We start from the raw sequence: 47,959 nt of genomic DNA on the forward strand, positions 1-47,959 counted from the left end.
CGAGTTGGCGAATGGTCAAGCCGACGCGCTTACCCAGCTTGATGTACAGCTGCACGGCTCGAAGCCGATCCTCGTATGAAAACATGAACTACCTCCTGGTAGTCCAAGAAATCGTCCGCACCCCCAAGGGGGCAGTTCTCGATGTCGCTTGACATCTTGCTCCTGGCAGTTAGTTCACTGCCGCACAGGCAGCTCAGAAATCGGCGCAGGGTCGCTCAAGGCCAGCACCCTGGTTCACTGCCGCACAGGCAGCTCAGAAAACCAAAGGGCACGTCTACCCACGCACCGCCCAGTTCACTGCCGCACAGGCAGCTCAGAAAAGCCCATGAGAAGGTGCTGTCTGCTGGCACGAGTTCACTGCCGCACAGGCAGCTCAGAAAAGCCCGGCGTACTCCCACTCGCGGAACAAAGCGTTCACTGCCGCACAGGCAGCTCAGAAATTGAGGGTGAATTGGCCTTCGCGGCGCAGTTCGTTCACTGCCGCACAGGCAGCTCAGAAAAAGCACCGGCTCAGGCTCAAATCGGTTATCAAGTTCACTGCCGCACAGGCAGCTCAGAAAAAACCAAGCGCCGGGGCCTGGTGCGCGCAGCTGTTCACTGCCGCACAGGCAGCTCAGAAAACACAGACATGCCAACAGTTGAAGAACTGAGAGTTCACTGCCGCACAGGCAGCTCAGAAAAGCGGTCGAGCAGGCGCTCCCCGTCTTGGTGCGTTCACTGCCGCACAGGCAGCTCAGAAAGGCAGCTTCGCATCATGCCGCTGTAAGAGCCCTACGGCACCACCACCGGCCACGGCTCTACAAACAGGTTCAACTACGCCAAGGCCACTGAGCGGGCCTCGTCTAGGTGGCCCCCGCCGTAGGCGGGTTGGCCGCAACAGGCTTGGGCCTCAACCTAGCGAACGCATAGCCCCTCACACTCCAGCAGCTTGACGGTGTCCAGGCCAGCCGGAGGCGCAAACCGATCCACCAGGCAGGTGGTAAACAGGTACACGTCGGTCGGCTTGGGCGGGTAGTGCCGAAGGGCCGTGTTGGTTCAGTCAGGTGCCGGGGTCGGCGGGCTTGAACGCAGCATCATGCGCAGCGCCCACAAACCCAGCACACCATTGCCAATGGCCAATATCGCCACCAGCAAGCGCAAGCCCCAAGGCAATGGCAGAGCCTGCGACACCCAGGCCAACAAACCCGTCATCAGGTTGAACGCCACCAGCAGCCAGAAGTAGCGACTTCTGGGTTGAATGAGGCGCGAGAGTTTGAACGAAGAGAGGTCGGATCTCATGACATCAAGTATTGCACGCACCCTTGGGTGGGGCCACCAACACGCTCCTAGCCGCGCCGTGTCCTGAGTTTGTGGGATGCTCTGCCCATGATCACTCTGCACCACTGCGTCAGCGCCCGCTCGTTTCGCCCACTCTGGTTGTTGGAGGAGTTGGGGCTGCCCTACACCTTGAAGATGTGGCCGTTTCCGCCCCGGGTGCAGGCGCGGGACTACTTGGCGTTGAACCCGCTGGGCACGGTGCCGCTGCTGGAGGTGGACGGCGCGCGGCTGACGGAGTCGGCGGCGTGTTGCCAGTTTTTGGCGGCGCGCTTCAGCCCGGGCGTGCTGGACGTGGCCCCAGACGAGGCTGCGTTTGGCGCGTATCTGAACTGGTTGCACAGAAGCGACGCCACGCTGACCTTTCCGCAAACGCTGGTGCTGCGCTACAGCCATTTTGAGCCGCCGGAGCGGCAGCAGCCGCAGGTGGTGGAAGACTACCGCCGCTGGTTTGGGGCGCGCTTGCGCGCGGCAGAGGCAGCCTTGCAAGAGGCAGATACTTTGTGCGCCGGGCGCTTTACCGCCGCCGATGTGAGCGTGGGCTATGCGCTGATGCTGGCCGAGCTGATTGGCCTGAGCAGCCTGTTCGGCCCCCACGTGGCGGCCTATTGGCAGCGCCTGCAAGCCCGGCCTGCGTATCAGCGCGCGCTGCAGGCGCAGCGCGATGCAGCCCTGGCGCAAGGCGTGTCGGAGCAGCCCGCAACAGCGTAGGCGAGCAGCTAGTCAGGCCGTAGTGCTTAGATACAGCCACTCATGGAGTGTCACTCCCATGTGTCGCCATCGAGTGGTGCCTTGCTGCCGACTTTGTTCCAGGCAGCATCCGCCGCGCCAGACGCGGCAAGAGCGGCACGTTGCTCAAAGAACTTAGCTGTTTCCATGGCGCTGATTTTCTCGGCAATGGCCACGACAAAAAACTGATTCATGGTCGTGTCGTCAGCCGCAGCAATTCGCTTAGCGGCTTGCTTCAAGGACTCTGGGAGACGCAGGGCATAGCTACTCATGGTTGAGAACTCCGAGGCTGGGTGTGCTGAATTCGTTGGAGCGCTTGAACCGGTTTCATCACAGGAACGCCGAAGCGCTGTGCTGGTCCGAAGTCCTTCAGGTTGTATGTCACGATGGCATCGGCTTGCGCACATGTCAACAACGGGGCGACGTAAGAGCATCAAGAAAGGAGGTTCGCCAAGCATCGCCGCTCCGCCACAAAGCCCTCAAAGGCCTGCAGCAGCGGCTGGTAGCGCTGTTCATCGCCCTCTAGCTGCTGCAGGGCCAAGGCGGTGGCTTCCAGGGTGGAGCGTTGGTGCGGCTGCTGGGCTTTGCGGATGCTGTAGCGGCTGGGTGGTGGCGCCTGCAGGCTCAGCCGGGGCAGTTGGGTCAGCAAGGGGTTGCTGTGCAGCATCTTGCGGCTTTTGCGCCAAGTGGCGTCCAGCACCACCAGGCAGAGCTTGGCCAAGTCTGTGGATGCGTTGGGCACAAAGAGGTTCGGCGCTGAAGCGTCGGCCGCATCTGGGCCGCTGGGCCCAGCCCGCTGCGTGGCGGGATAAAGCAAAACGGCGTGTCCTGGCGGGCCTAGCCACGGCTGCAAGACAGCCTCGTCAAACTGCTCGCCCACTTCACGGTGGCAGCGCGCTAGGCTCAGGTGCAAGAGTGCGGCGCTGCCTTTGGCGTGGCTGGCCTCTAGCGGGTGCTGCAAGAGCAGCACAGAGACTTGGTTGGCCGTGGGCCGCACCCAGCCGCACAAGCAGGTGCGCAGCGGGCGGCTGCAGCGGGGGCAGGTGGGGGGGTGGGTGGGGCTGGGCGTTAGCAAGGGCATGGTGGGCGGTGGCCGCAAAGCCACGCCGCACTGTAGCGGCCCTCACAAGGTCTCAGGGCGCCATGGCCGGGCAATAGCGCTTGACGTAGGCCTGGTGCGTCGGAAGTTGTGCCAGCGTGCCCTCAACGTTTTGGCGGATGCTTTGCAAGAAGTGCTGCAATTCTTCGTCGCCCATCAGGTCGGCGCTGGGGTGGTGTTGCTGGGGCCAAATGCCCTGCCCCAGCATGACTTGTATCCACGAGTTTTCTGCAAACAGCTCATTGCCCTTGCGAAAGACCCGGCCCGTCTCTTGAAACAGCTCGATGCGGTGCTGCAGGCTGGGCGGCACGCTCATGTCGCGGCAGGCCTGCCAGAAGGGCGTGTCGTCACGTTGAGTGACCTTGTAGTGCAGGATGATGAAATCGCGGATGTGCTCGATCTCGTCGCGGGCTTGGGCGTTGTACTCGGCCACGTCGCTGGGGTTGATGCCGGCACTGGGGAACATCTGCATCAGCCGCACAATGCCGCGCTGAATAAGGTGGATGCTGGTGGACTCCAATGGCTCCAAGAACCCACTGGCCAGGCACAGCGCCACGCAGTTGCCGACCCAGGTTTTTTCGCGCTGGCAGGGCTTGAAGCTGATGGGGCGCAGCGGCGTCAGCACCTCGCCGCTGATGCGGCTTAAAAGGGTTTGCTGGGCCTGCTCGTCGCTCATGAAGCGGCTGGACCACACCAGGCCGTTGCCAACCCGGTGCTGCAGGGGGATGCGCCACTGCCAGCCCGCGCTGTGAGCCATAGAGCGGGTGTAGGGCACCGGCTCGCCCACCGAGCTGGTTTGCACGGCCAAGGCGCGGTCGCAGAACAGCCATTGGGACCAATCCTCACAGGGCACACCCAAGGTCTCGCCGATCAGCAGGCCTCTGAAGCCCGTGCAGTCGATGAACAGGTCGCCTTCGATCAACGTGCCATCGGCCAGGCGCAGCGCGGCGATATGGTCTGAGCCTGGGTGCTGCAGCACGGCCTGTATCTTGCCCTCGCGGCGTTGGACCCCAAAACCTTCGCTGAAGCTGCGCAGAAAGCGGGCATAGCGCGTGGCATCCAGGTGAAAGGCGTAGTTCATGCCAGCGTTGGGCAGGTGCGCAAACTTACCCTCTTGGGCGGCGCGCAGCTCCAGGCAGTAGTCGCCGTAGTCGCTGGCCAGGCCGCGTTCTCGCCCTTTGTGCCAAAAGTGCTGGAAGCCCGCTGTCCAATGGTCTTTGCCGGTCAGGCCAAACGAGTGGATGTAGTCCTCGTCGCGCTGGCGCCAGCTTTCAAACTGAATGCCCAGCTTGAAGGTGGCCTGGGTCGCCGCCATGAAGGATTGCTCAGGGATGCCCAGCAGCTGATGAAAGGTCAGCAAGGTGGGGATGGTGGCCTCGCCCACCCCCACGGTGCCAATCTCGTCCGATTCAATCAGGCAGATGTCGAGTTGCTTGCCCAGGGTTTTGGACAGTGCCGCTGCGGCCATCCAGCCCGCCGTGCCGCCACCGGCGATCACAACTTTGCGGATGGGCTTTGGCGCGGCGGGGCCTGCGGCCTGGGGGGCGTGAGCGGTGGGCAGGGTCATGGCTTCAGCGGTTCAAGAGTTGCAGCAGGCGCGCGCGCAGGGGCCGAGTGCGCTCGGGGCTCAATGGGCCTAGCAGGCCTTGAGCCTGCGCCGGAATGTGGGCATGGTCGGCCTGCGGCTCGGCAAACACATAGTGCTGGAAGTGAGCCGACCAGGCCTGGCGCTGCGGCGCGGGCAGGTCGCGAATGGAGGAGATCGCCAGCAGCAGCGCGGCGACGGGCGGGTCCATGAAGGCGGGCGTGCTGCTCCACCAATAGTTGAGCAGCAAGTTCACGCTATCCAGGGCTTCGACCTGATGCCACCACATGCTAGGGATGAACAGCGCATCGCCCGGCTCCAGCTCAAACACCTGGGCCGCCTGCTGGGCCTGTGCGAAGCGGGGGTAACGCTCAAGGTCAGGCTGGGCCATGTCCACCAGGCTGAGGGGCTGGCCCGCCGGGGTGAAGTCCAGCGGCCCCACATAGAGATTGGGCAACTGCTCTGGCGGGAACAGCGTAAAGCGCCGCCGCCCTGCCGCCACACAGGCCAGGTTGTCGGGCACGTCTTGATGCGCAGCAATGCGGGTGCGGTTGCCCAGCCACAGGCTCATCAAGGCGCCCTCGGGTGCGGGGGCCAAGTCGTTCTCGGCGCGAAAGCCGGGCCACACCGTCTCCACGGTGCTGGAGCCCACATAGAGCGCATCGGCCTGCGGCTGAGAGGCGGCCGCCAGGAGCTGCTCTAACACCTGGGCGATGCGGGCGTGCTCCGCAGCAAAGTTGAAGCCATCAAAGGCCTCGTTGTAGAAGAAGCGGCCGTTGGCGCTGGCCGGTGCCCGCCACAAGGTGACGGGCTGCGGCTCGCAAAAGGGGCCGAGGTAATCCGCCAAGGCTGCATCTGACTTCAGCGCCGCCTGCACCACGGGCCAGTGCCGAACCCAGCCCTTGAGCAACTGGGGCTGATGGGCCCCAGCGCCGCCCAGGGCTGCGAGGACGGGCTCAGCCATGCGCCTCAGGCACCCGGGCCTGGCGCTCGATCAGGCTCGCAAATTGGGACTGCGAAGCGAGCATCATGTAGAGGGCTTGCAAGTGGCCTTGGGCGTGCAGCTCGCCCAAGCTGGCAGCGTCCAAGGCCGCCATCCGCTCCTCCTGCAGGGTGTAGAAGCCACTGAGGTTCTGGGCTTGGCCCTGGCTGTCCTGGGTTTGCAGCACAAAGGGCTCTAAGAGCTCATGCGACAAGAGGGCGCGCAAGAAGTCATCTGCGTGCTGCACGCCTTCGTGGATGGCGCCCAAGATGGCGCTGATCTGCTGCAAGTACGGCGTGGTGCCACCTTGCGGCAAGAACAGCGGCTCGCCCTCTGTGCGGCTGAGACGTGGGCTGTCCAAGTCCACATGCACTTGCAGGCCTTGGCCATCGCGGCCAATCAAGAAAGGCTGGCGCCGCAGGGCCAGCGGAATGTAAGCGGCGTCCCAGCCCTCTGGGCACAAAAACAGGTTTTGGCCGGCCTGCAGGCCCAAGAGGGCCACCGCCTGAAAGCTCAGGCCATCGGCCGTCTTTTGGTAGACGATGGGGTAGTGGGCCTGCAGCGCGCGGAACTCCGCCGGAAAGGTGTGGGCCAGCATCACCGCGTCACCCAGGGCTGCGCTCTTGTGGGTGATCACCCGCAGGTCGTGGTGATCGACGTTGTTGAGCAGGACATGCTGGGCCATCTCAGATCCTATGGTGTCCGTGGCGGACGATGTGTTGAAGCAGCTCGCGCTGGCTGGGCAAGGCCGCCACCATGCGCTCGGCCAGGTGCTGGGTGTGGCGCAAGGCCTGCAGCACTTGCGCCGAGACGGGCTGGGCCTGCGCCACCACCGGCTTGGCACCCATGCCATACAGAATGTACTGGTAACTGGCCGCCGGGAAGACCTCGTCGATGCGGCCGAAATCATGGCGCGAGGGTGCCCGATGCCGCCACATCAGCAATTGCTCGGCCAAGCGCGCCGGGATGCTGTGGGCTTGGCGATGCTCAGCCCAATACGGGCTGTCTTGGCGCTGGCTCAGCACATAGTGGAGTTTCAAGAACTCAATCACCCGCTCCCATTTGTAGTGCATGGCTTCATTGAAGCGCGCCGCCACCACGGGCATCTCGTGGCGGGTGGCCGGGCAGGTCTCGCTCAGCATCGCAGCCGCCATCTCCACCATGGCCAGCGCCGAGGCTTCCAGCGGCTCGATAAAGCCGGAAGACAGGCCAATGGCCACACAATTGTGCTGCCAAAAGCGCTCGCGATACCCAGGCTCAAAGCGAATCTTGCGCGGGGTGTTGCCCGCCGGGCTGCCCGTGGCTTGCAGGTAGCGCGCCAGGGTGTCCTCGGCTTGTGCGTCGCTGCTGTGGGCGCTGCTGTAGACATAGCCCACACCACGGCGGCTTTGCAGGCCAATGTCCCACACCCAACCAGCGGCCTGGGCCGTGGCCACAGTTTGGGTGGCGATGGGGCTGTCGGGCGCCGGGTAAGGCACTTGGGTGGCCCAAGCGCTGTCATTGAAGAGCACCGCCCTTTGCGACTTGAAACCTACCTGCATGTGCTGACCCAGCAGCAAGCTGGCCATGCCGGTGCAGTCCACAAACAGGTCGCCTTCTACGGCACCCTGCTGGCCGGTTTGAAGGCTGGTGATGTGGCCCTGCTCGTCACGGTTGAGCCCCACCACATCGGCGATCAGGTGGCTGACCCCCAACTGCTCCATGCAATGGCGCTTGAGCGCTTGGCCCAGCTTGGTGGCGTCAAAGTGGTAACCGTAATTGGCCACCGCCGCGTACTGCGGGGTTTGCACCTGTTTGGGCGCACGGCCCGCTTGGCAGACGTGGGGCTGGGTGCACACCAATTCTGCAAACGGCTGGCCAGAGAAATGCTGCGCCCAAGGCGTGACCCAATCCAACTCACCAAAGGACTCAGGCACCGAGAAGGGGTGGTGATAGTGGTCCCCCGCCGCGCCGGTGACCCAGCCCTCAAAGCGAGAGCCTTGCTTGAAGGCGGCGTCGCATTCTTTGAACAGCGCGTCTTCGGGCAGGCCGATGGCGCGCAGGGTGTCGCGCATGGAGGGCCAAGTGCCCTCCCCCACGCCGATGATGGGCACGGCCGACGACTCGACGAGCAGCACGCTCAAAGGCTGGGCGTGATGGGCTTGGTGGGCGGCTGCCACGATGGCGGCTACCAGCCAACCGGCAGAGCCGCCACCCACCACCACCAGCTTTCTGAGGCGTGTGCTCACGAGAAGGGCCTCTCGCTCTTGTGCTGGCTTAGAACTTGTAGCGTGCGCCCAGCATATAGCGCGGCCCGGTCTGGGTCACGGCAATCAACTGCTCTTGGGTGCGGCCATGCAAGCGCTGCACACCATCAGTCAGGTTGATCACCTCGGCCTGGAAGCTCAAGCGGTCGTTGTATTGGTAGCCCACGGTCATGTCCACCTGCCCATAGGCTTGGGTATAGACCGGGTTGGGCAGACCTGTGCCGTCGAACAAGGCTGTCAAGAACTTGTCGCGCCAGTTGTAGGCCACGCGCACTTGCCAAGTGTCGTCTTCATAGAAGCCCACCAAGTTGGCCGAGTCGCTCAAACCCACCAGCGCAAACTGGTCGGCGCGGCTGGCGTTGTCGTACTTCAGGCCCGAGTTGACCTTGGTGTAGTTAGCCGCCACACCAAAGCCGCTCTTGCCAAACACATGCTGGAAGTTGAACTCCAGACCATGGATGCGGTCGGAGCGCTGGTTAGCCGGCGTGGTGATGTTGAAGTTCGCCACGGGGTCGCCAGGCTGACCGGCAATGCTGCCGCTCAGATTGCCATTGGCATCGCGCTTGAGCGTGCCATCGGCGTTCTTGTCGGCGGTCACGCCGCTGCGGCCGTCGTAGTTGGTGAAGATGTAGTTGCGGATGCAGCTCAGGTCGCTCTCCACACAGCCCTTGGACACAGCTTCTTTGAACAGCACGCCGTTGGCTGGCGTGGTCAGGTTGAAGGGTGTGCCTTGGGTGGTGCTGACACCGATGAAGTTGTCCACGTTCTTGACGAAGTAGCCCAAGGACACAAAGCTGGACTTGGCGTAGTAATACTCAGCCGACAGGTCCAGGTTCTTGGACTTCAAGGGCTTCAGCGCCGGGTTGCCTTGGGCGCCGGTGCCGCCGTCCAGGCGTGCCAGTTGGTTCAGCGTTTGGCCGCCTTGAATGTCGCCCCAGCCGGGCCGACCAATGGTCTCGCCATAGCTGGCGCGCACCTTGGTTTGGCTGTTCAGGTCCATGTCGAAGTCGATGCTGGGCAGGAAGTGCGAATAGCTGCCCGTCAGCGTGGTAAAGCCCGGCGCGCCAAACTGGACCGCAAACTCGTTATTGCCCACCCAGTTGATGCCGGTGGCGGTAGGCACCAGGGCGGTGGAGGTCACGTCCGTCTTCTCGTAGCGGCCGCCGACGGCCAACTGCATGGGCACATAGAAGTCCCAGCCCCTGTTGTACTGCAGGAAGGCGTTCTGAGATTTCTCGGTGACGCGGCGGTCGGTGGTGAAGTTGTTAGACGCCAAGTAAAGCGACGGGTCGCCCCCGGCCTTGGCAGCCAGCGCACGCACCGTTTCAAAGTCGAAGGTGTAGAACTGGTTGAACTGCGCAGCATTGCCACTGCCGCTGATCTGGCTGAAATACTGATTCAAGGATTCCAGCTTCCAGACGCTGTCGGGGTAGTCCGCCGCACTGGTGGCGCCACCCCAGGTGTCACGTTGCACATTAGAAAACGCACTGCGGTTTTTGACCTTGGTGGTGCCAGCGCCAAAGTCCAGGCCAGAGCCGTCTTCAAATTTGTACTTGCCCTTGAGTTGCAGCTGATCCACCTGCGCGCTCATGTAGCTATTGCGAAAGGTCGAGCCCGTGACCAACATGGTCGAGGGGTCGAGCGGAGCCGCCACGATGCTCAGCACCGGGAGGTCTTTGGTGAAGTCGACACTGGTGGTGCCACGGGTGAAGGTGGCAGCCCCCAACCCTGCGCTGGAGCCGTAGGGGCTGTCCGCGCCAGAAGTGGCGGTGGAGTGATGACCGTCAAATTCCAACTTCAGCTTGTCAGAGGCTTTCCAAGCCAAGTTGAAACCTGTGGACTTGTTTTCGTTCTTGGTGCCGAACTGAGCACCAGCCATGGCGATGTCGCTGGTGGCGGGGTTGATGGTCTCCGAGTAGAACGTGGGCGCCGACACCGGGCCGTTGGTCCAGGAGCTCACGGACGGGCCAAAGTTGAACCAAGCCGACAACTCGTGACGCTTGTTTTGCAGCTTGTTTTGCGAGTAGGTGTAGTCCAGCGTGGCGGTCAGCTCCTTGACCGGCGCGTATTGCAAGGTGAGCTGGCCGTTGGTGCGCTCACGCTTGACGCTGTTCACGCTGTACATGATGTTCTGCGGCACCGAGTAGATGTCGGTGGGCTTGGGCCGGTTAGTGATGTTCTCAGAACCAGGTGTGCCGGGCTGGGGGATGGTGCCCCAGTTGTTCTCATCACCCGCAAACGGGCGCCAGCCATTGGGCACAGAGGCTTGGTTGAAACCGAGATCACGCTTTTGGTAGCTACCGCTGATGGCCACGCCAAACTTGCCGTCGGCAAAGGTGTTGCTATAGATGCCCGACACCTCAGGAGTGACGGCACTGCCCTTCATGGACTCAGGCAGGCGCCCAGCCGATTGATCAAACACGCCTTTGATGCCGACACTGGCCTGCTGACCAGGGTTCTCCAAAGGGCGCGCCGTCTTGATGTTGACGGTCGCCCCGATGCCGCCTACGGGCGAGCTGGCGCGGCTGGTCTTGAAGACCTCGACGGCGCTCACCGATTCAGAGGCTAGATTCGCGAAATCGAAGGCCCGCGAGTTGGACGCGCCAGTATCAGCAATGCTGGAGCCAGGCATCTGGCGGCCATTCAGGAGCACCAGGTTGTAGTCCGGCCCCATGCCCCGCACGGTGATGCGTGAGCCTTCGCCAATCGAGCGGTCAATCGAAACACCGCTGATGCGCTGAAGGGACTCGGCCAAATTGGTGTCCGGGAACTTACCCAGGTCTTCAGCCACGATGCCGTCCACCACGCCCTGGGCATCGCGCTTGATGCCGACGGTGGTTTCTAGGCTGCGTCGAATGCCTTTGACGACCACTCGCTCCACAGCAGCATCGGCCGCGCTGGCAGCAGCGGCGGGCGCAGCGGGTTGAGCTTGTTGCGCCATGGCGGCACCCGTCCCCAGCGTGACCAGCAAGGTGGCCGTCGCCACTTGGGTCATGGGGAATCGACTGCGGGGGTTCGCCTTGTTGTGGTGATGGGTGTGGGGTCGGGTCACTGTGTCTCCTTGGTGTGGTCGTGGGGTATCAAAAGTGCGCCCAAAATTGAAAGCGCTTTCATGTCAACACGAAGAATGGCACCTCTCACCAAGGTGCCATTGGGGGCGCGAGGGGCGCCCCCGGGGCGCAGGGCAGCCCAGAGCCCCAGTGCGGCCCCAGGCTTCCTGGCCTTTGCTCAGTCGAACGTGATGCCGCCCTTCAAGGCCACCGTGGTCGGGAAGACAGCGCCTGCTGCGACCGACAAGTTGGCACCGCTGGCAACGTCATTGCGACCAAAGATGGCCGAGCTACCCGCTGCCCCCATGAACTTGACGCTGCTGATCACCGGCGACGCGGCCAGCGCAGCGGCCACATCGGTCGGCGCAATGCCCGTGCCGCAGTCTGCAGCGACTCGGAAATCGGTTCTCAGATTCATCGAGTAGGCGGTGGAGTCCGCCGAGGTCGGCGCCTTGACTCCTTGCAATTGCAGGCGGCAGCCGCCGTTAATGGCATAGCGCTTGCCCAGGGTGAGCACCACCGCAAAGCGATTGTTCGGGCTGTTGAACCACTCTGGATTGGGGTTGAACTTGAAGTTCACCTTGGTCTGGTTGGTCAGGGTCACGCCTGCCGTGTCGCCGGTGGTGCTGAAATCCGTCACCCCTGGGCCGAACACTTCAACTTGGCTGTAGAGCGCCGTGGCTGCGCTCGGTGTTTGGTAGTAGAAGTACATGAAGCTGTCCGCCCCCGCCCCCCCTGCACCACTGCCGCACCATGCTGCATCGCCATTGCAGTTGAACATGTCGATATTGCTGCCGCCTGCAGATGCGACCTTTCCGCCTTCGACGGTCAAGACATTGCTGGCGAATCCGGTCGAGAAGTTCAGCACCGTGCCCACCGGTGGCGTCGGGGGCGTCGTGGCCGCCTCCAAGGAGATGTCGTCGATGTAGAAGATTTGGCCCGTGCCCACCGTGCCCAACTGCGGCAGGATCGTGAAGCGGTTGTAGACGTTGGGGGCGGTGAGGTTGCTGAAGGTCCAGGTCAGGGTTTGCCAGCCGACCACGACGGCCTGGTTGGCCTGCACATCGCCAGTGCCTTGGTTGTCGCCGTACTCTGCCTTGGCCACCATCGGGATGCCAGCCACCGGGGAGTAGACGCGGGCAGACACGGTCTGAGAACCTGCATTGTTCGGGATGGGCGTGATGGCGACCCACGCACCGGCATAGACCTCACCGCCGCTGCGGGTGAGCCTCAATGCTTTGCCGTTACCGCCCGAGGGTGAGGCTTCAACGGCATAGGCTGCGCCTCCAAACTCGGTGACTGCTGGCGGTGTGGCTTCGTCGAAGTTGGTCAGCAAAGTGGCACCAGAGACGGGCGGTGGGGTGTCGACGACTTCGAGGTTGTCGATGTAGTACATCGCCCCATCCGTCGTGCGGGTGCGATCTGGTGTGACGGCCAGGATGGTGTAGTTCGCCGCCAGGTCTGCATCCTTGAAATTCCAGGTCACGGTCGACCAGGTGTTGGCAGCGCCGGTCGCCGTCCCGGCCACTTCAACCGATGCGCCGCCCGGCACTTCGACTTTCAGATGCAGCACCGAGTTGGCAACGCTGCTGTAGACCTTGGCGGTCATGCCCTTTTTGGTGGCGGTGAAAGGCACTTTGGGCACGGTGAAGTAGGCACCGCCCCAGGCATCTGGGCCTGCGGGCTTGACGATCTTCAAGGCCTTGGCGTTGCCGCCCGTCGGCCCGGCTTCTACGGCAGCCGTGGTACCAGCACCATAGACACCCAGGTCCTTGATGGCCTCAGGGCTCTCGTCGAAGGTGATGTAGGCCGTGACCGGAGGCACCGTGTTGTAAGCCTGCGTTGCGCTGGCAGCGGCGGTGTTGGCATTGTTGGCCGCATCGCTGAACTTGCCAGCGGCGACGCTCACATCCACATTGCCTGTGCTGTTCGCCGTGGGCGTGACCACCAGGGTCGCTTGGGTGGTGCTGACGGCTGTGAACGTGCCCTTGGTGCCGCCGGTGACCACCACATCGTCCACCGTGAAGCTGGCGCCCACGCTCTCACTGAACGTGAAGGTAAAGGTCACATCCCCAGTGGCCGTAGCCTCGCTCACATTGTCGGTGATGGCGACGGTCGGCGGCGTGGTGTCAGCAGGCGGCGGGGGCGTCGGAGGGGCATCGGCATCCCCGCCGCCGCAGGCGGCGAGCATCAGTGCTGCGGCCAGGGCGGTGGCCGTGGGGGAGTAGCGGTGCAGGGTCTTGATCATGGTTGTCTCTCTCATCTTGTTCATGCGAATCCCAAGTGCAAGCCTAGGCCTGATGCTGGGGGGTGAAGGCCACACAGGCCGGTATCAACGGGTCAAAGATCTCAATACCAAGGGCGAAAACCGGGAGCATTGAAAGCGCTTTCATCATGCTCAAATGTTCGGACTCACGTTCATCAAATGCGGGAACAGGCTGGTCTCCGACAGGGGCTTTGCAGGGCTGCGCTCAAGGCGAGGCTTGCGCCAAGCTGCCCGGCGCCACGCTCAGGGTTTTGCCATCGCTGAACTTGACGTTGAGTGGCGCTTTGCCGGGGTTGAAGGCCATATAGGTTTTGCGGCCATCGGCTTGTTTGAAAACGGCGTACAGCGGGGTGTCGGCCTTCACGCTCAAGTCGGGTGCACCCCACTGGCGCAAGCCCAGCAGCATGTGCAGCGCATGGCTGCGGCTGTCTCCCAGCTCCACTGCGCCCCAGCGGTTCCATTGCGCCAGGCCTGCGGCCGGGTCGGCCAAGCCCATGTACTTGGCGAAGATGTCTTGCCAGATGTCCGGTGGGTCGGCCCGCTTGCCGCGTGAGGCGTACAGGTCCATCTCGCCCTTCAAGGCGCCGAGGTTCTTTTTGACATAGCTGGGGCTGGTGGCCAAGTAAGCCGAGGCTGTGGTGATGGGCAGCAGGTTGATGCCCTTGATCTGGCGCGGCTCGTCCGTCCACCAGGTGTTGTGGGCCAAGCGGCCACCGAAGACCATGCTGACCTCGACGTTCTTGTAGGCCGCAGGCAGGGTCAGACCGTGGATGTCAAACCAGTAGTGGTTGATGGCTTGCACCTCGGTGCTGTAGAGGTAAGCGCCCAGGTCGCGCAGGGCTGTGTTGCCCGTCACCTCGCCCCAAAGAATCAAACCGATCCAAGCGTTGATGGCTTCGGACGAAGATTCTTGGTTGTTGCCATGCGGCCCGAGGCCCACACCCGAGGCCCAGGAGTGGCCTTCATAGACATCGAAGTTGCGCACAAAGGGGAAACGCGAGCCGCCCCGCTCGGTGGTGGCAATGTCGGCCACCAGCAAGTCGATCATCCCACCCCAGCGCTCTTTGGCCACCCAGGCCGGGTCGCGCAGGGCAACTTCAGCGGCGGCGCGTATCCAGTAGCCGTAGTGGAAGTGGTGGTCGTTCATTTGCTCGACCGCAAAGTATTCGTCCGGGTAGGCCACCACCGTGCCCAAACGCGTGTCGAGGTGGAAATAGGTTTTGCTGTCACGACCCGACAACCACTCTTCAAAGCGGCCCTGCACCAGCTTGAGCAGCTTGTCGCGGCCCTCGGTGTCCCCTTGTTGTTCAACGACGTCCATCAGTTTGACGATGCGCTGCAAGCCCTTGCCTTGCCAGTAAGCACCCTTGCCGATCTCCAGCATCATGCGGCGGGCATTGCGCTGGTCTGTCTTGAGCACATCGGCCAAGTCGGCCGCTTTGTCGCCCGCCTCCACCTTGGGCCAGAAGGGCACAAAGCCGTGATAAGGCTTGCGGGTGCTGAACTGAGCACCGGCCAGCAGCTTCAGCGGGCCGCGGATGGTGGTGTAGGCAGGCCCCAGCTTGCCCACCAAACTGGCATTGTTGAACCAGTGGTGCGGATAGAGCGCCAGCAGCGGGCCGTGGTCTAGACCTTCCATGATCTCGGCACGGCTGCGGTAGTCGGCCTGCACCTCACTGGCGGCTTGGTCGTAGCGCCACTGCACCTCGGTGTGGGTCAAAAAGGCATAGGCATGTCGGGCCACCAAAGCCAGGCTGGCAGCGCTGTCATCAGGCAGTGCAGCCGCTGCCACATAGCCCTTGCCGGCAGGCAGGCGAGCCACCCACTGGCCGGGGCCGGACGACTCCCAACGCACGCCCGTCGGGCCAAAGGCTGCATAGCGCTTGGCACCCACACTGATGTGCAATTGACGGGCATCGTCGGCCGCGACTTGGGCGGTGGCACCCGCAGGCAAGGCCAATCCCAAGTCGCCCCGGCTCAGGCGCATCTGCACATAAGGGCTGCCATGCGCCACGGTGGCGGTGAACTGATCCGTGCCCTGACCCATGGCGATGTCGATGGCCCAATCGCTGGCGCGGGCCAGCTTGGGCCGCTCGGGCTTGAAAGCCAGCGCACTGAAGCGCAGGGGCTCGGTGTGCGGGTAGTGGATCTCGGTGTCTTTGCGCTCGGTGGGCACCACCAGCTGGCTGGGATAGGCCATTTCCAGGCCGTCGGTGGTGGCTTTGACCGTCAAAGGCTGGGCATACAGCACCTCAGGCTCTTTGGCGAACACCAGGGCCGAGTACCACTGGTTGGTGGGCGCAGCCTGCTTGGCCATGGCTTCGGTGCGCCACAGCGCAGGCGGGGGCGGTGCGTCGCTGCCGCGGGGCTGGCTTTGGTAGGCGCCAGCGCCGACCTTCACGGCTTGCGCCTGGGCGGGGGCGAGCGGCCACAGCAACAAAGCGGCACTCAAGGCCGCCGAGCAGGAAGAGGCAAGGATGGTGTGCATGGCCGCATCATATTGAAAGCGCTTTCAGAACGCATACGATGGTTTTCCCTAGCCAGCTCGAACGCAAGCGTTTTTATCGGTAAAGCTGTGGCGATTTTGCTGCGCACCACCAGAACTCCCGGGAAAACCCGAGCCACTTTGGATTGACCCTGCGCGGCGTTTCTTCATAATGGCGTGAAAGCGCTTTCAACATTTCGAGTTCACCTTGAAAGCTTCCGCCCCTGCGGGCCCTCCACATCAGGCTCTCACCATGTCTTCCACCGTGCCTTACCCCTTGCGCCGCCAGCCTGCACCGCAGCGGCGGGCTGCACCTTTGTCTTCTGCCCTCAGCCCGCTGTGCGCTGCGGTGCTGCTGCTGTGCAGCCCTATGGCGCAAGCGGTGGACTGGGGGCCCTTCACGCTGACCGGCTTTGCCAAAGTCGAAGTTCAGCGCGGTTCCAATCAATGCGACGACTGCCAGCGCTTCCCCGAAGAGAACCGCCAACGCCTCTGGGCGGACGAGCTGGTGCCCGGCGCCGAGTACAAAACCCGCGAAACCCATGTCACGCTGCTGCAGCCCTATTTGGGCAGCAAGTTCGACCTGGGCAAAGGCTTCAAGCTGCAAACCCTGCTCAGCCAACGCTGGCGCGATGGCAAGACGGACATCAAGGGTTTTTGGTACGAGAAGAACATTGCGCTCAGCCATGAAGACTGGGGCAGCGTGCGCTTTGGTGCCATGCCCACCCGCGCTTGGAGCATGGCCGACTACCCATACGGCACCCAGATCGGCGTCAGCGACGCCTGGGCATCCAGCGGCGCCGGCTATGGCCTGCTGATGCGCGCATTGCGGGTGACGAGCCGCCCCTTTGATGTGGTGGGCGGTGACCTGGTGTTGGAAGCCACTTACGACGAAGGCAACGGCGGCTTCAAGATCAACAAACCCCGCTTTGTGGAGCTGTATGCCCAGTACGTGAAGGGCGACCTGGTGCTGGACGGGATGTATCAAGACACCCGCAACGGCACGCCCTCCTCTTGGGGCCACGGCCCCTTCACCGGCCTAACCCCCTTCTCGGCCGATGACAGCAAGCTGGGCGGCTCTGGCCAGAGCATTGCCATGCTGATGGCGCGCTATCAGGTGGACAGCAAGTGGGAAGTCTTGGGCGGTGTGCGCCGCAACCGCTGGAGCGGCGCCTATGCCGTGATCACCCAGCCAGGCCCCCCCGCCCAGTGGAACGAGATGTTCAATGTGCACTGGAACGGCACACTGAACGGCGTGGCCAACCCCGGTTATGCCGCCTCCTCCACCGACTTCAGCGGCGGCGTGCGCTACCGCCTGGGCGATTGGACAGCCTCCACGGGACTGGTCTACCTGGGTGAAGCCAGCACCCGCAACCCCAGCGAGCGCGGCCAAAGCAATAGCGCGCTCATCAACACCGTGGGCCTGAACTACGACTTCCGCAATGGCTTGCAGGTCTACGGCATGGCAGGCATGGTCAAGTACAGCCGCCTGGGCCAAGGCCCTCTGTCCATGCCCAGCAACGCGGCTTTCACCAATGTGGACCCGCGTGTGACCACCTCGGGCAACTGGTTCGGCGCAGGCGCCGTGTTCACCTTCTGAGACACACCATCATGAGCACCCCTTCCCTCTTCTTCACCGGCTTGCTTGGGCGCACCCGTGCGCTGGCCGCCGGCCTGATTGCGTTGCTGATGACCGCCCTGCTGGTGGCCTGCGGCGGCGGTGGCCAAGTGCCAGCGCAAACCGTGCAAGCCCGCAGCCTGAGCCCCGAGTTCTTCAGCCGCAAAGCGGTCAACTACTCGCCCTACCGCACCAGCAACCGCGACACCGAAGTCGTCACCAAAGCCAACATCCAACAAGATTTGGAGTTGTTGGCGCAAGGCGGCTTCACGCTGATTCGGATTTTTGACAGCTCGGATGCCGTGGCCAAGGCCACGCTTCAGGTCATCAAAGAACGCAAGCTCGACATGAAGATGATGCTGGGCATCTATGTGGCCAGCGGCAATGAGGCCTTCTCGCAAGCCGAAATGGCACGCGGCGTGGCGCTGGCCAACGCCTACCCCGACATCGTGCTGGCGGTGAGCGTGGGCAATGAAACCATGGTGAGCTGGTCCTTCAACAAGATCGCGCCGGAGACCATGGCAGGCTACATCAGCACCGTGCGCAACCAGATCACCCAGCCCGTCACCACCGACGACAACTGGGCCTTCTGGGCCTCGGCCCCCAAGATCATCACCGACGTGGTGGACTTCGCCGCCGTGCACACCTACCCGCTGCTGGACACCATCTTCTCGCCCGACCTGTGGGACTGGCAGCAAAGCAGCGTGCCGGCCGCCAGCCGTGCCGCCGCCATGATGGATGCGGCCATTGCCTCAGCCAAGAAAGAGTACAGCGCCGTGCGCACTTACTTGGATGGCCGCGCCTTGACCAATATGCCCATCGTGATTGGTGAAACCGGCTGGAAGGCCATTCCCGCCGGTGGCGAGACCTCGCGCGCCCACCCCGTCAACCAGAAGATGTACTTCGACCGCCTGACAGCCTGGAAGGCCGAGGCCTCTGGCCCCAAGAACATCTTCTACTTCGAAGCCTTTGATGAGCCCTGGAAGCAAGGCGACGACAAGTGGGGCCTGTTCAATGTGAACCGCCAAGCCCGCTATGTGGTGCAGAGCCTCTACCCGCAAAGCCTGTGGGAGCCGGGCAATTACACCGCCGCAGATGCGCTCTACTACATCCCGCCGATCAACAGCGGCCCCGTCACCGCCAACCGCTACACCCTGTATTCGGAAGTGGCCACCGCGGGCGAAGCCAAGCCGGCAGAAATCGGCGTGTTCAACGCCTGGGAGAACGGCAGCACCGCCGCCTATCCAGAAGTCAGCACCAGCGCCGCCCCTGGCGACGGCAGCAAGAGCATTGAGATCACGCCCATCCCACAAGTTTGGGGTTGGGGCCTAGCCCTGGGCCTGCCCACCACCGCTGAAAACCTAAGCAACTTTGCCACCGCAGGCCGCCTGAACTTCAGCATCAAGACCACTTATGCCGGCAAGCTGGAAGTGGGCTTCTTGACGGGCACCACCGGCGGCGGCAGCGCCTACGACGTCTACCTGCCCATCAGCAGCGGCGAGTATGGCTATATGAACGACGGCCAGTGGCACGAGGTCTCCATCCCGCTGAGCGCCATCACCCCGCGCGGTGCCATGGCCTTTGGCATGACGGACCCGGCCAAGTCCAAGCTGGACCTGACCAAGGTCACCAACCCCTTCGTGATTGCAGACCGCTACTCGGTCACCGGCAATGGCGCGGGGGCCACCACCAAGATCTACATCGACAAGATCTACTGGTCTAAGTGAGCGTCAGCCCACACCCACACTCAGGGGCTTCGGCCCCTTTTTCTTTGACACGCCCATGATCCACCCGACGCTCACCGCCCAAGGTCAGGCGGCGACCCTCAGCCCCCAAACCGCGCTGCCCCTGGCCGACGCAGCACCGCACGGCCTGCCCACGGTGTGGGTCGATGCCAGCCGGCGCTTTCAAACCGTGTTGGGCTTTGGCGCGGCCTTCACAGAAGCGGCCGCCGTGACCTGGCAGGCCCTGCCGCCTGAACAACAGCGCGAGTTCATGACCGCCTGTTTCAGCCGCCAAGGCGGCCACGGCTACACCCTGTGCCGCGTGCACATGAACAGCTGTGACTTTGCGCTGGGCAACTATGCGCATGTGGAGCAGACCGACGACTTTGCCCTGAACAGCTTCAGCATTGCCCGCGACGAGCAAGCCCTGCTGCCCATGATCAAAGCCGCCCAGGCCGTGGCCCGCGCCGAGGGGCGTGAGATCACCCTGCTGGCTTCCCCCTGGAGCCCGCCCGCCTGGATGAAAACCACCGGCGCCATGAACCTTGGCGGTGAGCTGCGAGAAGACTGCCGCGCTGCCTGGGCCCAGTGCTATGTGCGCTTCATCCAGGCCTATGCCGCGCACGGCGTGCCCATCTGGGGCGTGACGGTGCAAAACGAGCCCGAGGCGCTGCAGCGCTGGGACTCTTGCCTCTACAGCGCCGCACAAGAGCGCGACTTTGTGCGCGACCACTTAGGCCCGGCTTTGGAGGCCGCAGGCCTGGGCCATGTGCGCATCGTGGTGTGGGACCACAACCGCGACCGCATGGTGGAGCGAGCCAGCATCATCCTGCGCGACCCAGCCGCCGCCCGCTTTGTGTGGGGCTGCGGCTTTCACTGGTACGGCGAAGACCACTTCCACCATGTGCAACTGGTGCACGACGCCTGGCCCGACAAGCACCTGTTGTTTACCGAGGGCTGCCAAGAAGGCGGGCCGCATCATGGCTCATGGGCGCTGGGTGAGCGCTATGCCAAGTCCATGATCGAAGACATGAACCGCTGGACCGAAGGCTGGATCGATTGGAACCTGCTGCTCAATGAAGAAGGCGGGCCCAACCATGTCGGCAATCTGTGCAGCTCCCCGCTGATGGCCGACCGTGCGACGGGCCAGCTGATCCGCCACAACTCCTACGCCTACATCGGCCACTTCAGCCGCTTTGTGCAGCCCGGCGCTCAGCGCGTGCTGTGCGCCGCCTCGCGCGAACGCCTGGAGTCCATTGCCTTTCGCAACCCGGACGACAGCATGGTGCTGGTGGTCATGAACCGCAGCGAAGAGGCTCTGCCCTTTGCCCTGGGCAGCGAGCTGGGATGGGCCGAGACGGAGTTGCCAGCCCGCTCTATCGCCACCTATTGCTGGTGAGCCCCAAGGAGCGAAGCAGTGAGCGCCAGATACTCAGGCGCTTTCGAGGACTCGCATCTCGATCTGAAGCCCAGCAGCGGTCGCCATATTGACCAAAGCGTCGAGGCCAAACAAGTTGATCTTGCCGCGCATCAGGTCAGAGACGCGTGGCTGAGTCACCCCGAGGAGTTTGGCGGCCTGCGCTTGGCTCATCTCGGTGCGGATGAGGTGATTCTTCAGCGCCGTCAGCAAGATGGACCGCAGCTTCATGTTTTCCGCTTCTTCCGGGGTGTCCTCGATGGCATCCCAGACACTGGCAAATCGTTGCTTGCTCATGCGCCTAGCTCCTTTAACAAGCCCCGAATCCGAATCTCCTTCACACCCTGGCCCACCGAGTTCATGGGCTTCCAGTCGTCCGGTTCTTGACCGTTCTGAACCTGATCGAGCTGATGACCCGCCTCGCGCTTTGCCGACAGCGGGAAGGCGCGAAGATCATCCAATGAATTCCCTAGGAACTCGATAGGCTTGGTGTGGACCATCCGCGAAATATACAATTATTTGTATAAATGAACAAGCCGGGCGAGACCCTGAGCCACGGCATCCCCGAGCGGGAGATTGCTGACTTGGCCAAGACGAACGTCATGCGTGCGGTGTCCGCCACCTCCAACGCCGAGCGCGGGGGGCATGCTGGGCGCAATTCTGCATGCCAAGAACCAAGGTTTTGAGCTGGTGGACGTGGTGCTGCAAAATGCCAGCGGCCACGGCGTGGACCTGCTGTTCAAAACCCCCAAGGGCTACACCGACGCCTACGGCAAGACCATCACCAACGCGGTGGTGGAGGCCAAGGGCGGGGCCATTTCGTTGGGAGCACTGAGCAAGGACACACAGGGCATGCGCCAGGGTGGCTTGGACTACGTGGGAAGACGCCTAGAGCAGGCGACAAATTGGGCAACGCTGACTCCACAAGCCAGGGCCGCCGCTGCTGACGCCTTTGCGGCGCTGGGCAAGGATGAGTTGGGCAGCTTTGCCTTCTTGGGCGGGCGAGACCTGTTCTACCAGTTGAATTTCACGGGGCCATCGTCGTCAGCGATCAGCGCCATGAAGGCCGTCAAGATCGACTGGAAGTTCCCGTCCTTCCTCACCCAATCGTCCACTCCTGGTTCGTTCAAAACATAAGCACCAAGAATGCATTGCATATGACAGATGTCAAAGATCGTGACCTAGCTGCCTTTTGGGAAGGCACCCATGGGCGATTTGAGCGAAACGAACCTTTCCTCAAAGGTTATGCGACATCGGTGTGGGCCGAGCGTTACAAGCTGGCCATGGGTTTGTACATAGACCAAAAGGCCGCCGCTTACTTAGAGGCAGGTGCACTCGCCGTACGCACCTTTGGCGACATACCCGCCGGGCTGGCCCATTGGCGTGGCGTGCGCCTGGTGGTGCAGGCCTTTGAAGAATCCCTGGAGGTGCGCCAGCGGGATGCTGAGCACTACATACCGGGCGAGCAGGAGGGTACGTTTTGTGCGGCGCGCTTCCCCCAAGTGCAGCAGTGCTTGGTGCTGGCGGGTCTGCACCAAGAATGGCTGAGCTTCAAGCGTCACTTCGACAACCCGTACGTGACGCTGCAAAGTGCTGTGAGCAACAACGACTACAGCCCCTTCGCTGCCGAAGCCAAGCTGCACTACGCCGCTTGGGAGGGCGACATGGCGGTGTGGGAAGAGGCCGCACCGGTGATCCGCAAACAATACGCCTGGGCCAAGGTCAACCTGGTGTACTTTGACCTGTGGGCCGCCGTCATTCAGCGCGACGCGGCCAAGCTCGACAGCCTGCTGCCTGAGGCCGAAGCCGCCTGGACGGCCTCGCGCCGCAGGCGCAACCCCGACCTCTGGGGCGGCGGAGGCAAGGTGTACAACGAATTCATGATCGACCGCTACACCACCACCTTGCTCAAAATCGCCCGCCGCCTGGGCCTGCAGTGGCAGTACTGCAGCAAGGTCAGCGAGCAACTCTGGCCCGAAGCCGTGATTACCCACTGGGACGACTGATAGGCCCACCGCAAGCCCACCAGAAACAAAAAAGCCGACCACCCGGGTCGGCTCTTGCTCATCGCCAAGGGCTTGAGGTCGCAAGACCTCAAGCGCTGGGATCAGTAACGGGGGCGATAGCCACCACCGCCACCGCCGCCGCCCGTGCCACGGTCTTCCTTGGGACGGGCCACGTTGACCACCAGGGCACGGCCGTCCACGGTGTGACCGTGCAGGCCGGTGATGGCGGCTTGTGCCTCAGCGGGCGAGCCCATTTCCACAAAGCCGAAGCCCTTGGAGCGGCCGTCGTCGCGGTCGGTCATGACGCGTGCGGAGGTCACGGTGCCGTATTCAGAAAAGTTCTGATGCAGGCTGGCGTCGTTGACGGAGTAGGGCAAGTTGCCCACATAAAGTTTGCTGCTCATGATGGAGCCTTTCAAGACAAGCACAGCCCACCACACAGAGGCGGCTGCGCCTAGGAAAACGGATTAGGAGACATCAACCCGCAGAGATGGAGACTCAAAGCAGGACGAACCTTGCCGAGCCTCACAGACATCCCGAGGTGAGAGTTCGGAGACGGCTACCGGTGAGGTAGCGCGCGCGGCACAGTGCCACGGCTTGCTGGGGCGCAGTTTATGGCCAAACAGAATATTTAGCTATTCTTTTATTACCCAGAGTAAGAAAGAACCCGCAATTCAGGGCTTTCAGCGGGCTGGCGTGCCAAACAAGCCCTGCATGACCAGCTTGGGCTGCCGGTCGACCGTGAACAAGCCCCAGTGCTTCTCGGGCTCCATAGGGTCGGGAGAGCCCTTCCAGGGTTCGTCAAAGGCCTCGAAGACAAAGGTCAGCAGCTTGGCCTCTTGGGACCAGCTCATCAACGCCCGGTAATAGACCTCTTGCAGCGACTCAGACGCCTGCTCCAGCGGCATGCCCCGGCCATTGGTGTGGGTGGCCCAACCGGCTTCGGTGATGATCACTGGCTTGTCGGGATAGCAGCGCGCCACACTTTCAACGTTATCTCGGGTGTAGGTGATGGCTTCGTCGATGCGCTTGTACTCCCAGACCGGGTAGGTGTGCACGGAGATGAAGTCCAGCACCTCGACCAGCGGTGCCAGCTTGGTGACCCAGGGCACGTAGTTTTCGCAAAAGGTGATGGGCTGGCGGATGGCCTGCTTGACCTGCTGCACATAGGCCACCATCTGCGGCACGGCCACGATGTGATCCGACCATTCCACTGTGCATTCGTTGCCCACGGCCACGGCAAAGACCAGTGGCTCATAGCGCTGGGCCAAGCGGATCAGGCGCTGCAGCTCGGCCGCGTTTTCAGCGCGGTTGAGCGCCAGTTGTTCTTCGGTGTAGGTGCCGCCCCAGGGGCAGCCAAAGTTATTCAGCTCGGCCGCCAAGTAGGCGCCGAGCAAGACCTTGAAGGGCAGTTGCTCTGTCTCAATGACTTCAAGCACCCGCTCGGCATGCAGGCTGCAGTCATAGAGCCGCAGCAGCGACCAGTTCTTCTGCAAGATCAGCAGGTCTTCGAGGATCTCCTCACGGCTGGGGAAGATCTGCTCGCCGGGGCTCTGCCCCGCCCGATAGCCCGAGTAGCAAATGGCATTGCCTTGGGGCAGGCTCAAGCTGGCTTTAGTCAAACTTGGCACTCCCCTCTTTGTCCCACAAGCCCCAGTAGGCGCCGACATCGCCCTCGGCGCCCACCTTCCAGGCTTCGTCATAGGCCGAGAAATAAAACACCTCGATGCCCGCTTGCTGAGCCCAGCCCATGGTGTCCACAAAATAGGCCATCGCGCCCTCGGTGGAGGGCTGCGCGCCCCAGAAGGCGCTGCCTTGGTCGGGCCAGCCCGTCTCGCTGATGATCACCGGCTTATCACCCGCCGCTGCTTGGGTGCGTTGGAACATGCTTTGCATATAGGCCAGCGCGCCCTCGCGCGGCACGCCTTCCCAGAAGGGGTAGCAGTTGGCCAGCACCACATCACAGGCGGCGGTGATGCGCGGGTGCAGCTCAAACAGGTAGTAGGCATCGACATAGCCGACCGGAATGCCGGGCAGGGCCTGCTTGACGCGCTCGATCGCGGCCAGCAATTGGTCCTCAGTCAAATCTTCGCGCAGCAGCACCTCATTGCCCACCGCCACGATGTCGGCATGGCCGGCACGGGCCAGCTCGATCACGGCCTGAATCTCGCGCTCATTGATGTCGGCATCGGTGCCCAGCCAAGCGCCCACCAAGGTTTTAAGGCCCAACTCATGGGCGATGCGCGGCGTGTGCTGGTGGCCCTCAGTGCAAGAAAAGCTGCGGACCCAGCGGCAGCGGCCCACCAAGGGCTGCAAGCGCGCGCGGATCTGCGCCTCGCCCACCTCGGTGCCAGGCGCCTGGCCTTCCAGGTAAGGGCTGAAGCACAGGCCGTGCACGCCCTGCGCCAAGATCTCATCAAAGCGGCGCTTCAAAGCAGAGCGTGCTTCGGGCAGCCACCGCTCCACCGTCGGCAGCAAGGCCTCTTGTGGGTGCTGGGCACCGCTGTGGCGTTCAGACAGGCGTGCGCCTGCCTCCAGCCGCTCAAGTCGGCTGGGATTCAAAGGTCTGGACATCGAAGGTTCCGGATTAAGTTTTTGTTTGCCAGGGCATCTGGCCCCGGCCACGCGGCAGGGTCTCGCCCCAGCCGCCGGTTTTCTCGTAGACCCGCACGTAGTCCACCACCAACTCGGCGGGGAACACCGTGTCGGCGTTGGGCAGGCCGGGGAAGTTGCCGCCCACCGCCACATTCATGACGAGGTAGAAGGGCTGGTCAAAGGGGGCGGGCCACGGGTTCAGCTCACTGGCGCGCTTGGGCTCACGGCCGCCTTGGGCGTCGGTCTTGCTGCAACTCCACCAGTGGTCGTAGGTGGACACCAGCACATCGTCCACATAAAAGCGGATCTCGCCGGGCTGCCACTCCACCGCGTAGACATGCCAGTCGGCCACCGTGCTGCCGCCCGGCAGGGTGTAGCCCTTGGTGATGAGCGAGCGCTTCGGGAAGCTGGAGCCAAAGTGCAGGCTGTTGAGGACCTCGTGGGGCTTGTCGCCCACGATCTCCATCAGGTCGATCTCGCCCGAGGCGGCCCAGCCGCCATAACGGTCGTCTTGAGGCAGCATCCACAAGGCCGGCCACAGGCCTTTGCCCCAGGGCACCTTGGCTTTGAACTCGACACGCCCATAGAGGGTGTTGAACAGCGGTGTGCCATCGCGCCGCCGGGTTTTGAGGCGGCCGGAGGTATAGCCGCAGCCATGCAGCGGCTCTTTGCGGGCGCTGATCGTCAGGCAGCTCTTCGCCACGCTGACATTGCGCGGGCTGTCGGTGTAGTACTGCAGCTCTTCATTGCCCCAGCCGGGTACCCATTGGTGCACGCGGTAGTCATAAAAGCCATTGCCCAGGTCGTAGTCCCATTTGCTGAGGTCGAGCTGGTCGCCCTCAAACTCGTCGGCCCAGACCAGCCGCCAGCCCTTTTTGCGGCGCGCACTCATCTCAAGCGACTCGCCTAGCGTTCGCGTCAAAGCGCATGGCCCAGCGGGCATCGGGGCGCAAGCCCACCACGTGGCCGGTGTCGATCTGCGTCTGGCCTGCCGCCACCTTGGCGCTCAGCAAGTGCTGGGCGCCGTCGACGCGCAAATGCAAGATGGACACATCGCCCAGGTGTTCGGCCAGCTCCACCCGCGCCGGGATGCCCTCGCCCTGCCCCACCACATGCAGATGCTCTGGGCGCAGGCCCACGCGTTGCACCTCTATCGGCGCGTCCTGGGCCAAGGCACCCCACAGCGCTCGGTGGGCCTCAGGGCCTGCGGCGGCCGGGCGATCCACCGTGTTGATGCGTGGTGCGCCCAAGAAGCCCGCCACAAACTCATTGGCCGGCTGGTTGTAAAGCTCCAGCGGTGCGCCCAGTTGCTCGATATGGCCTTTGTTGAAGACGGCGATCCGGTCGCCCATGGTCATGGCTTCCACCTGGTCGTGGGTGACGTAGATCATGGTGGTGCCCAGCTCTTTATGCAGGCGGCTCAGCTCGATGCGCATGTTCACGCGCAGCGCAGCGTCGAGGTTGGAGAGAGGCTCGTCAAACAAGAACACCTTGGGCTTGCGCACAATGGCCCGGCCAATGGCCACGCGTTGGCGCTGTCCGCCCGACAGCTCTTTGGGCAGGCGCTTGAGCAAGTCGGTGATGCGCAACACCTCGGCTGCCCGACCCACCTGTTGGGCTCGTTCCGCCTTGCTGACGCCAGCCATCTTCAGCGCAAAGCCCATGTTCTCTTCCACGGTCATGTGCGGGTAGAGGGCATAGCTCTGGAACACCATGGCCGCGCCGCGGTCGGCCGGGCGCAGGTCGTTGGCACGCTGGCCGTCAATCAGCAAGTCACCGCCGGTGATGTCTTCCAGGCCCGCAATCATGCGCAAGGTGGTGGACTTGCCGCAGCCCGAAGGCCCCACAAAGACCATGAACTCACCGTCGCGCACTTCAAGGTCTATGCCCTTGATGACGTCAACGTCACCATAGCTCTTGCGAATGCCTCTGAGTTGAACCTGTCCCACATCAGTCTCCTGTGCTCACAGCCATCAGGCTGGATGCTTTTTGTCGCTGCAAGAAATTGCGATACCAGAGCGCACTGTCTTTGAGGGTTCTTTGCTGGGTGGCGTAGTCCACATAGACGATGCCGAAACGCTTCTCGTAGCCCGAGGCCCACTCGAAGTTGTCCAGCAGGCTCCACACCATGTAACCCCCCATCTTGACGCCCTGACGCATGGCCTCGGCCACCGCACCAATGTGCTCTTTGATGTACTTGACGCGGGGTAGGTCGTGGACCCGGCCGTTGTCCAGTTCGTCTTTGAACGCACCGCCGTTTTCTGTGACGAACATGGGTGGCAAGGCATAGTCTTGATGCAGCCGCACCAACAACTGGGTCAGGCCCTCGGGATAGATTTCCCAGCCCATGTCGCTCAGCTCCAGCCCACTTTGCTTGACATCCCAGTGCCCAGCCGCGCTGATCACCGAGCGGGTGTAGTAGTTCACGCCCAAGAAGTCGAGAGGAGTTTGAATCGCCTCCAAGTCCCCCGCGTGGATCTTCGGAGCGTCATCGCCCAGAAAATCCATCACATCGCTGGGGTAGCTGCCTTTGAACAGCGGGTCCATGTACCAGCGCACCAAACGGCCGTCTTCCAACACTGTGCGGGCCAGGTCTTCAGGTGAATCGGTGGCCGATTGGGTGGGCGAGAGATTCAACACAATGCCCAGTTCGGCTTTGCAGCCCTCGGCCCGCAAGGCCTGCACGGCCAAGCCGTGACTGAGCAAGAGATGGTGCGAGACCTGTGCCGCGACCGCCCGGCTCTTGATGCCCGGGGCGAAGTTGCCAATCTCGTGGCCCAGCATGGCCATGACCCAGGGCTCGTTGTGGGTCGCGATGGATGCCACGCGGTCACCCAAGCGCTGGTGCAAGCCCAGAGCGTACTCCACAAAGCGGTGCACGGTGTCGCGGTTAGCCCAACCGCCTTGGTCTTGCAACTCTTGCGGCAAGTCCCAGTGGTTCAAGGTGAGGTAGGGGGCCACGCCGCGCTGCAGCAGGCCATCGACCAAGCGCTCGTAGAAGTCCAGCCCTTTGCTGTTCCATTCGCCACTGCCACCGGGGCGCACGCGGGGCCAGCTCACGCTGAAGCGGTAGGCACTGACCCCTAAGTTGGCCACGATGTCCAGGTCGCTCTGCCAGCGTTGGTAGTGCTCGCAGGCCACGTCACCGTTGGAGCCATCGGCAATGGCGCCCGGCACTTCGCAAAAGGTATCCCAGATGGACAGACCTTTGCCGTCCGTCCGAGACGCACCTTCAATTTGAAAGGCGCTGGTGGCCACGCCCCACACAAACTCCTTGTGAAAGTGGTGGGCTTGATCGAGAAACAGGGCAGTGTTCATGGGCGGACGAAAGCCGTGAAAGCATCTAAAGGGGAAGAAGAAGAGCAGCGGCTCACTTGACCGCGCCCGAGGTCAAACCAGAGATCAGCTGCCGAGATGACAGCGCAAACAGAATCAACAAGGGAATGGTGGCAATGGCCGAGCCGGTCATCAGCGCGCCCCATTCGGTGTCCACCGGGCTTTGCAGGCTGCGCAGCGCCAGCGGCAAGGTGAACATCTCGGGCGAGCGCATCACGATCAGCGGGCCGATGAAGTTGTTCCAGGAGGCAATGAAGGTGATCAGCCCCAGCGTGCCCATGGCGGGTTTGAGCAAGGGCAGCACGATGCGTGCGTAGATGGACATCTCGCCGCACCCGTCCATGCGGGCTGCCTCTATCAGGTCTTTGGGCACCGAGCTGGCCACGAACTGGCGCATCAAAAAGATGCCAAAAGCGCTGGCCGCACCGGGCAGGTAGAGCGCGCGGGGCTGGTCGATCCAACCCAGCACGTCCATGATCATGAAGGTGGGGATCATGTTCATGAAGGAGGGCAGCAGCATGGTGGCCATCACCAAACCAAACAAGGCCTTCTTGAAGCGGAACTCGAACATCGCAAAGGCATAGCCCGCCATAGAGCAGAACAGCAGCGTCAAGGCCGTGTTGGCCAGGGCCACATAAAGGCTCCACCCCAAGTTTTGCCAAAACGGAATGCGCTCGGTCAGGATCTTCAGGTTGAGCAAAAAGTCGTCGCCGAAGAACACGGGTGGCGGCAGGCTGAAGATCTCTTCGCGCGAGTGCGTGGCGAAGACAAACATGAAGTAGAACGGCGCCAGCATGATGAGCGCGCCCACGCCCACCAGGGCGTAGGCCATCCACGGAGCGGTTCGCGAGGGAGCAGAAAGGGTGTGCATGGCTTGGGCCCTCATTCGGCAGAGCCACGAGGGCGGAAGGCGCGGTTGGTGGCCCAGGTGAGCGCCACCACCACGATGAACAGCAACCAGCTCATGGCACTGGCGGCACCGAAGTCGTTGAAGTCAAACGCCATGCGGTAGAGGTAGATGGCGGTGGTCATGCCGGCTTGGTCGGAGCCCCCGCGGCCTTGGGTCAGGATGAAGGGCTCTTCATACAACTGCAGGCCGCCGATCACGCTGAGCGTGACGCCAAAGAAGATCATGGGGCGCAGGCTGGGCAAGGTGATGCTCCAAAACTGCTGCCACTTGCCCGCACCGTCCATGGTGGCGGCTTCGTACAGGTCCGCCGGAATGGTCTGCAGTGCCGCCAAGTAGAGCACCACGTTGAAACCCACATAGCGCCAAAACACGATCATGGAGACAGCGGGTTTGATGTTCTCGGCCCGGCCCATCCAATCAATCGGCGCGTCGGGCATCAGCCACCCCAAGCCTGGCACTTTGCCCAAAGACAACAGCGCTTGATTGATCAGGCCATAGTCCGTCGAGAACAAGGAGCTGAACAAGATGGCAATGGCCACCGTGGAGGTGATGTAGGGCAGAAAGTAAGCCCCGACCACCGCATTGCGACTGCGCTTGAAGGCGTTATGAATGAACACCGCCAGCGGAATGGCCACCAAATGCTGGGGCACGCCGGAGGCCACCGCCAGCCAGCCGGTGTTGCGCAGGGATTTCCAGAACCATTCGTCTTGCAGCGCAAAGATGAAGTTATCCAGGCCTACAAACTCCATAGCCGCTAAGCCACTGGTCGGCTCCCAGGTTTGGAAGGCCAGGGCCAGCGAGAACAAGAGCGGAAACAGGCCAAAGATGCCAAACAGGATCAGAAACGGGCTGATAAAGACATAAGGCGCCCAGCGAGGCGAGAGGCGAAGTGCTGCAGGAAATTTCATGACGATGGCAGGCTCTCAGCGGTTGGCGCGGCGTTGCAGCAGGCGCTCGGCGTCGGCCAAGGCGGTGGCAATGTCTTTGCCTTGGTCCAGCACCTTGTCGAGTTCGGTATTGATCACCTCGTCGGCAAAAGCATCTTGCTTGTGCACGCTGACGGCGGTGATGCGCTGGGTGGCGTCGCGCCACTGCAAGCGAGCCTTTTGGCCACCCAGGAACGGCAGCGGTTCTTCAAAAAACGGGTCGTTCAAGGCCTCGGTCAAGGCCGGAAAGGCGTCATGCGCCTTGAAGGCGGCCAACTGCTGATCACGTTGCAGCGTCAGGTGCTGAATCAAGTCCCAAGCCAGCGCCTTGTTGGCAGCCGGTGCGCCCCGGGCGATAGCAAAGAAGGTGCCGCCATAGGCCGCGAACGCGCCCTGCGGCAAGGGGGCCGCGCGCCACAAGCCTTTGGTGGCGGGGGCCAACCAATTGTTCAGGTGACCCGCTAGCCAAGCTCCGGAGATCTGGGTTGCCAAGGTGCCGCGCTTGAATCCCTCAGACCACTCGTTAGACCAGGTGCCCACGCGAGCATCCAGCTTGTTTTGGCGCACCGTACGGGCCAGCTCAAAGGCCCGCACAAAGCGCGGTGAGTTGACCAGCACTTTGTTGTTGGCATCAAAGTAGAGGCCATCGCCCTGAGCAATGCCGACACGGATCAGAATGTCCTTGAGGTCGCGCGCATGGGCCATCAGATAGGCCCCCGTGCGCGCCTTGATCTGCACGCCAGACTGCACATAGCCCTCCCAGGTGCCGGTCAGGTCCGCTTCGGTCAATCCGGCTTTGCTGAGAATGTCCTGGCGATACAACATGGTGCCCGGGCCAATGTCTGAGGGCACAGCCACGATGCGGCCTTTGCGGGACGTAGCCTGCGCCAAGGCATAAGGCACCCAACGCTGGCGAAAGCGGTTGATGTCATAAGCCGGCTCGCGCAGGTCTTCCAGGCCGCCACCTTGGGCAAAGCGCCCCACATAGCCCACCTCCAGGGCCATCACATCGGGCAGGTAAAACGCCGTGGACAGCGCGGTGGTCATGGCCGTATGGTGGTCGGCAAAGGCCCGGCTGACCACTTTGACGTCCACTGCGGGGTGGCGTTGCTGCCAGGCTGGCAGTGCTTTGCGCACAATCTCATCGACCGCCGGATAAGCGGCCACCACCAAAGTGGTGCGCGCCGGTGCGGCAGCCTGGGCCATAGCCCCCGTGGGGCCAAGCAAGAAGCCCAAGCCCACTGCCCCGCACAACCCAGCGGCCAGCCTTCGTCGGCCCACCTTTCTGGCAGGGCCTTGCCCTGACTTGCCCACATTCATACCTGTCTCCGTTGCTGTGCGTTGTCGTTTTTGAAAGCGCTTTCAAAACTATAGTCGCAGCCACTCCGGAATGTCAATCAGGGTTGTGGAGGCTGCGTCGGTGCGAAGCCTCAGACCGTGCAGTCGCACCCCAAGGCGAAGCCACCCTCCTGGGGATGATGCAGGGAGGCAATCAGCCGGGGCGGCGCCGGCTGGACTCCCGCACGATCAGCCGGGGGGCGGGCAAGACCAGTGTGGGCGTTTGGCCGGACAAAAGCTGCAGCACGGCCTGCGAGGCCATGCGGCCCAATTCATAGGCCGGTTGATGCACCGTGCTGAGCGGCGGAATGGTGTACATGGAGCTGGCCAGGTCGTCAAAGCCGACCAGCGAGACATCGTCAGGCACGCGCAGCGAGCGGCGGTGCAGGGCCAGGGCCGCGCCCAAGGCCATTTGGTCATTGGCGCAAAAGATGGCGGTGAACTGCTGGCGCGAGGCCAGCAACTGCTCCACCGCCAGCACACCGCTCACCTCGTGGTATTCGCCTGGCACCACCAACGCGGGGTCAAAGGCAATGCCTGCGGCCTCTAGGCCGGCCTTGTAGCCTTTGAAGCGGTCTTGCGCATCCGGGTGCTCGGGGTGGCCAGAGATGAAGGCAATGCGGCGGTGCCCCAAGTCGGTGAGGTGCTGCGTAGCCAAGCGGCCGCCTTCGAAGTTGTCGAAGTGCATGCAAAACAGATTGGGCGCCTTGAGCTGCCGCCCCACCACCACCAAGGGCAATTGCTTGGCCGTGGCCTTGAGTGCGCTGTCGGCAATGCGGCCCGTCAGCACGATGATGCCGTCCACCCGGCGCGAGCGCAGTACTTCAATGCACCGTGCCTCAGCCTTGGCATCCCAGTGGCCGCTCACAAACAGCGGGCTGTAGCCCACGCTGTCTAACTCATCTTCAATACCCCGCAGGGCCGCGCCATAAAACGGGCTGTCCATGGCCTGGGTGACCACGCCAATGCTCAGGGTGCGCCCCCCCGCCAAGCCCCGGGCCATGGGGTTGGGCACAAAGCCCAGGGCGGCAATGGCTTCATCCACCGCCTGCTTCTTGGCCGCACTGACCACCGCTGTGCCATTGAGGATGCGCGACACCGTGCTGAGCGACACCCCTGCCGCCTCGGCCACCATCTCGATGGTAACGGGGCCAGGCTTGCTCTTGGTCTTGGAGGGGGCGCTGCTCATGGACTGGTTTTTTTGCTCACCGCCAAGTGTAAAGCGCCCTGGGAGCGCTTTCGCCCTGGGGCCAGCCCTCGGGTACAGTGGCCGCCTCTTCAATTCGACCCTCTGCATGAGCGCCGCCTTGCATCGCCGACTGGCCACCGCCTGTGGCCCCCTGAACCTCCCCACCGCAGCGCTGAGGCAGCCAAAGCCAGCCCGTGCCCTGTCCAAAACGATGGGGCGCCGTGTCATGGCGCTGCTGCTGGCAGCCACCACAGCCAGCATGGCCCAGGCCGCTGGCCAAAACATTGTGGACGACGCCTGGGCCACGGCCCTAGGCTATCGCTTCTCTGGCCGCCTGACAGAAGACAAGCACCAGCCCGCCGCCGCCGATGCTGGGCGCCTGAGCACGCTCTACCGTAGCGCCCGAGTGCTGGCCGCAGACAGCGCCGCAGGCGAAGTGAGCTGGAAGGTGGGCGAGCTGAGCTGGGCCACCCGCAGCGACAGCAACGGTTATTGGCTGCTGCAAAGCAGCCAGGCGCTGAGCCTGAAACCCGGCTGGCACGAGATCATCACCCCCACCGCCAGCAGCCCCGCAGGCCTCTGGGTGCATGAGCCACGCAACCGGATGGGAATCATCTCGGACATTGACGACACCATTTTGGTCAGCCAAGTGCCCAGCACCGTCAAGCTGCTGAAGAACAGCCTGACCGTGCCGCCAGAAGCCCGCCAAGCCGTGCCCGGCATGGCCGCCTTGTATGGCCGCTTAACGCACCAGAACCCCAGCCCGATAGCCACGCCCTTGTTCTTTGTGTCGGGCTCGCCCAAGCAGCTCACCGACAGCGTGCGGCGCTTTCTGACCAAGCACCAATTCCCACGCGGCGTGCTGATGCTCAAAGAAGTCAGCAGCGACAGCCCCGACCCGCTGCGTGACCAGCAGGCCTACAAAATGGCCCGCATCCAGCAGATCATGAAGAGCCTGCCAGAGGTCAAGTTCATCCTGGTTGGTGACGACGGCGAGCGCGACCCCGAGGTCTATGCCGAGATCCAGAAGCAGTTTCCCCAACAGGTCGCCAGCATCTGGATCCGCCGCGTCCACCCAGACCCCAAGCGCGAGCGCTTTGCGGGGCAGCAGGATGTAGCGGAGTTGTTGAAGCAGTGAGTGCCAAATGAAGCTCAGTTCCCAGCACGATCATCAGGCCAAAGCATGGCGCTATGCCATTGCGTCAGTGGCCTGCAGCGCACTGGCCGTGCCCACCCTTTTCTTGATCCTGCCGATCGTGCTCTTCCCCGCCATCGGCCTGATCCTGGCCTTCAAGGCAAACAAGCATTACCGTCGTGGTCAGCAATCTCCGAGCAGGGGTGCGCCGCTGCTGTTCATCCTGCCTTTAGGGTTCGCGGTCTTGGTGTGCTGTGGCTGCCTCGCCCTGGTGGCGAACACCTACCGGGCCTAGAAACGCTGCATGGCCGCAAACGCCGCTCAAAAGTTCACCGAGTTACCCGACCCAGCCACCTGCGCCACCTTGTTGTCGTTGCCCTGCACTTGCACGCTTTGCTGAATGCCAAGTGCTGCGGCCTGCGGCTTAGCCTCCTCCAGCCAAGCCTGCAACTTGTCCGCGAGTGAAGGGTCGGCCCTCATGGCCTTGACCAATTGGCTGCGCAATGCCGCTTGAGTGTCGGCGTCGCTGGGCTGTTGGCGCAGGTCTTCGAGGGCTTCTTGCTTGCCGAGCCGGCTTAGCTCTTCTTTGAGCTTAGCCACCAATCCACCCACAGCAGCGCTACCCGCTTCTTCAGCTGACCTGCCACCTTAACAACGCATGATCAGGGAGTGGCTTGCTCACCTTACTTCAGCAAGTCCTTGACCTTGTCCAGCGCCGCCACCGCGCACTGCTCGTCCAAGTGGCCACCGGGCGCGCCACCCACACCCACAGCGCCGATGACTTCGGTGCCCACGCGCACAGGCACACCGCCGCCCAGCAGCAGGAAGCCGGGGATGTGCACCAGGTTGGCGGCGGCGGGGTTCTTCTGTGCGCCGTCCATCATGGCCAGGGTGTTGTTCTTGGCCGAGGCCGAGGTGAAGGCTTTGTCGTGGCTGGCGGCCAGGGTGTGGGGGCCGGCGTTGTCGGCGCGGTGTACGGCGCGCACGCCACCCGCGCGGTCCACCACCGTGGCGGTGACGGCATAGCCATTGGCCGCGCAGGCGGCCACGGCCTGGCTGGCGATTTGGCTGGCCAGCTCTAAGGACATATTGCGCTCAGTGCGCACGGCTTGGGCTTGGGCAGCGCCGCTGGCCAGCAAGGCCAAAGTGAGGGAAGCGAGGGCTTTGTTCATGGTCTTCTCCGAAGTGAATAAGGGGTGTGCAACACACCGGCCTTCACTGTAAAAACCATGCGGTTTGACCACCATCCGTGCGGTGACGCGCGGGCTTCCGTAAAACTACGGAGCGGCGCTGCCCTCGTCTTCCACCAGCACCGCATAGTGGCGGATGAGCTGGGCCAGCGAGCTGGCCTCCAGCTTGGCGAAGAGGTTGGCGCGGTGGGTCTCCACGGTGCGGGGTGAGACCCCCAGCGCGCGGCCCATTTCTTTGTTGGTCAGGCCTTCGACGATCAGACCCAGCACCTCGCGCTCGCGCTCGGAGAGCTGGGCATAGCGGGCGCGGGCCACGCGGTCGTCTTGCAGGCGCTCGCGCGAGCGCACGTGCTGGCGCACAGCGTTGTGCAGGGCTTCGAGCAGGGCCTCGTCATTGACGGGCTTTTCCAAGAACTCGGCCGCCCCGGCCTTGAAGGCGCGGCGGCACATTTCCACCGTGCCGTGGCCGGTGAGCATGATGATGGGCTGGTCCACCCCTTGGGCCACGAGCTGGTCCAGCACGGTCAAACCGCTGAGGCCGGGCATGCGCACGTCCAGCACGATGGCGCCGATGGCGTCGCGCTCAAAGTCCCGCAAAAAGGCCAGGGGCTCAGCCCAGGCCTGCACCCGCAGGCCAACGGTGGAGATGAGCAAGGAGAGGCTCTCGCGCACGGCCTGGTCGTCGTCAATGAGGTGGATCAGCGGGGACAGGGGCGCGCTCATGGCAGGGGCAAGTAGATGGTGAACACCGCGCCGCGTGGCGTGTGGTGGCTGGCCTCGATGCGGCCGTCGAGCCGGGTCAGCAGGGTCTCGCGCAGGCTCAGGCCCAGGCCCATGCCTTCGGGCTTGGTGGTGAAGAAGGGCTCGAAGAGACGGCGGCGGGTGTCCTCGCTAAAGCCAGGGCCGCTGTCTATGAGGCGCAGCACGGCCCAGGGGCCGTCCGCGTGCAGCTTGATCTCTAAGCGGCGCTCTGGCGCGGGCACTTGGGCCAAGGCCTGAACCGCATTCATCAGCAGGTTGTGGATGACCTGCTCCAGCGCCACCGGCTCTGCCTGCACCTGCAGGGCCGGCAGGTCTTGCTGCACCTGAACCTCGGCCTGCGCCAGCTCCGGCGCCAAGAGGTGCACCGTGCGCTGCACGGCTTGGGCCAGGTCCAGTGACACGCGGTCGCTGGCCTCGGGCCGGGCCACGGTGCGGCGCAAGCGGGCCACCACCTCGGCGGCACGGTGGGCCTGGCTCACGGCTTGAGCCATGGCTTGGCGGGCCGCGCTGGCGTCGGCGGCATCGCCCTCCTCATCCAACAAGCGGCTGGCCGCCTGGGTGTTGGCCACGATGGCAGTGAGTGGCTGGTTCAGCTCATGGGCCAGGCCCGCTGCCAGCTCGCCCAGGGCATTCAGGCGCGAAACCTGGCCCAAGCGCAGCAGCTCTTCGGCGCGGGCCTTTTGTTCGCGCTGGGTGCGCCATTGGCGCCACAGCGCCAGCAGGCCAGCCCAGCCCACGCAAGCGGCCAAGATGGCCAGCCAAGGCAGCTCGGCCCAGCTCACTTGGCGCTGCAGGCTCAGGCCAAAGGCTTGGCTCTCGGAGGCCAAGGGCTTGCGCACCTCAAAGCGCCAGCCGCCGGGGCTGGTGCGGCCGGGCTGCACCACCCAGGCTTGATCGTCCCGCAGCACCGTCACGGCCACGGGGCTGCTGTCACGCGGCAGCGGCCACTCGGCCCAGGGCACGGTGGCTTGCAGATCGATCAGCAAGGCCACCGCCGTTTGCGGCCCGGCCCGCAGCAGGCCATAGCGTCCGGGTGAGCCGGGCACGGGCAGCACTTGGGCCAGGGCGGTTTGCCGAGAGCGGGCTTCGGCCGCAGCCCACTCAGCCGCCGGCCAGGGGCCATCCGCTGGCTGGCGCAGCACTTGAAGAAGCTGCGGGTAGAGCTGGCGCAAGGTGGCGTCAGCGCCCGGTGCATCCGCGGGTGCGGGGTAAAGCGTCAGGGTGACGAGCACCGCGTCATGCTGGGCCAGGCGCTGGCTGAGCAGTCGGTGGGCAATGCGGGCGTCCAGCTCAAAGGCGTCGCGCAGCTCACCCAGCCGCCATTGGGCCAGGGCCACGGCGGCCAGCGCCGTGCCCAGCAGCCAGGCCGCCAGCCACTTGCCGTGATTGCGCTCAAACCATGTCATGGGTGGATGGTAGCGGCTCAGCCTGCACTGGCACACAGCAAAGGTGATCGTGGGCAAGGCCTGCTGTGCGGACAGCGTGAGCCAAGGCTTCAGCTTTCACCCACTTTGGCCGATATCCAGTCGACTCAGACCCCTCTCACTCGGTCGGTAGCGCCAGCCGTTGACCGAACAGACTCAGACATCAAGCCCTTCGATCCATGCTCGGTTCTTCAGCACCGCCTCGTCAGCGCCTAGGCAGCCGCCCGCGCCGGGTGCATGGCTTCACCTTGATCGAGTTGATCTGCGTGATCGTGATCCTGGGTGCCTTGTCAGCCACAGCCCTCCCCAAGTTCAGTGACTTTCAGCGCGACGCACGATTGGCCGTGGTGGCAAGGACGTCTGCGGAGATCACCGGCGCTGCGCGAATGGCCTATTACAAGTGCTTGCTGATCGCAGGTTGCTACGTCGCGTTCAGCGGAACCAAATTCGTCGCGCCATCTGGTGTCAACGGCGCTACCTATTTCGGGTGGCCGACCGGACAAACCCGGCCGAATGACTTCCAGGGCATCAAAGATTGGGTCACTGTCTCGGGCTTCACCGTGCATGAAGTGAACACTGCTGTCGCTGAGTTTCGTCTGATTGGCTCGACGACCCCAACGGCCTGTCTGGTGCGCTATACGGAAACGGCCACTTTGGGCACGGGGCCACAGATCGTCACTGTCACCACGGGTTGCTGACGCTCAGCCCTGCGGGTGCCCATCCACGATGCGGGTCAAGGCGCGGCTGAGCCGCATGCGGCGGTAGGCGCCCCCGGCATAGCGGGAGACACGGCTGTAGTAGCGGGCTTCCAGGTCGGCCACCATGGCGGCATAGGCTTCGGCCACGTCATCGTCCAGCGCAAAACCGTCGTAGTTGACGATCACGCCCACGCGCTGGCCATCGTGCTGGACCACGGCTTCGCAGTGGGCGCTGACGGCGGCGCGGATCTGCGCCACGTCGTCCAGCGTGCGCACGCGCAGGTGCTGAAAGTCCAGGAACAGCAGGTGGCGCTGCACGTCCAGGTGCAGGCGCCCGTCCAGCCGCAGGCTCATCAGCATGTGGTGCAAGCCCATGGGGCCGGGGCTGAAGATGCTGGCGTCCATCAGACGGGGTTCGTCCACCAAGGGGGCAAAGTCCATCTGGGCCAGGATGTCACGCTCTATGTTGACGCCCGGCGCCACTTCGGTCAGGCGCAGGCCGCCCACGGTCAGCTCGAAGACGCAGCGCTCGGTCACGTAATGCACAGGCTGGCCGCGCTCTGCCGCACGCTGGCCGGCAAAGGTGATCTGCTGCACGGCTTTCTTGAACTTGCGCTCCCGGCCTTCGCGCAGGATCTGCAACTGGCCGCCTTCCACAGCCACCTTCAGCCCACCGGCGGTGAAGGTCCCGGCAAAGACGACTTGGCGCGCGTTTTGTGAGATGTTGATGAAGCCCCCGGCCCCGGCCAAGCGTGAGCCAAAACGGCTGACGTTGATATTGCCCTGCGCATCGCACTCGGCCATGCCCAGCACGGCCAGGTCCAGCCCGCCGCCGTCGTAGAAGTCGAACTGTTGGTTCTGGTCGATCACGGCCTCGACGTTGTAGGCCGCACCAAAATTCAGGCCCCCAGCCGGCACGCCGCCGATGACGCCGGGCTCTGCCGTCAAGGTGATGAGGTCCAGCACGCCTTCTTCGTTGGCCACGCTGGATACACCCTCGGGCATGCCAATGCCTAGGTTGACCACGCCGTCCACTGGCAGCTCCAGTGCGCAGCGGCGGGCAATCAGCTTGCGCTCGTCCAGCGGCAGGGTGGGCAGGTGGTCCAGCGGCACCTGGATCTCGGCCGAGAACGCAGGCGAGTAGGCCGTGGCATAGGTCTGGCGGTGGGTCTCGGGGGTGCTGACCACCACGCAGTCCACCAAGGTGCCTGGGATGCGAACTTGGCGCGGGTCCAGCGAGCCCGTCTTGGCAATGCGCTCGACCTGGGCAATGACGACGCCGCCCGAGTTGTGCGCCGCCATGGCCATGGCCAGGTTGTCCAGCGTCAGCGCCTCGCGCTCCATGGTGATGTTGCCGTGGGCATCGGCTGTGGTGCCTCGCACAAAGGCGACGTGAATGGGCATGGCGGGGTAGAACAACCACTCTTCGCCGTCGATATGCATCAGGCGCACGCGCTCGTCGGTGCTGCGGGCGTTGATGCGGCCTCCTTCTTGGCGCGGGTCCACAAAGGTGCCCAAGCCCACCTTGGAGAAGGTGCCGGGCTTGCACGCTGCAATGTCGCGGTAGAGCTGTGAGATGCACCCCTGCGGCAGGTTCCAGGCCTCGATCTCACCGGCCAGGGCCAATGCCCCCAGGCGCGGAATCAGACCCCAATGGCCGCCAATCACTTTCTTCAACAGGCCAGGTTGGCCTAGGCGGTTCAAGCCTTGCTCGGCGCCATCGCCTTGGCCTGCCGCAAACAGCAAGGTCAGGTCGCGCGGGGTGCCGGTTTTGTGGAAGCGCTGGGCCAGGGCCTGCAAAAGGCAGTCGGGCGTGCCGATGCCAACAAAGCCCGAGGTGGCGAGCGTGTCGCCCGCGTGGACGACGGCCACGGCTTCTTCGGCCGTGGTGATTTTGTTGCGCATGGGTGTGTCTCCAGCAGGCGCTCAGGGGCGCCTGTGCTGAAGCTGTTGTAGCGCAATGACGGGGGCTCAGCGCCCCTGAGATTCCCTACTCAATGGTCGCGCCGCTGAGCTTAACCAAGCGGTCCCACTTCACCGCTTCCGCCTTGACGAACTGCGCAAAGTTGGCCGGCGTGTCGCCTACGTAATCAGAGCCGGTGTCGGCCAGCACCTTTTGGAACTCGGGCGCCTTCATGACCTTGATGGCTGCTGCGTTGAGCTGCTCCACCACCGCAGGCGGGGTGCCTGCCTTCACAAAGCAGCCGTACCAGGCGTAGGACTCGACGCCCTGCACGCCGGCTTCGGCCATGGTGGGCACGTTGGGCATCAAGGGTGAACGCTTGGAGGCGGTGACCGCCAAGGGCTTGACCTTGCCCGACTTGATGTGCGGCATGATGGCCGCGAGGCTGTCGAACATCATGGGCACGTGGCCGGCCAGCAGGTCGGCAATGGCAGGGGCCGAGCCTTTGTAGGGCACGTGGGTGAGCTTGAGCTTGGCCGCGTCCATGAACAGCTCAGCCGTCAGGTGCTGCGGCGTGCCATTGCCCGAGTTGGCGATGACCATGCCGTCGGGCTTGCTGCGGATCTGCGCCATCAGTGCTGCCACATCGTTCACGCCTAGGCCGGGGTGGGTTACCAGCACCAAGGGCATGCGCATCACATTCGTGACAGGGATCAGGTCCTTGGCCGGATCAAAGGCCATCTTCTTGTAGAGGCTGGGGTTGATGACGATGGGCGCGCTGGAGGTAACCAACAGCGTGTGGCCGTCAGCCGCCGCCTGCACCACACCGGCCGTGCCCAGGTTGCCACCGGCACCGGCTTTGTTCTCGACCACCACGGTCTGGCCCAGCACCTCTTGCAGGCCTTTGGCCAAGGGCCGAGCGGCGATGTCGGAAGGGCCGCCGGGCGGCCATGGCACCACCATGGTCAAGGGCTTGGCGGGCCAGCCTTGAGCGCGCACGCTGGTGGCTGGAAGCAAGGCCATGGCGGCCCCAAGGGCAAGAACTTGACGGCGCTGCGGGGCGCCGGATTGTTGTTTGGACACAGAGGTCTCCTTCAACACGACCAAGAAGGAGCAGAGTCATCCCAACCTCGGGCACGGATGATGGTTCCGCTTTGCCACGACACTGCTTGGGCCTGTTAACACTACGGCAAGGGGCGCGAAGCGCCGACTTGGGGCGTCCTTCTAGGCGCAATGCGCCGCCCGCACTGGTGTGCGGGCAAGCGTTGCAACGACGAGGGGCACCCCAAGTCGCCGCTTCCCTCCGGGTTGTGACCAAAAAGGGCGCATGCGGCGTTGCAAATCCTCGCCGGGCGGATAGCCCGGCTACGGCTTGCGCCTTGCCTGCGCTCTTTTTGACTCACAACGCGTTCCCTTGCCGTAGTGTTAACAGGCCCTCATCTGCCGCCGATCAGCGGACCAGCGCAATGTATGAATTTGTCAGCTTCGCGTCATCCGTAGTCCCCACACGGCGTGGGGGGAGCCTGCCCTTGCTTGACGCTCCCGCGTGAAGCAAGGGCAGTCCTTTGGCCTTAGGCCGTTTTGAGCGCCACTGTATCGAAGGGCAAGCTACGCAAGCGCTTGCCCGTGGCCGCAAAAATGGCGTTGGCCACGGCCGGGGCGATGGGCGGCGTGCCGGGCTCGCCAATGCCGCCAGGGGCGTCGGTGCTGGGCACGATGTGCACTTCCACCCTAGGCATTTCATTGAAACGCATCAAGGGATAGTTGTGGAAGTTGCCCTGCTCGACCTGACCGTCTTTGTAGGTGATCTGGCCATAGAGCGCAGCCGTCAAGCCGAACACCACGCTGCCTTCGATTTGGCGGTGGATGATCTCCGGGTTGACCACCTGCCCGCAGTCCACCGCCGCCACCACGCGGTGCACGGTGGGCGTGCCGTCTTTGGCCACCGAGACCTCGGCCACTTCAGCCACCACCGAGCCAAAGCTGGACACCACCGCAATGCCACGGTGGCGGCCCGCCGGCAGCGGCTTGCCCCAGCCGGCCTTTTGCGCGGCCAGCTCTAGCACCTTCAGGTGGCGCGGGCTCTTGCCCAGCAAACCACGGCGGAACTCGAACGGGTCTTTGCCTGCGGCATGGGCCAACTCGTCGATAAAGCCTTCCATGAAAAAGCTGTTCTGCGAATGGCCCACCGAACGCCAGAACCAGACTTGCGGCCCAGGCTCGGCACGGGCATAGCTGATGCGCTGGTGCGGGATGTCGTAGGGGTGGTCGGCAATGCCTTCCACCGCAAAGCTATCCACACCACTCTCGGGGATCTTCATGAAGCCCGAGGCCGCCATGATGGACGGCGAGGCCACGCTGGCGGTGAACAGCACGGGCTTGCCCGCCGCATCCACACCACCGCTGAAACGGGTGACCGCCGCCGGGCGGAAGTAGCCCGCCGCCATATCGTCTTCGCGGGTGTAGATCAGTTTGACGGGGGCCGCTGCGATCTTGGAGAGCAGGGTCGCGTCGATCACGAAGTCGGGTGCAAAGCGGCGGCCAAAGCCCCCGCCCAACATCATGGTGTGGACCTTGACCTTGCCCGGCTGTACGGAGGCCACTTGCGAGAGGATGCCTTGCAGCGGCCCCTGGCTTTGCGTGCCCGCCCAGATCTCCACCTCCTCGCCCTTGACCCAGGCGGTGCAGTTCATGGGCTCCATGCAGGCATGGGCCAAGTACGGGGCTTCGTAGACAGCGTCCACACGCTTGGGCGGCTGCTGCGCAGCGGCATCGCCCTCGGTCTTAGCCACCGCACCGGGTGTCGCAGCGGCCTCGCGCAATTGCTGGCTGATCTTGGCGCTGGAGAGGCCGGCTTTATCGCCCCAGTCCCAGCTCACTTTCAGGGCATCCCGGCCCTTCTTGGCGGCCCAATAGCCGCTGGCCAGCACGGCCACACCTGAAGGCAGGCTGATGACCTGCTTCACGCCCTTGACGGCCTTGGCGGCCGCGTCGTCCACGGTGCCGGGCTTCACACCGGGCAAGGGCGAGCGCAGCATCACCGCCACCAGCATGCCGGGCAGGTTCACATCAATGCCGAACTTGGTGCTGCCATCCGTCTTGCCTGGGGTGTCCAAGCGCAACAGCGGCTGGCCGATCAGCTTGAAGTCTTTGGCCGCCTTCAGCGGTGGGTTGGCCGGCGGTGTTTGCTTGGCCGCCAGGGCCACCAGCTCGCCATAACGCAGGCTTCGACCGTCGGCGTGGTGCACGCGGCCCACTTGGGTGCGGCATTTGTCGGGCGTGGTCTTCCATTGCTCGGCGGCTGCCGCCACCAACATGGCGCGCGCCGCCGCACCGGCCTTGCGCACCACCTCCCAGTGGCCGCGCACGGTGGTAGAGCCGCCGGTGGCTTGCATCTGAAACGCCGGGTTGTTATAGGCCTTGTCCACCGGCGCTTGCTCCACCCGAACCCGGCGCCAGTCAGCGTCCAACTCCTCGGCAATCATCATCGGGATGGCGGTCAGCACGCCTTGGCCCATTTCGGCCGAGCCACACAGAATGGTCACCTCGCCATCCGCCGTGATGCGCAGCCAGGCGTTGGGCACAAAGTCACTGGCAGCGTTGGCCGTGGCCGCGCGGCTGGTGCTGGGCAGGGTGAAGCTGAGGGTCAGGGCCGTGGCGCCAGAACCCGCCAGAAAGCCACGGCGGGTGGTGGCCAGGGTGTCATCCGTGAGTGTCTTGTTCATGGTGCTCAAGCTCCTGCCGTCAAGATCACCGATGCGCCTTTAACGGCGTCGCGAATGCGGTTGTAGGTGCCGCAGCGGCAGAGGTTGCCACTCATGGCTTGAGTGATGTCGGCGTCCGTCGGCTTGGGGCGTCGTGCCAGCAGCGCGCAGGCACTCATGATCTGGCCCGACTGGCAGTAACCGCACTGCGGCACATCCTGCGCCACCCAGGCGGCCTGCACGGCCTTGCCCACCTTGCTGTTGCCTACCCCTTCAATGGTGGTGACACGCTTGCCCGCCGCCGCCGACAGCGGCGTCTGACAAGCCCGCACGGGCTGGCCGTCCAGATGCACCGTGCAGGCCCCGCACAAGGCCATGCCACAGCCAAACTTGGTGCCCGTCAGTTGCAAGTCCTCTCGCAAGGCCCACAGCAGCGGCATCTCAGGGTCGGCATCCAGGGTCACGGCTTTGCCGTTGACGGTAAGTTTCATGGTGTGCTCCACAGGGTTCGTGATGTGCGGCGCATGTTGCCTCAATCCGCGATGCCTGTCAGACCCTAGGCTATTTGCCTGGCCTACACTCTTCACCCAATAAAGAGAGATTTGAGGAGTCGCCTGGTGCCTGATTGCGCCCTGTTGCCGCATGACTGCGGCCATCACCCGTCATCACCGCCCGGCTTGCAGGAGCATGAGTCATGGCTTTGAGCACCGACGCGGTCCTCGCCTTGGCCCCCGATGAGTCGTCGGTGAAGGCAGCACGCGGGCTGATGAGCCCCGCCAAGTGGCCGCTGTTGGGCCACGACGACCTGGCCGCATGGGGCGAGTGCCAAGGCAGCGGCAGCAAGCCCTACCAGACCCAGGTGGACTTATCAGGCCCGGCGTTTCGCTGCTCCTGCCCCAGCCGAAAATTCCCCTGCAAGCATGGCCTGGCCTTGCTCTTGATGCGCTGCGACGCCCCCGAGCGATTCAGCCACACCGAGGCCCCAGCCTGGGTGCAAGCCTGGCTCGCCAGCCGCCAAGACAAGGCTGAAAAGCAGGCCGATAAAAGGGCCGCCAAAGAAGAGCAGCAAGCCCTCGCCGCTACGTCGCCGGCGTCCTCTGCCAGCGCCGAGGCCAGCAGCACTCAGCGCCAAGAAAAGCGCTGGGCGCGCGTAGAGGCTGGGATGACCGAACTAGAGCGCTGGTTGGCCGACCTGTTACGGCAAGGCTTGGCCACCGTGCAGCCCAGCCATGCCGCAGCTTGGCGCGCCTTTGCGGCCCGCATGGTGGATGCACAAGCGCCCGGGGCGGGCCAGGCCTTGATCGACGCAGCGGACACCATCGGCGACGGGGCCGACTGGCCCGATCGATTGTTGGCACAGCTAGGCCGCTTGCAACTGCGCATTGATGCGGTGCGCCAGCGCCAGCACTTGAGCCCTGCTCAGCTCGCCGACTTGCGGGTAGCGCTGGGTTGGCCCTTGGATCGCGAAGAGATTGCCCAGGATGGTGAGGCTGTGGCCGACCGCTGGACGGTGCTGGCACAAATCACCCAAGAGAAAGACCGCCGCTTGCAAGAGCGCCGAGTTTGGTTGTGGGGCGAGCACACTGGCCGCATGGCCTTGGTGCTGGACTTTGCCCATGCGCAGCAAGGTTTTGACCAGGCTTGGCTCACCGGCACCAGCCACGAATGCAGTCTTCAGTTTGCACCCAGTACACAGCCCTTGCGCGCTTGGGCAGCGGAGCGCCCACCGGCGGGCGAGAGCAAGGCCTGGCCCCCGGCCACAGCGCCCGGTTTGGCACAGCCCTGGCAGGCATTGGCGCCGGTGGTGCTGAGCAGTGCTGTGCTGAGGCGTGGGCCGGACCCTGAGGGCCATTGGTCTGTCCACAGCCCGCAGGGCCATTGGCCACTGCACATTCCAGACGAGGAGGCCTGGGTCTTGTTGGCCCTGTGCGGCGGCCATGGCTTGCGCCTGTTTGGTGAATGGAACGGCCAGCTTCTGCGGCCATTGCGGGCCTTGAATTCCGAAGGGGATTGGCAATGGCCCGTAGGAGCCTTGTCATGACCCGATGGCGCTCTTTGATGCCCGTCGCGCTGGTGGGCACCGACAAACACAGCGGGCTGGAGACGGCGCTGTGCCAGTTGAGGCTGAGTGATGCTGGCCCCACAGAGCATCCCGCCCACGAAGCCTGGGATGCGTTGACACTCGCCCTGCGGCAACCCTTGAGCCCCGACACCGCGGCCCAGGTGCTGCTGCGCACGGCCGGCTGCCTCAGCGCTGTGGAGCGTGCCGCGCACCAAGCCCCTGCTGCGCCAGCGATTGCAGCCCCCCCTTCCCTGGACGACGACCAAGCGGCACTGTTGCAGGGGCCTTGGCCGGAGCGGCTGTCTCAGGTCTTGTCGCAAGGGCCTGCAGCGCTGCAGTATGAAACTTTGCAGACACTGCATCTGCGGGGCTGGCGCCTGCCGGCACGCTTGCTGCCTCAAGCCTTGACACTGGCACGCCAGCAGCCCGCATTGCGAGAGATCACCAGCGCCACCGTCGGACAGCGTGGCCGCTGGCTGGCCCTGCAATCAGCCCACTGGCGCGATGCACTGAGTGCCCCAGCTGACCCGAGCGAAGAAGACTGGCTGCATGGCAACACCGCCGCTCGCCAGGCCTTTTTGCGCCTAGAGCGCGAGCGGGACCCGAGTGCCGCACGGGCACGTCTGCAATCCAGCTTGCCCGAGTTGGCCGCGAAAGAGCGTGCCGACTTGTTGCCTTGCCTAGCGCTGGGCTTGAGCGGTGAAGACGAAGCCCTGTTGCAAGCCTTGCTCAAAGACCGCGCCGCCGATGTGCGCCGCTGGGCGGCCGCGCTGCTGCTGCGCCTGCCGAACAGCGCCCACCGCCACTACATGGTGGCGCAGGCTACGCCACTGCTGCAGAGCCAGAGTGCCTTTCTGGGCCTGGGCAAGCGGTGGGTCTTGGAGACCCCGGCCCAGGAAGACCCCGAGTGGAAGGCCCATGGCATAGAGCCTGTGCGGCCCAAGCATGACAGCCTGGGGGAGCGGGCATGGTGGCTGTATCAAGTGGTGCGCGGCCTGCCCTTGGAGTGGTGGAGCGAGCACACCGGCCTGAACCCCGAGGCCTTGGTGGAGTGGTCCGCCAAAACCGATTGGCGCGAAGCCCTGCTGCGTGGCTGGCGTGATGCGCTGGCCGTGGCCCCGGCCGACGCGCAAGAAGCATGGGCCTGGGCCCTGCTGGGCGCGGAGGCGCAGGGCGCTACAGGCCTGGACGCCGATGCATTGCGCGGCCTGCTCAGCCCCAGCCGCCGAGTGCAGCTGTGGGCACAACAGCTGCGTCAAGAACCGGCGGCCGTTTGGGCGATAGCGCAGAACATCGTGGCCAGTTGCAGCCCCGCTGATCGACTGCCGCCCGAACTCTCGCAAGCCCTGGCGCGGGCTGCTGTGACCAAAGTTCGCAGCGAGCTCAACCAAACGCAATCCGGCTGGGCCTACCCAGCCCGCCAGTGGATGCCCCTCCTTTGTGCCCACTTAGACCTCAGCGCTTTACCGCTGCTGGCCCAGCTCAGCACGCCCGATGACCCGACACCCGCTTTCATTGAACTGCAAGCCCAACTGATGCGCTTGCAGAACCTGCGCCAAGCCTTGACTCAACTGCCTTTGCCAACACCATGAGCGCCAACTTTCTTCGCCAACACGCCGAACACCAATACGCCGAAGAGCTGCATGAGCTCAAGAAGGCCGACCAGCGCCAGCGCCCACCCAACTGGCAGCTGTCACCTTGGGCCGTGGTCACTTACTTGCTGGGCGGCAAGCTGGACAACGGCTTCACCGTCAGCCCCAAATACATCGGCGAGCGCCGCTTGATGGAGATCGCCGTGGCCACCTTAGCCACAGACCGCGCACTCTTGCTGTTTGGCGTGCCGGGCACGGCCAAGTCGTGGGTGTCTGAACACCTCACGGCCGCGGTGAGCGGCGACTCCACCCTGCTGGTGCAAGGCACCGCTGGCACCAGCGAAGAGCAGCTGCGCTATGGCTGGAACTATGCGCAACTCTTGGCCCACGGGCCGTCCGAAGCCGCCCTGGTGCCCAGCCCCATGATGCAGGCCATGCGGCGGGGCCAGATCTGTCGGGTCGAAGAATTGACGCGCATCCCTGCGGATGTGCAAGACACACTCATCACCGTGTTGTCTGAAAAGACCTTGCCCATCCCCGAGCTGGGTAGCTGTCAAGCCCCGGGAGATCATTCACACGTTTTGTGAAGAGCTTGGGGTGTGAGGCGTGCCATTTTTTCAGGGCCTCGATGGGGGTCTGGTGGTTGAGGGCGCGTTGAGGAATTCGATGGTTGT

Annotated in this window: 40 protein-coding genes, 3 pseudogenes and 1 CRISPR repeat array; of the genes and pseudogenes, 12 read left to right on the forward strand and 31 right to left on the reverse strand. The window is 63.7% G+C overall.

Annotated features, from left to right (window positions below; genetic code table 11):
- The first annotated feature begins 172 nt into the window (after nucleotides 1-172).
- A CRISPR array of direct repeats spans nucleotides 173-740; the repeat unit is 28 nt; unit sequence GTTCACTGCCGCACAGGCAGCTCAGAAA.
- Nucleotides 741-774: 34 nt separating this feature from the next.
- Nucleotides 775-993, reverse strand: a pseudogene (locus tag ACIQ3Q_RS14600) (heterodisulfide reductase-related iron-sulfur binding cluster); the annotation flags it as partial.
- 42 nt (nucleotides 994-1,035) lie between these two features.
- Nucleotides 1,036-1,278, reverse strand: a complete 243-nt coding sequence (locus ACIQ3Q_RS14605) for a hypothetical protein (RefSeq protein WP_396269865.1) — start codon at nucleotides 1,276-1,278, stop codon at nucleotides 1,036-1,038.
- 87 nt (nucleotides 1,279-1,365) lie between these two features.
- Between ACIQ3Q_RS14605 and ACIQ3Q_RS14610 the strand changes: the two genes are divergently transcribed.
- Nucleotides 1,366-2,025, forward strand: a complete 660-nt coding sequence (locus tag ACIQ3Q_RS14610) for a glutathione S-transferase family protein (protein WP_396269866.1) — start codon at nucleotides 1,366-1,368, stop codon at nucleotides 2,023-2,025.
- A gap of 50 nt (nucleotides 2,026-2,075) precedes the next feature.
- Here the strand turns inward: ACIQ3Q_RS14610 and ACIQ3Q_RS14615 are convergent, their stop codons facing one another.
- From ACIQ3Q_RS14615 to ACIQ3Q_RS14655, 9 genes are all read right to left on the reverse strand, one after another.
- Nucleotides 2,076-2,315, reverse strand: coding sequence for a hypothetical protein (locus ACIQ3Q_RS14615; RefSeq protein WP_396269867.1), 240 nt, complete (start codon nucleotides 2,313-2,315; stop codon nucleotides 2,076-2,078).
- 161 nt (nucleotides 2,316-2,476) lie between these two features.
- On the reverse strand, nucleotides 2,477-3,124 hold the full coding sequence (locus ACIQ3Q_RS14620) for a tRNA-uridine aminocarboxypropyltransferase (protein ID WP_396269868.1): 648 nt from the start codon (nucleotides 3,122-3,124) through the stop codon (nucleotides 2,477-2,479).
- A gap of 52 nt (nucleotides 3,125-3,176) precedes the next feature.
- The gene (locus tag ACIQ3Q_RS14625; protein WP_396269869.1) at nucleotides 3,177-4,709 is read right to left on the reverse strand and encodes a tryptophan halogenase family protein; all 1,533 of its coding nucleotides are present in this window, start codon (nucleotides 4,707-4,709) and stop codon (nucleotides 3,177-3,179) included.
- A 4-nt stretch (nucleotides 4,710-4,713) separates the two neighbouring features.
- On the reverse strand, nucleotides 4,714-5,691 hold the full coding sequence (locus ACIQ3Q_RS14630) for a cupin-like domain-containing protein (protein ID WP_396269870.1): 978 nt from the start codon (nucleotides 5,689-5,691) through the stop codon (nucleotides 4,714-4,716).
- Nucleotides 5,684-6,394: a SapC family protein gene (locus ACIQ3Q_RS14635; RefSeq protein WP_396269872.1), complete on the reverse strand. Its 711-nt coding sequence runs from the start codon at nucleotides 6,392-6,394 to the stop codon at nucleotides 5,684-5,686. Before ACIQ3Q_RS14635 ends, ACIQ3Q_RS14630 begins: the two co-directional genes overlap by 8 nt.
- A 1-nt stretch (nucleotide 6,395) precedes the next feature.
- The gene (locus ACIQ3Q_RS14640) at nucleotides 6,396-7,937 is read right to left on the reverse strand and encodes a tryptophan halogenase family protein (RefSeq protein WP_396269873.1); all 1,542 of its coding nucleotides are present in this window, start codon (nucleotides 7,935-7,937) and stop codon (nucleotides 6,396-6,398) included.
- 28 nt (nucleotides 7,938-7,965) lie between these two features.
- Complete coding sequence (locus ACIQ3Q_RS14645) at nucleotides 7,966-11,007, reverse strand: TonB-dependent receptor (protein WP_396269874.1); 3,042 nt, start codon at nucleotides 11,005-11,007, stop codon at nucleotides 7,966-7,968.
- A gap of 176 nt (nucleotides 11,008-11,183) precedes the next feature.
- Nucleotides 11,184-13,253, reverse strand: a complete 2,070-nt coding sequence (locus ACIQ3Q_RS14650) for an Ig-like domain-containing protein (RefSeq protein ID WP_396269875.1) — start codon at nucleotides 13,251-13,253, stop codon at nucleotides 11,184-11,186.
- Between the two features lie 223 nt (nucleotides 13,254-13,476).
- A complete protein-coding gene (locus ACIQ3Q_RS14655) occupies nucleotides 13,477-15,759 on the reverse strand; it encodes a glycosyl hydrolase (RefSeq protein ID WP_396269876.1) in 2,283 nt (760 codons plus the stop codon).
- A 250-nt stretch (nucleotides 15,760-16,009) separates the two neighbouring features.
- Here ACIQ3Q_RS14655 and ACIQ3Q_RS14660 point away from each other — a divergent pair, with 250 nt between their 5' ends.
- From ACIQ3Q_RS14660 to ACIQ3Q_RS14670, 3 genes are read left to right on the forward strand one after another with little or no spacing between them, the layout of a single operon-like run.
- A complete protein-coding gene (locus ACIQ3Q_RS14660) occupies nucleotides 16,010-17,356 on the forward strand; it encodes a hypothetical protein (protein WP_396269877.1) in 1,347 nt (448 codons plus the stop codon).
- Nucleotides 17,357-17,367: 11 nt separating this feature from the next.
- The gene (locus tag ACIQ3Q_RS14665; protein ID WP_396269878.1) at nucleotides 17,368-19,101 is read left to right on the forward strand and encodes a glycosyl hydrolase family 17 protein; all 1,734 of its coding nucleotides are present in this window, start codon (nucleotides 17,368-17,370) and stop codon (nucleotides 19,099-19,101) included.
- Nucleotides 19,102-19,156: 55 nt separating this feature from the next.
- Nucleotides 19,157-20,497: a glycoside hydrolase family 30 beta sandwich domain-containing protein gene (locus ACIQ3Q_RS14670; RefSeq protein ID WP_396269879.1), complete on the forward strand. Its 1,341-nt coding sequence runs from the start codon at nucleotides 19,157-19,159 to the stop codon at nucleotides 20,495-20,497.
- Between the two features lie 33 nt (nucleotides 20,498-20,530).
- Here the strand turns inward: ACIQ3Q_RS14670 and ACIQ3Q_RS14675 are convergent, their stop codons facing one another.
- Both ACIQ3Q_RS14675 and ACIQ3Q_RS14680 read right to left on the reverse strand, forming a co-directional pair.
- A complete protein-coding gene (locus ACIQ3Q_RS14675; RefSeq protein ID WP_396269880.1) occupies nucleotides 20,531-20,812 on the reverse strand; it encodes a helix-turn-helix domain-containing protein in 282 nt (93 codons plus the stop codon).
- Between the two features lie 23 nt (nucleotides 20,813-20,835).
- A pseudogene (locus ACIQ3Q_RS14680) lies at nucleotides 20,836-21,015 on the reverse strand (type II toxin-antitoxin system RelE/ParE family toxin); the annotation flags it as partial.
- A 145-nt stretch (nucleotides 21,016-21,160) separates the two neighbouring features.
- Between ACIQ3Q_RS14680 and ACIQ3Q_RS14685 the strand changes: the two are divergent.
- Both ACIQ3Q_RS14685 and ACIQ3Q_RS14690 read left to right on the forward strand, forming a co-directional pair.
- Nucleotides 21,161-21,652, forward strand: coding sequence for a hypothetical protein (locus ACIQ3Q_RS14685; RefSeq protein WP_396269881.1), 492 nt, complete (start codon nucleotides 21,161-21,163; stop codon nucleotides 21,650-21,652).
- A gap of 146 nt (nucleotides 21,653-21,798) precedes the next feature.
- Nucleotides 21,799-22,521 (forward strand): hypothetical protein, encoded by a 723-nt coding sequence (locus ACIQ3Q_RS14690; RefSeq protein WP_396269882.1) that lies wholly within the window; start codon nucleotides 21,799-21,801, stop codon nucleotides 22,519-22,521.
- Nucleotides 22,522-22,622: 101 nt separating this feature from the next.
- Here ACIQ3Q_RS14690 and ACIQ3Q_RS14695 read toward each other — a convergent pair whose 3' ends face one another.
- From ACIQ3Q_RS14695 to ACIQ3Q_RS14740, 10 genes are all read right to left on the reverse strand, one after another.
- On the reverse strand, nucleotides 22,623-22,925 hold the full coding sequence (locus ACIQ3Q_RS14695; RefSeq protein ID WP_396269883.1) for an RNA recognition motif domain-containing protein: 303 nt from the start codon (nucleotides 22,923-22,925) through the stop codon (nucleotides 22,623-22,625).
- A 279-nt stretch (nucleotides 22,926-23,204) separates the two neighbouring features.
- A complete protein-coding gene (locus ACIQ3Q_RS14700; protein ID WP_396269884.1) occupies nucleotides 23,205-24,143 on the reverse strand; it encodes a glycosyl hydrolase family 17 protein in 939 nt (312 codons plus the stop codon).
- The gene (locus ACIQ3Q_RS14705; RefSeq protein ID WP_396269885.1) at nucleotides 24,136-25,095 is read right to left on the reverse strand and encodes a glycosyl hydrolase family 17 protein; all 960 of its coding nucleotides are present in this window, start codon (nucleotides 25,093-25,095) and stop codon (nucleotides 24,136-24,138) included. Before ACIQ3Q_RS14705 ends, ACIQ3Q_RS14700 begins: the two co-directional genes overlap by 8 nt.
- Before the next feature lie 13 nt (nucleotides 25,096-25,108).
- Entirely contained in the window at nucleotides 25,109-26,008 is a 900-nt protein-coding gene (locus ACIQ3Q_RS14710) for a family 16 glycosylhydrolase (RefSeq protein ID WP_396269886.1), read from the reverse strand.
- Between the two features lies 1 nt (nucleotide 26,009).
- Nucleotides 26,010-27,065 carry an ABC transporter ATP-binding protein gene (locus ACIQ3Q_RS14715; protein ID WP_396269887.1) on the reverse strand — a complete coding sequence of 352 codons (1,056 nt, stop codon included), beginning with the start codon at nucleotides 27,063-27,065 and terminating at the stop codon, nucleotides 26,010-26,012.
- 1 nt (nucleotide 27,066) lies between these two features.
- Nucleotides 27,067-28,434: a GH1 family beta-glucosidase gene (locus tag ACIQ3Q_RS14720; RefSeq protein ID WP_396269888.1), complete on the reverse strand. Its 1,368-nt coding sequence runs from the start codon at nucleotides 28,432-28,434 to the stop codon at nucleotides 27,067-27,069.
- A gap of 52 nt (nucleotides 28,435-28,486) precedes the next feature.
- Nucleotides 28,487-29,323: a carbohydrate ABC transporter permease gene (locus tag ACIQ3Q_RS14725; RefSeq protein WP_396269889.1), complete on the reverse strand. Its 837-nt coding sequence runs from the start codon at nucleotides 29,321-29,323 to the stop codon at nucleotides 28,487-28,489.
- A gap of 11 nt (nucleotides 29,324-29,334) precedes the next feature.
- On the reverse strand, nucleotides 29,335-30,270 hold the full coding sequence (locus tag ACIQ3Q_RS14730) for a carbohydrate ABC transporter permease (RefSeq protein ID WP_396269890.1): 936 nt from the start codon (nucleotides 30,268-30,270) through the stop codon (nucleotides 29,335-29,337).
- 15 nt (nucleotides 30,271-30,285) lie between these two features.
- On the reverse strand, nucleotides 30,286-31,608 hold the full coding sequence (locus tag ACIQ3Q_RS14735; RefSeq protein ID WP_396269891.1) for an ABC transporter substrate-binding protein: 1,323 nt from the start codon (nucleotides 31,606-31,608) through the stop codon (nucleotides 30,286-30,288).
- A gap of 172 nt (nucleotides 31,609-31,780) precedes the next feature.
- Nucleotides 31,781-32,815 carry a LacI family DNA-binding transcriptional regulator gene (locus tag ACIQ3Q_RS14740; protein WP_396269892.1) on the reverse strand — a complete coding sequence of 345 codons (1,035 nt, stop codon included), beginning with the start codon at nucleotides 32,813-32,815 and terminating at the stop codon, nucleotides 31,781-31,783.
- Nucleotides 32,816-32,921: 106 nt separating this feature from the next.
- Between ACIQ3Q_RS14740 and ACIQ3Q_RS14745 the strand changes: the two genes are divergently transcribed.
- Together ACIQ3Q_RS14745 and ACIQ3Q_RS14750 are read left to right on the forward strand one after the other, a co-directional pair.
- Nucleotides 32,922-33,953 carry a phosphatase domain-containing protein gene (locus tag ACIQ3Q_RS14745; protein ID WP_396269893.1) on the forward strand — a complete coding sequence of 344 codons (1,032 nt, stop codon included), beginning with the start codon at nucleotides 32,922-32,924 and terminating at the stop codon, nucleotides 33,951-33,953.
- Between the two features lie 7 nt (nucleotides 33,954-33,960).
- A complete protein-coding gene (locus tag ACIQ3Q_RS14750) occupies nucleotides 33,961-34,245 on the forward strand; it encodes a hypothetical protein (RefSeq protein WP_396269894.1) in 285 nt (94 codons plus the stop codon).
- 26 nt (nucleotides 34,246-34,271) lie between these two features.
- On the opposite strand, the gene ACIQ3Q_RS14755 is transcribed toward ACIQ3Q_RS14750, so the two are convergent.
- From ACIQ3Q_RS14755 to ACIQ3Q_RS14770, 4 genes are all read right to left on the reverse strand, one after another.
- The gene (locus ACIQ3Q_RS14755) at nucleotides 34,272-34,550 is read right to left on the reverse strand and encodes a hypothetical protein (RefSeq protein ID WP_396269895.1); all 279 of its coding nucleotides are present in this window, start codon (nucleotides 34,548-34,550) and stop codon (nucleotides 34,272-34,274) included.
- Between the two features lie 83 nt (nucleotides 34,551-34,633).
- Nucleotides 34,634-35,122 (reverse strand): heme-binding protein, encoded by a 489-nt coding sequence (locus ACIQ3Q_RS14760; protein ID WP_396269896.1) that lies wholly within the window; start codon nucleotides 35,120-35,122, stop codon nucleotides 34,634-34,636.
- A 105-nt stretch (nucleotides 35,123-35,227) separates the two neighbouring features.
- On the reverse strand, nucleotides 35,228-35,863 hold the full coding sequence (locus ACIQ3Q_RS14765) for a response regulator transcription factor (protein WP_396269897.1): 636 nt from the start codon (nucleotides 35,861-35,863) through the stop codon (nucleotides 35,228-35,230).
- Nucleotides 35,860-37,308 (reverse strand): sensor histidine kinase, encoded by a 1,449-nt coding sequence (locus ACIQ3Q_RS14770; RefSeq protein ID WP_396269898.1) that lies wholly within the window; start codon nucleotides 37,306-37,308, stop codon nucleotides 35,860-35,862. The genes ACIQ3Q_RS14765 and ACIQ3Q_RS14770 overlap by 4 nt, the downstream gene beginning before the upstream one ends.
- Before the next feature lie 197 nt (nucleotides 37,309-37,505).
- On the opposite strand from ACIQ3Q_RS14770, the gene ACIQ3Q_RS14775 reads away from it, so the two are divergent.
- A complete protein-coding gene (locus ACIQ3Q_RS14775; protein WP_396269899.1) occupies nucleotides 37,506-38,024 on the forward strand; it encodes a Tfp pilus assembly protein FimT/FimU in 519 nt (172 codons plus the stop codon).
- A 3-nt stretch (nucleotides 38,025-38,027) separates the two neighbouring features.
- On the opposite strand, the gene ACIQ3Q_RS14780 is transcribed toward ACIQ3Q_RS14775, so the two are convergent.
- From ACIQ3Q_RS14780 to ACIQ3Q_RS14795, 4 genes are all read right to left on the reverse strand, one after another.
- On the reverse strand, nucleotides 38,028-39,929 hold the full coding sequence (locus ACIQ3Q_RS14780; protein ID WP_396269900.1) for an acyl CoA:acetate/3-ketoacid CoA transferase: 1,902 nt from the start codon (nucleotides 39,927-39,929) through the stop codon (nucleotides 38,028-38,030).
- Between the two features lie 85 nt (nucleotides 39,930-40,014).
- A complete protein-coding gene (locus ACIQ3Q_RS14785) occupies nucleotides 40,015-41,010 on the reverse strand; it encodes a Bug family tripartite tricarboxylate transporter substrate binding protein (protein ID WP_396269901.1) in 996 nt (331 codons plus the stop codon).
- A gap of 488 nt (nucleotides 41,011-41,498) precedes the next feature.
- Nucleotides 41,499-43,652 carry a molybdopterin cofactor-binding domain-containing protein gene (locus tag ACIQ3Q_RS14790; protein ID WP_396269902.1) on the reverse strand — a complete coding sequence of 718 codons (2,154 nt, stop codon included), beginning with the start codon at nucleotides 43,650-43,652 and terminating at the stop codon, nucleotides 41,499-41,501.
- Nucleotides 43,653-43,657: 5 nt separating this feature from the next.
- Complete coding sequence (locus tag ACIQ3Q_RS14795) at nucleotides 43,658-44,122, reverse strand: (2Fe-2S)-binding protein (RefSeq protein WP_396269903.1); 465 nt, start codon at nucleotides 44,120-44,122, stop codon at nucleotides 43,658-43,660.
- A 203-nt stretch (nucleotides 44,123-44,325) separates the two neighbouring features.
- On the opposite strand from ACIQ3Q_RS14795, the gene ACIQ3Q_RS14800 reads away from it, so the two are divergent.
- The 3 genes and pseudogenes from ACIQ3Q_RS14800 to ACIQ3Q_RS14810 all read left to right on the forward strand — a co-directional run.
- Nucleotides 44,326-45,672, forward strand: a complete 1,347-nt coding sequence (locus tag ACIQ3Q_RS14800) for an SWIM zinc finger family protein (protein WP_396269905.1) — start codon at nucleotides 44,326-44,328, stop codon at nucleotides 45,670-45,672.
- Nucleotides 45,669-47,285 carry a DUF5691 domain-containing protein gene (locus tag ACIQ3Q_RS14805; protein WP_396269907.1) on the forward strand — a complete coding sequence of 539 codons (1,617 nt, stop codon included), beginning with the start codon at nucleotides 45,669-45,671 and terminating at the stop codon, nucleotides 47,283-47,285. Before ACIQ3Q_RS14800 ends, ACIQ3Q_RS14805 begins: the two co-directional genes overlap by 4 nt.
- Nucleotides 47,282-47,836, forward strand: a pseudogene (locus ACIQ3Q_RS14810) (AAA family ATPase); the annotation flags it as partial. The gene ACIQ3Q_RS14805 and the pseudogene ACIQ3Q_RS14810, both read left to right, overlap by 4 nt.
- Between the last annotated feature and the right edge of the window lie 123 nt (nucleotides 47,837-47,959).

The sequence above is a fragment of the Ideonella sp. genome (assembly GCF_044358605.1).
GTDB lineage: Bacteria > Pseudomonadota > Gammaproteobacteria > Burkholderiales > Burkholderiaceae_C > Ideonella.

Coding starts and splice junctions, on each gene's coding strand:
- ACIQ3Q_RS14605 (WP_396269865.1), bottom strand. CDS start 1,278: ATGAGATCCGACCTCTCTTCGTTCAAACTCTCGCGCCTCATTCAACCC.
- ACIQ3Q_RS14610 (WP_396269866.1), top strand. CDS start 1,366: ATGATCACTCTGCACCACTGCGTCAGCGCCCGCTCGTTTCGCCCACTC.
- ACIQ3Q_RS14615 (WP_396269867.1), bottom strand. CDS start 2,315: ATGAGTAGCTATGCCCTGCGTCTCCCAGAGTCCTTGAAGCAAGCCGCT.
- ACIQ3Q_RS14620 (WP_396269868.1), bottom strand. CDS start 3,124: ATGCCCTTGCTAACGCCCAGCCCCACCCACCCCCCCACCTGCCCCCGC.
- ACIQ3Q_RS14625 (WP_396269869.1), bottom strand. CDS start 4,709: ATGACCCTGCCCACCGCTCACGCCCCCCAGGCCGCAGGCCCCGCCGCG.
- ACIQ3Q_RS14630 (WP_396269870.1), bottom strand. CDS start 5,691: ATGGCTGAGCCCGTCCTCGCAGCCCTGGGCGGCGCTGGGGCCCATCAG.
- ACIQ3Q_RS14635 (WP_396269872.1), bottom strand. CDS start 6,394: ATGGCCCAGCATGTCCTGCTCAACAACGTCGATCACCACGACCTGCGG.
- ACIQ3Q_RS14650 (WP_396269875.1), bottom strand. CDS start 13,253: ATGATCAAGACCCTGCACCGCTACTCCCCCACGGCCACCGCCCTGGCC.
- ACIQ3Q_RS14655 (WP_396269876.1), bottom strand. CDS start 15,759: ATGCACACCATCCTTGCCTCTTCCTGCTCGGCGGCCTTGAGTGCCGCT.
- ACIQ3Q_RS14660 (WP_396269877.1), top strand. CDS start 16,010: ATGTCTTCCACCGTGCCTTACCCCTTGCGCCGCCAGCCTGCACCGCAG.
- ACIQ3Q_RS14665 (WP_396269878.1), top strand. CDS start 17,368: ATGAGCACCCCTTCCCTCTTCTTCACCGGCTTGCTTGGGCGCACCCGT.
- ACIQ3Q_RS14670 (WP_396269879.1), top strand. CDS start 19,157: ATGATCCACCCGACGCTCACCGCCCAAGGTCAGGCGGCGACCCTCAGC.
- ACIQ3Q_RS14675 (WP_396269880.1), bottom strand. CDS start 20,812: ATGAGCAAGCAACGATTTGCCAGTGTCTGGGATGCCATCGAGGACACC.
- ACIQ3Q_RS14685 (WP_396269881.1), top strand. CDS start 21,161: ATGCTGGGCGCAATTCTGCATGCCAAGAACCAAGGTTTTGAGCTGGTG.
- ACIQ3Q_RS14690 (WP_396269882.1), top strand. CDS start 21,799: ATGGGTTTGTACATAGACCAAAAGGCCGCCGCTTACTTAGAGGCAGGT.
- ACIQ3Q_RS14695 (WP_396269883.1), bottom strand. CDS start 22,925: ATGAGCAGCAAACTTTATGTGGGCAACTTGCCCTACTCCGTCAACGAC.
- ACIQ3Q_RS14705 (WP_396269885.1), bottom strand. CDS start 25,095: ATGTCCAGACCTTTGAATCCCAGCCGACTTGAGCGGCTGGAGGCAGGC.
- ACIQ3Q_RS14710 (WP_396269886.1), bottom strand. CDS start 26,008: ATGAGTGCGCGCCGCAAAAAGGGCTGGCGGCTGGTCTGGGCCGACGAG.
- ACIQ3Q_RS14720 (WP_396269888.1), bottom strand. CDS start 28,434: ATGAACACTGCCCTGTTTCTCGATCAAGCCCACCACTTTCACAAGGAG.
- ACIQ3Q_RS14725 (WP_396269889.1), bottom strand. CDS start 29,323: ATGCACACCCTTTCTGCTCCCTCGCGAACCGCTCCGTGGATGGCCTAC.
- ACIQ3Q_RS14730 (WP_396269890.1), bottom strand. CDS start 30,270: ATGAAATTTCCTGCAGCACTTCGCCTCTCGCCTCGCTGGGCGCCTTAT.
- ACIQ3Q_RS14735 (WP_396269891.1), bottom strand. CDS start 31,608: ATGAATGTGGGCAAGTCAGGGCAAGGCCCTGCCAGAAAGGTGGGCCGA.
- ACIQ3Q_RS14740 (WP_396269892.1), bottom strand. CDS start 32,815: ATGAGCAGCGCCCCCTCCAAGACCAAGAGCAAGCCTGGCCCCGTTACC.
- ACIQ3Q_RS14745 (WP_396269893.1), top strand. CDS start 32,922: ATGAGCGCCGCCTTGCATCGCCGACTGGCCACCGCCTGTGGCCCCCTG.
- ACIQ3Q_RS14750 (WP_396269894.1), top strand. CDS start 33,961: ATGAAGCTCAGTTCCCAGCACGATCATCAGGCCAAAGCATGGCGCTAT.
- ACIQ3Q_RS14760 (WP_396269896.1), bottom strand. CDS start 35,122: ATGAACAAAGCCCTCGCTTCCCTCACTTTGGCCTTGCTGGCCAGCGGC.
- ACIQ3Q_RS14765 (WP_396269897.1), bottom strand. CDS start 35,863: ATGAGCGCGCCCCTGTCCCCGCTGATCCACCTCATTGACGACGACCAG.
- ACIQ3Q_RS14770 (WP_396269898.1), bottom strand. CDS start 37,308: ATGACATGGTTTGAGCGCAATCACGGCAAGTGGCTGGCGGCCTGGCTG.
- ACIQ3Q_RS14775 (WP_396269899.1), top strand. CDS start 37,506: ATGCTCGGTTCTTCAGCACCGCCTCGTCAGCGCCTAGGCAGCCGCCCG.
- ACIQ3Q_RS14780 (WP_396269900.1), bottom strand. CDS start 39,929: ATGCGCAACAAAATCACCACGGCCGAAGAAGCCGTGGCCGTCGTCCAC.
- ACIQ3Q_RS14790 (WP_396269902.1), bottom strand. CDS start 43,652: ATGAACAAGACACTCACGGATGACACCCTGGCCACCACCCGCCGTGGC.
- ACIQ3Q_RS14795 (WP_396269903.1), bottom strand. CDS start 44,122: ATGAAACTTACCGTCAACGGCAAAGCCGTGACCCTGGATGCCGACCCT.
- ACIQ3Q_RS14800 (WP_396269905.1), top strand. CDS start 44,326: ATGGCTTTGAGCACCGACGCGGTCCTCGCCTTGGCCCCCGATGAGTCG.
- ACIQ3Q_RS14805 (WP_396269907.1), top strand. CDS start 45,669: ATGACCCGATGGCGCTCTTTGATGCCCGTCGCGCTGGTGGGCACCGAC.